Below are 55278 nucleotides of genomic sequence, written 5' to 3'. Positions count from 1 at the left end.
ACAGAGGAGGAACTGGACGAGGAGACCGAACAGGAGACCCAGGAATCCGAATCGGAGGAAAAACCCGTCAGTGCGGACTCCCTCGAGGAACAACTCGACCAGGCAGAAGAAGAACTTGAGGCCGCCGAGACGGAAGCCGACCTCGACGTCGTCGAAGCTGAACTCGACAAGATAGAGGGACTGTTGGAGGGCGCCGACCTACCGGAACCCGAAGACGAAGAGGACCCCGACCCGCGAGAGGAACTGGAGTCGCGTCTCGCCGACCTCCGGGACGAACTCGAAGACGAGCGCGGCCCGTACGCCGAGGACGTCATCGACGATATCGAGGACGCCGAATCGACCATCAGAGAAACTCGCTGGACCGCGGAGGGGAGTGGGGAACTCGTCACCGTCGTCGAGTCGTTCGTCGAGAAGGTCCAGGAGACGCTCGATACGGACTTCGGCGTCACCCTCTCTCGGAACTCTGACGACCTCGCGGAAGTGCTCGAAAACGCCGCTATCGCGGTCGGCGACGCCGACCTCCACCCCGACGAGGACGCGGACACCATCGAAACACTCGTCGAGGCGACTGACGAGCTGAAACAGGGTATCGAAGACGCAGAGGAGTGGAGCGACCTCGAAACGCGCGAGCAGCTCGAAGTCGAGGGCTTCTACGACGTGCTCGAGCACCGCAAAGACTACCCGCCGGAGTGGCACGCGCTCAAGGTGTGGGAGAAGAAAGGCCGCGCGGACATGGTGTTGCTCGCGCTCGATTCGCTCCAGTCGAACTTCATGGAACGCCACTGCCTCGAAGCCCTCGAACGGATGGGCAACGACGCGGCGGTCGAACCGATGCTTCAGCGCGCGAATCGCCGCGACAAGGACGCCATCCGCATCCTCGGAAAGACGGGAAGCGAGGATGCCATCGACGCAATCGTCGACTACGCCGATGCCGACCCGGGCATGGCGAAAACCGTCATCAAGGCGCTGGGCGAAATCGGAAGCGACGAAGTGACCCAGGAGGTTGCAGACCAACTCGTCGCGGACGACGCAGACGTTCGCAGTCACGCCGCACGCGCACTCGGTCGCATCGGCGACACGCGTGCTATCGACCCGCTCGCCGATACGCTCGAAAACGATGACTCGGACTCCGTCCGCGCGAGCGCCGCGTGGGCACTGAACCAGATCGGAACGGAGCGCGCACTCGACGCCGTGCGAGGGTACGCCGACGACCGTGCGTTCCTCGTCCAGAGCGAGGCCGAAAAGGCGTTGTAGCCGGGAGACCGGCCGGTAATGACTCCTTACCATCGTACAATCGGTCAATAACAATACGTATGCGCCCTGAATTTTGGCCGAGAGAGCACGATGGCAACCGAACCGGCATCCCTCGGCATGTGTCCAGACTGCGAGAGTGACATCCCGCGAGGCTACGTTCTCATCGAATACGGGACGGAAAACGGAAAAGAACGGTTCGCCGAGTGCCCGGACTGCCGCGAAATCGTTCACCCGAGATTCTGAGCGAGGAGAACCGCCACGAACTCGAGTGCGAACGCGAGGGCGACGAGAAACGCTCCGACGCGACCGACCCACGTGTGTTCTGTTACCTCCATCGGAGAGATATCGATGGTGTAGTCGTTGTAGTCCGGGTCGTATTCGATGTAGTTCGGCACCTGGAAGAACTCGAAGAAGACGAGTACACCGCCGAGCGTCCCCAACGCGTATCCAGCCAGTTCCAGCGCAACCGGGATCGATACCATACGGAGAAAGCGAACGACTCTGACAAAAATCCACCGTTCCGAACGTTTATATCAGAGACCGGAACCACTCCGTCACGTGTTCGCCAGAGTCGCGTTCGTCGTCGTGATACTCACGCCTCTTTTCGCTCCCGTTTCGTCAGCGACTGCGCTATCGACCGAAATCGTCGCGGCGTATCCCAATCCCGTCGCCCACGAGGACGCGGGGGAGTTCGTCGTCGTCTCCTTTCCCGACCGGACGAACCTCTCGAACTGGACGTTGTCGGACGGCGAGCGAGCGGTCGAACTCCCCGACGAAACCGTATCGGGACGTGTTGCGTTCTCCACAGCACCGAATCTGACCCGGAACCTCACGTCCCATCGAACACTCCCTGTTCGGGGTCTCTCGTTGGCGAACAGTGGCGAAACAGTCTCCCTTCGACGAAACGGATCGGACGGTCGCCACCCCAAAACGGTCGATTCGATAACGTACGTCGACGCACCGTCGGGTGAACTGTGGCGACCGGACAGTCGAACGTGGCAGCCACTGGGGGCGACCGACCACCCCATCGTCGACTCCAGTGCCGCGTCCGCTCGCGTTTTCGTTCTTCCGGACAATCCGAACGTCCCTATCGAAACGCTCCAGTCCGCGAGCGACCGTATCCTTCTCGCGGGCTACTCGTTTAGCTCGCAACGTGTCGCTCGAACCCTCGTCGCCGCCCAGAACCGTGTTGTGACGGTTCGCGTGCTCGTCGACGACGCTCCCGTCGGTGGCCTCTCCCGGCGGAAGACCTGCGTGTGCTATCTGCTGACGCAAACTACTAGTGGAGCAACCTCCGTGAGAAGTGTCACTCCGAAGCAACACGACCGTTGATCAAGCACAGGCAGCAGACACCGTTGCAGAAGGCGCATAACGCTCGAATGGACGATGATGACTACCACCAGCGCTGGATGAGTGAAACAGGCTTCTCGCAGTTGAACGAAGACGACGGCGAGAAGCCCCGCTCCCGGAACTGTCCGTGCAGCTCCGAAAGCTCACACGCAAGTGCATCGTGCATAACCTAACGCAGGTGGCGCCGGAGCAACGTGGCTCGCGAGAAAGGAGGCGGTGTTCGGTTAGTCGTCCGTACGATGGCCGACCGTCGTACTCTGAAGGTCTTCGTCGAGTTCCGCGTCTGCCATCTTCTCTACGAGGGCATCGAGCACCTGCTCACGCATCCCCTGAACGAACTTGATGCTCCCGACGACGAGGTGGCCGCCGCCGCTGACGCCACCGCCGACGATTTCGTCGTTGAGTTCGGACACCATCTCCGGAATGTCGAGGCGAACACCGTCGCTCCGGAGGACGGCGAAGTCTGGGCCGTAGCCGATGGTGATGACCGGTTCGCCCGTCTCCTGTACCTTCCGGTCGTGTATTTCGCCGGTCGTCTTCCCCGGCGGCGGGTAGGTGAATCGATAGGCGTGATTCTCGACGTCCACCCGGTAGAGGTGGGCTTCGCTCGCCAGTCGCTCGTGTTTGACGTGGGCCATCGCGGCGTCGAGTTGCTGGTCGGTGTCTGCACGGGCACGCTCGGCGAGGAACGAGACGAGTTCGCGGTGGCGCTCCTCGTCGTCACAACCGACGTTGAGTACGTCGTTGATGAGGTTCCGGCCGGGGTCGTATTTCAGCCAGAAGGCCTCGTAGTCCATCGCTTCCCCGATATCCGTGAGGAACTCTTCGTCGTAGCCTTCCGATTCGGCCAGTTCGACGTAATCCGTCATTGCGTTGGCCTTCGAGCGGTCGGAGATTCCCGCGACAGCGGGAACGTGCTGGAGTTCGTCGGTCACGCCGGGCGAAATCATCCGGGCGAGTTCGACGCACATCATTCCCGTCGTGATGCGGTAATCCTCGTCGTAGAGGTACGGATTGACGTGCCCGTCGGTGTACGGTTCGACCGCCTCCGGGTCGGGATGGTGGTGGTCGACGACGATTATCGGAATGTCGTAGTGTGCTAGATTCTCGTACGCGGGCACGTCCTCTTCCGTGCTCCCGTTGTCGAGCATGAGCAAGAGCGGGAGTTTCTGGCCGTGGCGGGCCTGGTCTTCGAGTGCGAAGTTCAGGTCGCGGGTCACGTCCTCCATCTCGTAGAAGGGTGCCTTGCTCGGGAGACGCTTGAATAGGTGACGTTTCGCGTCGGGGTCCTGGTGTGTCTCCTCGATGAATCGTTTCAGGGCCATTTCCACCGGAACGCTGGCACACATCCCGTCACCGTCTGCGTGATGGCGAACGCGAATCGGGCGGCTTTCGAGCACGGTTCGTCGAAGTTGCTTGGCGATGTCGCGCAGGTCCGGAAACATCTGTTCGAGGGCGGGCCACTCCACCAGCGGTTCGGTGTCGTGTGGGTCGGCACGTTCGTCCAATGCCTCCTCGATTCGGCCACGAACGACCGACTCCTCGTCGCCCGTCAGCGCGTCGAGCGACGTCACTTCGACTTGCAATGAGCCGTCGCGTTCTTCGACCTCTCCGACGAGGTGGACGATGTCGCCGATTTCTATCTCCGGATGAGCACGGACGCCCGCTTCTTCGAACGCGGCACAGGGAACGACGCCCGTATCGTCGCTGACGTGGAAGATGGTCGGACCCCCCGTCTGTTTGATCTGGACGACCTCACCTTCGAGATGGACGCTGTCGCCGACCTGTTCGGCGAGTGTGCCCGTTTCGGCGACTTCGTACTCGTGGGCGATTGCGACCGTCTCGTACTCGTCGATTTCGGCGGGCGTGAAACTCAGGTCGCCGTTCTCTCGGACCTCGAGCAGTTCGACGACGAGGCTGTCACCGATGTCGTACTCTCGAGAGAGATTCGATTCGTGGACGAGTCCGGAGACCGAATCGGATAAATCGACGAACACACCGTAGTCAACGACGCCGTTGACGGTAGCGTGATACCGTTCTCCTTCAGAGATGTCAGATAGTGTACAATCCGCCGCGAGTTCGTACACGACGGAGTCGTCGGTTCCGTCGCCGGAACCGGTATCAGCGGAAGTCATCTTGTCCCTTCCTTCGGGGGCGCTATTTTTAACGCTTTGCAACTCGTGTCCACTCGTTCCGACCCACTCGGATTGTTGCCGAAACCGACAGCATTCGAACCCGGCGCGTTCGCAACGTTTAGAACGTGGGCTCTCGGAGTGTGTGATATGCGGCTGTTCCGCTCGAACGAGATCCTGGGTATCGCGGAGGAGACGCTGGAGTTCGCGCTCGAAGCCTCCCACGATTCTCACCCGAACGAGTATATGGGGTTTCTCCGTGGCGAGTCGGCGGGCCGACTCGGCCTCGACCGGAAGGGAACCGTCATCACCGACGTCCTTGTGATGCCCGGTACCGAGTCGAACAGCGTGAGCGCGACGGTGCAGACGATTACCGTCCCCAACGACCTCAATGCGGTCGGGTCGATTCACTCACACCCGAACGGGGTCCTCCAGCCAAGCGACGCCGATCTGGCGACGTTTGGACAGGGTGACCTACACATCATCATCGGCGCGCCCTACGACCGCGATAGCTGGCAGGCGTTCGACCGGAACGGCGACCGGCGAGCGCTGGACGTGTTGGACGTCGAACTCCCCGACGCAGAATCGTTTTTCGACTTCACGCAGGCAGACATTGACGAGGAGCTGAGAGAGCAGTGATACACGTACTCGCACAAGGAACGTTCGACATCCTCCACCCCGGCCACGTCCACTACCTTCGGGACGCAGCAGAGATGGGCGACCGACTCTCCGTCATCATCGCTCGACGGGAGAACGTAACGCACAAGCAACCACCGGTTCTGTCGAACCCACAGCGGCGGGACTTAGTCGACGCACTCGAAGTGGTAGACCACGCGCGCGTCGGTCATCCAGAGGACATCTTCGTGCCCATCGAAGACCTCGACCCCGACGTCATCGCACTGGGTTACGACCAACACCACGACGACGCGGCCATCGAAGCCGAACTCGACCGACGTGGAATCGACTGCGAGGTTCGACGAGCCTCGCCACTCGAACCGGTCGACGGCCAACTGCTCTCGACCGGGAAGATAATCGAGCGAATCTGCGAGGAGCGGTGCTAAACTCCCACCCACCGGGAAGCCCGTCCTCCTTCGCGGCGGAACGGGACAGAAGGTTCGCACAGTCGGATAGCACGTCCTCCGCCGTCACACGATTCCTCACGGAAAATTACCCGCCGAAACAGTATTGTGCACACGACAAATTAAAGAGTTAGAAGCATCTAATCCCCATTCAGTGATGTTGAGCGACGTGATGGAAGATTACTTGAAAGCCATCTATACGCTCCAGCAGGAGAGCGAGGAACCAGTGGCAACGTCCGCGATTGCGGAGTACCTCGGTGTGACACCCCCGACCGTCACCAGCATGGTCGAGAAACTGGCCGACCGTGGCCTCCTCGACCGCGAGAAGTACAAGGGCGTCGAACTCACCGAGGAGGGGGAGACGGTCGCCCTCGAAGTGCTCCGCCACCACCGGTTGTTGGAGTCGTATCTCACCGAGCATCTGGACTACTCGTGGAGTGAGGTCCACGACGAGGCGGACCGCCTCGAACACCACATCAGCGAGGAGTTCGAGCGCCGTGTGGCGGAAGCGCTCGGAAACCCGGCGGTCGACCCCCACGGAGACCCGATTCCGGACGCCGACCTGACGCCGATAGAAGACGACACGACGCCTCTCAGCGAGCACGACACGGGTACAACAGTCGTCGTTGCGCGCGTCAGCGACCGGGACGAGGCGGAACTGCGCTATCTCTCCGACGCGGGAATCACGCCCGGCACGGAACTCGAAATCGTGGACGTGGCTCCGTTCGGGATGGTGACCGTCGCCATCGAAGACGACGAACAGAGCCTTCCGGAGAGCGTCGCCCGGTCGATTCGCGTTCGTGTCGCGACGGAGGGGGTGCTGAGTTCGTGACCAGCTGGTGGGACGTCGTCGTTCTCGCGTTCACGACACAACTCGCGGTGCTCCCCGGCGAGAAAGTGCAATTCATCATCGCCGGACTGTCGGCACGCTACAAACCGTGGTTAGTCGTGAGTGCGGCGGGCGCTGCGTTCGCGCTGTGGACCGCCCTCGAGATTTACGTCGGCGGGGCACTCACTCGTCTGTTCCCCGGCGTCTATCTCGACGCGCTCACCGCGGGATTGTTTCTGCTCTTTGCCGTCCTGTTGCTCCGGTCGATGCCCGACAGCGAGACGCCCGAGGGAGTCACGAAAACCGACGGCGGCGCTATCGACCTCTCGGGTGTCGTCCCGCGGCGGTTCCAGCAGGAGGACCTCGCGACGATGGGAAAGTATAGCGCGTTCTTCCCCATCTTCGCGATGATGGCGTTCGGTGAGTTCGGCGACAAGACACAGATAGTGACAATCGGCCTCGCCGCGCAGTACGGCGCACACTCGGCTATCTGGGTCGGCGAGATGCTCGCTATCATTCCTGTGAGCATCGCCAATGCCTACTTCTTCCACAAGTTCTCCCACAAGTTGGACATGCGGAAGGCACATCTCGCGTCGGCAGTGTTGTTCCTGTTTTTCGCCGCGGATTTCTTCTTGCAACTGCTCTTTAACTTCTCCGTCTGGGAGACTGCCGTGACCGCCGTCGCCCATTTCGGACAGGCCCTCGTCTAACGTCGTTCGTCCCGTGTGGTATTACCTCAATCCCCGACCTTTTACCACCCCGGTACGAAGCCGGATTCGATGGAAGAGGTGCTCGTTTCTGCCGTCGCAGGTGTCGTCCTCGGCCTCTCGCTCGCGGCCCCGCCCGGGCCGATGAACGCCGTCATCGCGGAAGAAAGCGTTCTCCGTGGCTGGCGGTCGGGATTCTTCGCCGGACTCGGCGCGATGACCGCCGATGCCTGCTTTTTCCTCCTCGCGCTCGCTGGCGTCGTCGCCGTCGTCCGAGAAGCCCCGCTCGTTCGTGGCGTCATGGTCGGTATCGGTGGGTTGCTCATGCTGTATTTCGCCTACAGCGCGGCCAGAGACGCTACTGCGACGTTCACCGCGGACGAGGTCGACGAGAACGCGAGAGGTTTCAGAAAGGCCTTCGCACTCGCGATTACGAACCCGTATCAGATAATCTGGTGGCTCACGGCGGGCGTCGGCCTGCTCGACCCGGGGCGGTTCGACGTCCTCTCCGACCTCCCCGGCAATCTCGTCGTGACGACCGGCGGCCCGGTAATCGTCGTCGGTTTCTTCACCGGAATCGTGCTCTGGATCGTCGGCTTTCCGGCGGCACTGGTCGCCGCGGGCCGCCGCGTCGATTCGTTCGCGCCCGCAGTCGCCTACCTGAGTGCGGGCGTCCTCGCGCTCGCTGGCGTGTCGTTCGTCTACGACGCGGTGACGACGCTCGCCTGAAAACCGGCGTCTCCTCGCCGTGTGCTCGGTCTCTCACTGCGTGTCTCTCGACCGTCGCTCGTGTCGGAAAGATACCGAGCTCAGAGTTTGCGGTCGCGTGGCGACCCCGACGGCTCTGCATCCATCTCCGGCACTTCGCTCTCTAGCCACTCGCGGAACCACTTCACTCGCTTGAGTCGGCGATGAGCGATATCCCGTGCCGTTTCGCTCTGGACACGAGACGACGCGTCCTTCCCACGTTCGAGCACTCTGTCGACCATCTCGGCGGCGGCCATATGCGTTCGCGCCTCGTAGCCCATTCGCAAGAGCATCAGGGCCGTCCCGTTCGCGCCGACCTTGTCGAGCATATCCGCTTCGATGAGCGACTGCGTCTCCTTCGAGAGACTCGACAGGTCTCCCTGATACGAGTGGTTCGTGACCGCCTTGCACACCTGGTCGACGAACGACTCGGGGAACTCGCCGTGCGATTCGAGGTACTCGCGGGCCACTCGCGCACCCTCCTCTGCGTGAACGTCCTGGTCCGCGTCGAGTTTGGCGATGTCGTGAAACAGTGCGGCCACGCGGGCCACGTCGACGTCGGCACCTTCACGTTCTGCGATCGTTTCGGCCAGATTCACGACGTTGAGAATGTGGTTGAAGCGGTAGTCCGCGGAGTGCCACGGGTACCAGCGCATTCGCCCACCACCCTCTTCGTTTTTTACGCTCGCGGTGAGATACTCGTACACGAACGTTTTCATCTCCTCGAATTCCTCTTCAGAAACGGGTGAGCCCTTAATCTCGACACCCATAAAATCTCCTCCGTTGTCCACGGTAAGTACTCATTATTGATACAAACGCACGATTCGCTCTTTAGCGTTACGACGAGTTCGTTAAGTAACGGCTGTTCGTCTACCCGCGTATGACGGAGACGCTGTATCTCGACGCGACGTACGACCGCGAGTTCGAGGCGACGGTTATACGCGTTTCGGGCGAACGAGTCGTTCTCGACCGGACGTCGTTCTATCCCGAAGGAGGTGGCCAACCAGCCGACAGGGGTGAACTCACCGCTGAGGGGTCGACGTGGCAGGTAACCGACGTACAGAAAAAAGACACCATCTATCACACCGTCGATGGGACGCCACCGGCGGAGGGAACGACCGTCACCGGACGACTCGACTGGGACCGCCGCTACGCACACATGCGATACCACGCCGCCCAACACCTCCTCTCGGCGGTCTTGCTCGACGAGTTCGACGCCCAGACGACGGGAAACCAGCTCTACACCGACCGCGCGCGAATCGACTGTGCGTACGAACGATTCTCCGACGAAGAGTTCGACCGCATCGAGACGATGCTGAACGAGTACATCCAGGCCGAGTTACCCGTCAGGTGGTACGAGTTGGACCGCGAGGAGGCAGAAGCGACGCTCGACCCGGAGCGGACCCGCATCCACCTCCTGCCGGAGAGCATCCGTGAGATTCGCATCGTGGAAATAGACGACGTCGACAGAACTGCCTGTGCGGGCACGCACGTCGAGAATACGGACGAGATAGGAACCTTCCGGATTACGGGTCGAGAGACGAAAGGGAGCGACGAAGAGCGTCTAAAGTTCGTCCTCGATTAGGTCGGCTTCGACACCGAGAGGCGCTCGTCCGCCAGTGGTAGCGAGGAAATCCTGTCGAGTGCCATCTCGGCGACGACGGTGCTCCGGGCGGAATCTCTCTTCGCGTGTCTATACGCCTCGTTCGTTCCTTCCGGTCCGGCGGTCGGAACGAACCGAACCGTGGTTCCGGCGGGCCCGACCTCCATGAGCAGGTACGCCTGCGGGAACGAACACAGGGACGGAGCGACGATCTCGCGGATGTCATGCGTCCGGGCGACGGCGGGGATGTGGAGGTGGCCCGAGACGTGGAGCGGCACGTCGTGTCGGGAGAGTACGTCGGCCAGTTCGTCGGCGTTTCTCGTCGGAAACGAAGATCGCCACGAACGAACGTCGCTCTCGGCGGCGAGACCCGGAAGATTGTGGTGCATGACGACTATCGGTGCGTCCGTCTCGGGAAGCGTCTCGTCTAGCCACGCGAGTTGTGTGTCGGAGACGACACCGTCGTGGGTGTCGGCGAGTGACCCGTCGGGTGCCGAAGCACTGTTCAAGCCGACGATATCGACGCCGCCGACGCGTTCGTGGAAGGGGAGTTCGCCGCGAGCGAACTCCGATTCGAACGACGCGAGTGTCGGCGTCTCGTGTTCGTCGAACGACTTCGGAACGTCGTGGTTTCCGGGGACGGCGAAATGCGGTACGTCGAGGTCGGCGAGCAAAGTGCCGACCGTCTCGAAATCCGTCGTCGCGCCGTCTTCGGTGAGGTCTCCCGCGAACACGAGCGCATCTACGTCGCGGGCGTTCACGTCCGAGACGACGGTTCGAAGCCTGTCCCGGGTTCTGTGAAACACCTTCCACGTTCCGCGTTTTTCGGTCGAAACGTGTGTGTCGGAGACGACGGCTACCGTCGTCGGCATCGCGCTTCGAGGTCGTGAAAAGCGCGCGAAGATGGGGCCAGCGTCGGTGTGTTCGGTGGCCGGTTCGTCGGCAGCATCGGTCGGACGAATACCTTTCGAAAGTTCCGTCCTCGCCCCGTATTCGGTCATTGCTCACTCGTTGGAAGCGGCGGCTGAAATATAAATTTGGCGCATGGAGTATATACTTTACCCTATAGTCTATATATTGACTGTAGGGATACGTCCGTTTTGATTCAGGTCACCTCCAATACACGTGTCTGACTGACTTTCATTACGTCGCACGTCGAAATAGGGGGTGGGCAGATGAGTACGAGAAATTTAAACGGAATCGAGCAACCAACGACCGACTCGTCGTTTCGGTATCTCAATAGGGGATTGCAGCTAGCCGGGATATTTTTCTTCGTCAACGGAATCTATGTGGCGTTCTTCTCGGCGAACCTCGTCACGACGCTCGGCTACTACTTCGTCGTCGTCGCGGCGGTGTGTGCAGTTCTCTCGCAAGTGTTTTCACCCGACAACCCTGCCGTCTCGCCACAGACGCAAGCAACGCTTCGACGGTTACTGACTCGTTCGGAACAGAAAACGACTCGGCGTTCCCGTTCCCGACAGAACGGTTCAAAGCGTCGGAACACGTCCAACGTTCGTCGGTATCTGCGGGCGCTCGTGAAAAGGGTCACCGACGACGACTCCCGCCGTTCCACGTCGCGCCGTAACGGACGCGACCGGCTCTGAGTACGTTTTCGACCCGAAACACGACGGCCATTCGTCTCAAAAATCGAACTCACCAACGACCGCGACCGTACAGCGCCAAGGTACCGTCTTCCACGAACTCGTCTTTTTCGTACACACTCACTTTGACGTACACCTCCGGAGATAAATATCTTGTCTCCGCACGTAACAACGAAATAGTATGGCAGGGGATGGAGAACGTCTCTCGAGTGCTTTCGGCCCCGGTGTCGTGGTCACTTCCGGTGTCGCCCTCGTCTTCATTCGTTTCCGGTTCGGCGAAGCCGAGCGAACGTCGGGGTGGCTTCCGGATACTCCTGTTCTGAAGCGGTCGGAGAGGGTAGGCTGTCGTTAATTTCTGTACGTTTACCGTTGATGGGAGAAATGACTGCTTGAAAGCCATCAAAAGGATATTTATGCTTCATCACGGTAATCTACACACTACGTATGAATCGGCAACGGTCAACTTCCCTCGTTCTCGTCCTCGTGGTCGTACTCGCAGGCTGTAGCGGTATCGGCGGTTCGGACACGACGACCACGACGACGAAAACGACGACAACGACGAGCGAGGTGTCGACATCGGCTTCGACGGAAACGACGACGACGGACACGACGACTGCGACTTCGACGGAAACGACGACGACGGACACGACGACTGCGACTTCGACGGAAACGACGACGACAACGGCAGAATCGTGGTCGCCACCGAAAGCTCCGAACAAACCTATCGACGACAAACGTGAGCCCGGTCGTATCAAGAGCGTAACGTTCACCAACAAAGTCGAGGCGAAAAGCGGCAACGGGTACACGAACTTCGACGTCGAAGTCGTGGCGAACACGAGCATGCCCGGCGTCGACCCCGAACCGCTGGTGGACGGTGACCCGTATTTCCTCGTCCGTATCAACGGTCAACGAGTCGCGCGCGCGGGTGTCAGGTTCCAGCACGACGAGGGAACGTACAGTGTCGAAATCGACGAGGGAGCGTTCCAGCAGTTCGACTCCGGAACGCTGCAGGTAGAGGTCCTCCTCCTCGACAAGGACAAGCAGACGGACGACCTGTACGGAAAGTGGACAGGAACGATTCAGTACAGTTCGAAGTAAGCTTCCCCTTCTCGCCGTATTTCTCTCCGTCGTTCAGCGCCGACGTTCCCGGTCGTCGGTCGGCCCGACCACGTGTGACGGTCGCCTTCGATATCGGTTCGAGTACAGTTAAATCAGCACCAGTCGTACAGGTTGCATGGCTCACGATTCGCTCTCTCCCGACGAGGCGTTTGCCGTGTTGGGCGACGAGACTCGTATCGCTATCCTCCGCGTCCTCTTCGAAAACGCCACCGAACCGATGTCGTTCTCCGAACTTCGGGACGCCGTCGGGATGCGCGACTCTGGCCAGTTCAACTATCACCTCGGAAAACTCGTGGAACAGTTCGTCCGGAAGACGGACGAGGGCTATCGGCTCCGTCTCGCCGGTTGGCAGGTCGTCGGCGCGATTCTCTCGGGAACGTACACCGAATCCGGCAACACCGACCCAGTCTCGTTCGACCACCCGTGCCCGAGTTGCGGTGGCACCGTCGTGGCGACGTACGAAGACGAACGGATGCATATCCGCTGTGCGGACTGTAAAGAGTTGTTCGAAGCCGCGAGCATCCCACCGGGTGCGCTCGAAGGGTTCGCCCCAGAAGAACTCACCCAGCGGTTCGAGCAGTACATGCGGGGGCTCGTCGGTCACGCCCGACTCGGCATTTGTCTCAGTTGTCAGGGTCGGATGTCACCGAAACTGTCGACGGACCCCGACCCGGAGAACGGCGTCGACCTCGAGGATACTCCCGTCGTCGAATATCGCTGCCGTCGGTGTCCCGAAGTTGTTTCCGTCTCGCTCGGCACGGCACTGCTCGACCACCCCGCTGTCGTCTCGTTCCACTGGGAACACGGCATCGACCTCCGAACGGTCTCCTCGTGGTCGCTGGCGTGGCTCACGGACGACCGGCCGGTAGTCGAATCCGAGACGCCACTTCGGGTTCGTCTTCGCGTCGAACTCGACGGGGACGTGCTCGAACTCGTGGTCGACGAGTCGCTTTCGGTGGTCGAAACGGTCAGGACGTAGTTCGCCACCACCGAGCGATACGAGTCGGTAGGTGGTACTCTTCTGGAGTAGTCTTTCGATAGATAACGATAGTCCCGGGCGGATTCGAACCGCCGTCAATGGCTCCAAAGGCCATTATGATTGGCCGCTACACCACGGGACTGCACTCATTTCATTCGCTCGCCCCGTGTACCTCGCAGTTATTTCAGAACTGCTCACCACCACGGGACTGCACTCGCTTTGCACGCTCGTCCACCGACCCTCGTCTCACTTCGCTCGACGAGACGTCACGGGACTGCGATTGCATCTGCGGGTAGCGCATCCTCGTACAAGTGTGTTGCTTTTCGCTCTATCCTCCCGAAAGGAGAACCCAGTGATTCAGTCTGCTTCTCCTTGCTCTGCGAGGTACGCACACATGTCGCTCTCGGCGTGGAAGCAATCCGGGCACTGGGGTTCGCGGTCGATGATGGTATCCAGTCGCTCGGCCACGGTCTCGTCGATGACGCTCTCGAGTGCCGTCGCTTCGGCGCGGAACTCTTCGACTTCGAGGACGTTGGCGAGGAAGCGTTCGAGGATGCAGTAGGTCTGGAGGGCGTCACGGGCACGCGCTCGCCCCTCGTCGGTGAGGGTAGCACCTCGATACTTCTCGTGTTCGACCAGTCCGCGTTCCTGGAGTTTGCCGATCATCTCGTTGACGCTCGCCGGACTGACACCGAGTCGGTCCGCGAGTGCGCCGGTCGCCGCCGGGCCGTCGTCGATACGCTGGACGAGGAAAATCGCTTTCAGGTACTGGTCTGCGGTGTTCATTCTGCCGCCTCCATCAGTTCTGCCACCTCTTCGACGCCCGCTGCTTCCTCCTCTCGAATCGCGGTGAGCGTCTCGAGCAGTCGCTCGCGGTCGAGACCGAACGTCGCGTCGCTCGCCTCGATGGCCTCGATGAGGTCGTCGTAGAACTTGTAGGCCGTCTCCTCGCCGTGGAGTTGGTCGTACAGGACGCCATCGAAGTCGTCGGGTGCGGTCTGGGCGTACTGCTCGCCGACCAGCAACTCGATCTCTTCGAACGGAACCGTCTCGGCATCGAGTTCGGCGATGAGCGATTCGAGGCGTTCTCGGTGTTCTGCGGACTCTTCGCGTGCTTCTGCGAGTAGTTCGCGCACGTCTTCGTGGAGTTCGTTCCGCTCTTTGGAGGGAAGCGACTCGAAGTGGCGTGCGGCTCGTGCCTCGACCAGTTCTTCCAGCACCACGCCAATCTGAAGCAGCCGCGCTAGCTGGCGGTCTGACGAGACGCGCTGACCCACACTCATGCGTGGGGAGTAGAGGTGGGGAAACTTAACAGTCCCTACTACGATTTCGTGTGAAGAAAAAGCGCAAAAGTGGTGACCGACGTGTGAAAGCGAAGGTCAGAACCGAGAGAGAAAACTAAACCACGAGCGGTGATGCGTGCTCAGTGGTGGAGACGTTCGACGATCTTCGAATCGAGGTCGTTCCGGAGTTCTTCGACTTCGACCTCCTCCAGGACGGGGACGAAGAACCCTTCCACGAGCATGTTCTTCGCTTGCTGGTCGCCCACGCCGCGCGAGGTCATGTAGAACAGGTCTTCCTTGTCGATCTGTCCGACCGTCGCGGAGTGGCTCGCTTCGGTGTCGTGGTTGTTGATGATGAGCTTCGGCGAGGCGTCCGCTTCGCTGCCGTCCGAGAGCATCAGCGTGTTCTCACGCTGGTAGGAGTTAGTGTCCCACGCTTCCTTACCGACGTCCTGGACGCCCTCGTAGACGGACCGAGCTTCGTCGTCCAGCACCCCGCGCGTCACGAGGTCTGCGGTCGTGTGCGCCGCCTCGTGCCAGACGCGGGCCGCCACGTCGAAGTGCTGGTCGTCGTGGCCGAAGAACGCGCCGACGGTCTTCGTCTCCGAGCCTTCCCCGTCGAGCGTCGTCTCGACGGAGGATTTCGTGAGCCGCGAACCGAGGTTACCCTCGACCCAGTTGACCGTGGCGTGGTCATTGGCGCTGCCGCGCTTCAGCATGTAGTTGTACGTCTCCTCGTCCAGGTCCTGCAGAGAACCGTACTGGACGTGGCTGTTCTCGCCAGTCGCGACCTCGACCAGTCCGCTGTAGTAGCGTTCGCCCGACAGCGGCTCGGAGTCCTGTCGCTCCTGGATCGTCACCGAACTCGACTTCTCGGTGACGACGAGCGTGTAGTTAAAAAGCGACTGGCTCTGCATCGTCGTCCGGATGGTCACGTCCTCGGCGGCGACGCCTTCGGGGACGTAGACGAGCGTCCCGGACGTAAAGAGCGCCGTCGAGAGCGCGGTCAGGTAGTTCTCCTGCGGGTCGATGACCGAACCGAAGTGCTCTTCGACCACGTCGCCGTGTTCGTCCATCGCCTCGGACAGCGGGAGGACGTGAACGCCGTCGGGTTCGACGCGCTCTTTTTCCTCCTCGGCTTCGAGCGGGTCGATGAAGCTCTCGTAGTCGAGCGCGTCGAGGTTCGTCCAGTCACGTCCCGGCGTCCGGATGACCTGCGGCATATCGAGGTCGTCCAGTGCGGCCAGCGCGTCGAGACGCGTTTCGAGCAGCCACTCGGGTTCGCCGAGTTCGTTCGAAATCTCCCGAACCGTCTCCTCCGAGAGTGTGCTGTGTACCTGCGTGCTCATCCCAGACTCCCCTCCATCTCGAGTTCGATGAGGCGGTTGAGTTCGACTGCGTACTCGATGGGTAGCTCTTCGGTGATGGGTTCGATGAACCCGCTGACGATCATCTGTTTCGCGTCGTCGTCGTCCAGACCGCGACTCTGGAGGTAGAACACGTCCTCGTCGCCGATCTTTCCGACGGTCGCCTCGTGGGCGACGTCCACGCGGTCTTCGTTGATCTCCATGTACGGCATGGTGTCCGACGTGGATTCGTTGTCGAACATCAGCGCGTCACACTCGACCGAGGTGGACGAGTCGACTGCGCCGTCACTGATGTGGACGAGGCCGCGGTAGTTCGTGCGACCGCCGTCCTTGCTGATGGACTTCGATTCGATGGTGGAGTTCGTCTTCGGGGCGTTGTGGTACACCTTCGCGCCGGTGTCGATGTTCTGTCCCTTGCCCGCGAAGGCGATGGATATCTGGTTGGCGCTCGCGCCGCGACCCTTCAGGATGGAACACGGGTAGAGCATCGTGGCCTTCGAGCCCATGCTACCGGAGACCCACTCCATGCGCCCACCGGCTTCGACGATGGCGCGCTTGGTGTTCAGGTTGTAGGTGTTCTTCGACCAGTTCTGGACGGTCGAGTACTGGACGTGTGCGTCCTCCCCGACGAACACTTCGACGCCGCCGGAGTGGAGGTTGAACGCGGAGTACTTGGGAGCCGAACAGCCCTCGATGTAGTGGACTTCGCTCCCCGGTTCCGCGATGATGAGCGTGTGTTCGAACTGGCCCATCCCCTCGGAGTTCATGCGGAAGTACGCCTGCACGGGCATCTCGACGGTGACGTCTTCCGGGACGTAGACGAACGACCCGCCGGACCAGACTGCACCGTGGAGTGCCGCGAACTTGTTGTCGCTCGGCGGCACACACTTCGTCATGAAGTACTCCTTGACGAGGTCTTCGTGCTCCTGGACCGCCTGGTCCATGTTCATGAAGACGACGCCCTTCTCCTCCCACTGCTCTTGCATGTTCTGGTAGACGACCTCGGACTCGTACTGGGCACCGACGCCGGAGAGCGCGTTGCGCTCTGCTTCCGGGATGCCGAGTTTGTCGAAGGTGTCTTTGATGTCATCGGGCAGGTCGTCCCAGCTGTCCGCGCCGCCGCGAGTCTCCACGTCGGGGCGGATGTACGGGACGATTTCTTCGACGTCGAGCTCGGTGAGATCGGGCTGGCCGGGCCAGTCCGTCGGCAGGGGCATGTTCTGGTAGTGCTCCAGTGCGCGCAGTCGGCGCTGGAGCATCCATTCGGGTTCGTCTTTGTCCTCGCTGATGAGGCGAACGACCTCCTCGGTCAGCCCCTTGTCGGACTTGACGGCGGCCCGCTGTTCTTTCTTGAACTCGAACCGTTCTTCGGTATCTGTCTCTTTCAAGTGGTCCTGTTCTGAACTCATAGTATCACCTTATGCGGTCTGGTAGACTTCGTCGCGGACCCAGTCGTACCCCTTGTCTTCGAGTTTTTCGGCGAGTTCCGGCCCGCCTTCCATGGCGACTTCGCCGTCGAGCATGATGTGAACCGTATCGGGTTCCACGTAGTCGAGGATACGCTGGTAGTGGGTAATCTGGAGGATGCCAGTACCCTGTTCGTCGCGCAGTGCGTTGATTCCGTTCGATACGTCCTGCAGGCGGTCGATGTCAAGTCCGGAGTCGATTTCGTCCAACACCGCGATGGACGGTTCGAGGATGGCGGCCTGCAACACCTCGTTTTGCTTTTTCTCGCCGCCCGAGAAACCTGCGTTCAGGTAGCGGTGGGCGAACTTCTCGTCCATGTCGAGCAGTTCCATCTTCTCGTTGAGCAGCTGTTGGAACTCCGCGACGCTGACCTCGCCGTCGTCGGCAGGTCCTTCCATCGGGCTGGTGTCGTAGCCTGCTTCCTCTTCTTCTTCCTCCGCGTCGTCGCCTTCGAATAGGTCCTCACGTTCTTCGAGTTTCGCGTTGAGCGCGGTACGCAGGAAGTTGGACATCGTGACGCCTTCGATTTCGGCGGGGTACTGGAAGCCGAGGAAGACGCCGAGCGCAGCGCGCTCGTTCGGTTCCAGTTCGAGGAGATTCCAGGTGCGCATGTCCTCCGGAATCTCCGTGTCGCCGAACTCGTTGCCATCGAGGTGAAGCAGTACCTCACCCTCTGTGACTTCGTACGCGGGGTGGCCCGCGATAATCTTCGACGTCGTCGACTTTCCGCTGCCGTTCGGACCCATCAGCGCGTGAATCTCGCCGGAGTTAACTTCGAGATCGACGCCCTTGAGGATCTTTTCACCTTCTTCCACGACCTCTGCGTGGACATTTTTTAGTTCGAGCGTTGCCATTGTTAGGTTCACCTAAGTCGTTTGGAGCAAGGGCAGGTCGACCCATAACCGTTTCGCATTCGTATGGAATCGATTTTCGGAAAGAAAAATTTCTTTTCTCAGATTGTAAAAACAGTGGTCTCTTTATAGCACTTCGCCAGTTCGAACCTCACTCACATGAAACTATTCAAACCGGTCTGCTGTTGTCCCGTCTTCACCTCTTCCCACGAGATGTCGAGTGCTTCGAGCACGCGCGCGATGGGGCCTTTGAGCGTCTTGTCGAGCATCTTGTCCCAGTCTACCTCGAACTCGTCGGGCACCTGATCTGCGTACTCGAAACAGATGACGTCCTGTTCGCGTTTGAACTCGCCGTACAACGTATCGGCTCGGGCGTCTAATCCTTCTTCTTCCATCCGCTCGAAGAACGTCGGGTGGACTTTCTTCAGATAGAGTCGCTTCGGTTTGCTCCCGCGCTGGAAGTTCGTCCCCAACAGCAGGTTCGCGTATTTCGCCCCCCGGACCTGTGCCGTGTCGGTGTCGTAGTTGTCGAGTCGCTTTCCGATGCCGCCGGGGATGGCGACTTCGTTCAGGTCCACGTTCCCCTCTCGGAAGTCCTCGATGACGTCGTGGACGTAGGTCTTTACGTCCTCTAAGTCCTCTCCAGTCACGATCATCTCGATGACTTGCCGCTGGACTTCCTTCGTGATGGGCGCGATGTCCGAGCGTTTGTACTCGAACCCGGTGATATCGATGTCGTCTACGTCCTTGCCCTCCTTCCAGACGATGTATCCTGCGTATCGTTTCTTCTTGCCTGCCTGGAAGAACCGCCGGTAGAGCTTCTCGAACTCGATCTGGAAGCGATGTTCCTCCGCGTTGAGTTCCTCGCGTGCGAACTCCTCGTACCGGGCGTTGATGTGCTCCTCGATTTCGAAGGACTGCTCGATGGCTTCCGATTTTTCGATGTCTCCTCCGAGTTCGAGCATGACCGAGTCGGTGTCGCCGTAGGCCACGTTGTAGTCGATTTCGTTCGCGGCAGTTTCGGTGAACTCGATGACCTCTCGACCGGTCGCGGTGATGGCCGCCCCCATCTCCTTGTCGTAGAGGCGGAACCGCTCCCATCCCAGCACGCCGTACAGGGAGTTCATGATGACCTTCACGGCGGCTTGTTGGCGGTCGTAGATTTCGTACTCCGCACTGTCGGGGTCGTGTTCGTTCCGGAGCGATTTCTTCTCCTCGCGCTCGGAGAGCGTCTCGTTGATGATTTCCCGGACGATGCCGTCGGGTTCTTTCCGGAAGTGGCTGCCGTTGGGGGCGACGTAGGTGTCGCCGTCGTACGTCTCGGGGTCGACCGACGTCTCCGGCGACAGGTTGAGCGTCACCATGCACATCGGATACAGCGATTTCAAATCGAGCACGGTGACGTTCTCTTTGACGCCCGTGATGGGGTCGAACACCGCACCACCTTCGTAATCTTCCGCCTCGAACTGTCCTTTCGAGGGGAGCGCGAACTGACCGTGTGCCTTGTGTAGGACGTACACGTCCACCGCGTCGCCGGGCGTCGTCGCGTCTTCGAGTTTACAGCCGACGAACGAGGCGACTTCCTGCCAGAACGCGACGATGTTCTGCTTGCGGTCGAGTTCGACACAGAGTTCCACGTCTCGAACGTTGTACTCCAGCAGGCGCGTGGGGTCTTGCTCCCAGAGGTCGCCGATGTCGCCAGCGTAGCGTTCCTTGCCGACGCCGAGTTCCGTCTCACCGACCGCGTCCAGTCGATAGGAGTCGAGTTCGGTGAACTGGGTGCGTTTGTACGCGTATAGCAGGTCGAAGACGACTCGCCCTTTCACCGTCGGGCCGCCCCAGTCGCTCCGCCAGACCTCGTTCACGCGCGAGAGCCGTTCGTGGTCGAGGTCGTAGTCGTGGTGTTGTCCGTCCAGTCGTTCGAGGCGGTCCAAAAAGTACGGCGCGTCGAAGTCGTCGAAGTTCCACCCCGTGAGGACGTCGGGGTCGGTTTCTTCGATGTAGTCGAGAAACGCCGCCAGCATCGCTTCCTCTTCAGCGAAGGTCCGTATCTCGATGTCGGACCCGTCGCGGAGTGGTTCGTAGTCGGAAAGCTCGTTCGGCGAATCGGCATCGGCGTCGCCTCCGGGTGCGTCGTAGAGCCAGGCGACGTACTCGTCGCGGTAGGAGTCGTGGCTCGTGAGACAGATGATGGGTTCTTCGCCGTCTTCGGGGAACCCCGAGCGGTCGTCGACCTCGATGTCGAAGGTGTGAACGCGGAGGTTCGCCTGCACGTCGGCCGCTTCTACCTCCGCCGCTTGCACGACGATATCGTCGTCTTCCCCTCGGCGCTCCGGCACGCGAATCCCGCTTTTGATGTCCTTGTCGATGAGGAATCGATTCGGAAAGAGGATGTCGGCCTCGTAGTGGTCGAACTGGTCGCGGATGTTCCCCACGTCGCGTGGCGTCTTGCCGAAGATCTTCGTCAGCTTTTCGCCGCGGATGCTCTCGTAGCCCTCCTCGGTGCCGGTGATGCGGTCGTCGCTCAGTTTCTCGTCGTCCAGCGTGTCTGTCGGAGCGTAGAAGTACGGCCGAAATCCGACGACGCGGACGTGTTCAAGTTCGTCGTCCGGCGTTCGTCCGAAGACGTGGATGATGGGTGATTCGTCGTCGCCGTGTCCGTCGATGGTGTAATCGACCTGAGACACTGCCAGTTCGATTTCCCCTTGCGAATCCGGAAGCCAGTCGGTGTCGGCGTCTACGACCTGCACCGCCGTCTCGTCGGCTCCCGCTACGGCGTGGGCTTCTGCTGTGGGACGCTCGTCCCCGCCCGCGAAGTCACCAAGCCCGGATTGAGTCATGTCGATTGTTTTTGGTGCTTCCCGATAAAAACCCTCCCGTTTGTGCCAGTCGCCGGAAGGGAAACTGATTTATATGTGTTAACTCATAGCACAGTTGAGGTCAAGTCAATGTCTGACCGTGCCACCGAAGACAGTAAGCTGGACCGCGCAGAAACCGGACTACCGGCTCCCAACGAGCCCATGGGTTCGATAGAGGCCTACGAGACGGACGACGGGGTGGTATTTTACGACGCCGAAAATCCGCTCGGATGGGTCAAAGCATCCAGCACGGTCACGCTAGAGAAACACGTCTGAATCGACTCCGAACGCTTTTCACTTCCCACACGATTTTTCGAATCGGTGTTCGATAGATTCGGTCACGACGACGAGGGTTCCGAAGACCCCGGTGACGCTCCAGAAGCCGACCTCGTACCGACGGTCACAGACCCATCCGAGAACCTCGAAATCGACACGCCCACGGTGCGCGATTACAGTCAGGTAGAGGTCGACTCGGAGCTACAGAAGGAGTTCTGGGTGCAGGTCTTGCTCTTCAACGTCGCTCTGTTCACGGTCAGTCTCGGTCTCATGCTCGTCGGGTTCGAGCGTCGGTGGTTGTTCGGTGGCGCGCTCGTCGCAGTGGGACTGGTGGCGTTCGCCCGCGGGTACCGGCGATATCGCGCCGTCCAGAAGGACTAACCACGAGCCACCGCTATTCGAACCTATGCGAACCGTGTGCGACGAGTCGGGCAAGCGCTATCTCCTCGTCAAACAGTCCGGCGAATCGAGTCTCGTCCGTGACCCTCGAACGGGAGACGAAACCTATCTCGAAAACGACCGACTCCAGTCTGTCGAGGGTGAGTCGCCGCTAGAGATCGCCGCACGAAAAGTCCCGCCTGCACCCCGCCGTCTCCTCACTGCGGTGCCGAACGAACGCGCGCTGGGCCTGCTGGTCGAACTCTCCGACCGCGGACCGCTGTCCGTCCGCGAACTGCTCTCTACCTACGACCTCTGCGAGAGTGACCTCCACGGACTGCTCGCGGAGTTTCGAGCCGCCGGACTCGTCGAGGAACGTCGCGTCGTCGGTGACCGAGGATACGACCTGACCGACACAGCAGACGAGGGACTGAACGCCTTACTCGGCGACTTCGAGCAGTGAATCGCCACGCTGTACGTGGGAGCGATTCGTCGTCGCGTCCTTCTCCACTCGGACGAGGTCGTCTGCGGCCCCGACCAACTCCTCGTCGTGGCTGACCACGATTATCTGTTCGACCCCCAACGTGCGCATCGATTGTACCAACTCGACCAGTTGCGAGACGTGGCCCGAATCGAGGAACACCGTCGGTTCGTCCAGAATCAGCGGCGGCATGGGTGCACTTCCTTCGATACCTTCCGAGAGGAGACGATAGATGGCACAGCGGAGACTGAGGTTGAACAGTGCCCGTTCGCCGCCGGATAACTGTTCGGGGTCCAGCGGCTCTCCGTCCTTCTGGAAGACGGTCAGCCGATACTCGCCGTCGAGCGCGATACGCGAGTAGGAGTCGTTCTGGTAGACGAGTTCGAACACCTCGTTCAGCATCCGTTCTAAACTCCGGACGTTCCGTTGTCGGAGTTCCGCGCGAAGGTCGGCGTACATCGCCTGCAGGTCGGCGGCTTCGTCGTACAGGGATTGGAGCGCTTCGACGCGCGATTCGATTTCGTCACGACGGCCGCGCAGTTCCTCGAGTTCCTTGATTTCGCCCCGAACGCCACCGATGCGGTCGATGAGGTCGTCCCGTCGCTCTCGAAGGTTCGACAACTCCTCCGTGACTCGTTCGAGATACTCCGTCGCTCGTCGTTCGTTCTCGCGTGCTTCCTCGACGCGGGATTCGTCGTACGCCTCGCGGAGTTCGTTCCGGCGCGATCGTTTTTCGGCGAGGCGGTCGCGTCGCTGGTCGTTCAGTTCCTGGAGGTGGTCGCGCTTCTCGGCGAGGCGGTCGAGTTCGTCTTCCGCGTTGTCGACCTTCTCGAGAAGCGACTGGATTCGCTCGATTTTCTCTCGCGTCTCGGCTATCGATTCCTGCTCGGATTCGAGGTCTACGACCGTCTCTCGGTGCGTTTCGGCCTTGGACGCGAGTTCGTCCGCGTCCTCGCGTCGTTCCGCCGCGTCGGAGGCCAGTTCGACTGCGTCTTCGCGGAGGGTCTCGGCCTGTTCGCGTTTTTCCTCGACTGCTTTTTCTCGGTCTTCGACCAACTGCTCGACGCTCTTTCGGTTGTTTCGCAGCTCGCTCACTCGATTTTCTGCCGTGACGAGCGTTTCGGCGTCGTCGATTTTCGTCTCGAGTTCGTCCCGCTTTTCGCGGAACGCTTCGACCTTCGACTCCAGTTCGGCCACTCGCTTTCGGTCTTCGTCTACCGCGTCGACGTGTGGCGACTCTTCGACCGGCTGGCCACACTCCGGACATTTGCCCGCTTCGAGTAGTCGTTCGGCTTCCGCGACTCGTTCTCTCGCCGTCTGGAGTTTCGCTCGATACTCCGTCCCGTCCTCTCGACGGTCGGCGAGGGCGGAGCGAAGTGATTCGAGGTGGTCGTCCGCGTCACCGAACTCGACCGGCACGTCGGCGAACTTCTCACGATGCGATTCGATTTCGGCGTCGAGTTCCGCCAGTCTCTCACGTCTGTCTTCGAGTTCATCCACCGCGTTTTCGACCTCCGTATCGAGTCGCGCCGCCCTGTCCCGTTTCTCCTGCGCACGCGATTCGAGTTCGTTCGCACGCTCGGCGAGATTCGACGCTTGATTGTCGAACATCTGCGCTTTCATGCGAGCGTCTTCTAACTCGTCGGCGACCGACTCTCCGTTCGAATCGAGTTCGTCGAGTCGCCTCTCGAGCACATCTTCGGAGGGGATGTCGAGTTCCGTCTCGTCGACTGCGCTCTCGACGGTCGATTCGAGTTTAGAGATTCGCTCTCTCGTCTCGCTCGCGCGATTCCGAAGTCGTTCGTGTTCCCGTTCCGTTTCGCTGATTTCAGACTGGAGTTCCTCGATGTCCTCGGAGAGTGACGTCAGCTCCTCGCGTTTCTCGTCGTAGGTTTCGAGCACGCTCTCGGCGTCTTCGAGCGTCTGTCGTGCCGTATCGCGGTTCTCCTCGAACCGTTCTATCTCCGATTCCGTCTCGTTGCGCTTCGATTCGAGGTCGTTCAACCTTCCGTGGAGGTTCTTTTCCTCCTTCGTTTCGATCTGCGCTTCGAGTTCGGAGCGACTTCCGCGCCGGTCGTCGAGAACGCTCTTGACGCCGAGGCGGGCGTCACTCGCACGTTCTCGGTACTCCTCCAGTTTGCCCAGTTGCAGGAGGTCGTCTATCATGTCCTGTCGCTGGGCGGGCGATGCGTTGATGAGTTTGTTCACTTCCCCCTGTCGGACGTAAGCACAGTTGACGAACGCCTCGGCGTCCATCCGAAACAGACCGACGACGTGCTCGCGCACGTCACGAGCACCGTCGATGCTCCCACCCGGCGTTTCCAGCACGCACTTCGCTGTCTGGGCAGTCTCACCCGTCGCGCGAACTCGGCGATGAAGATGATACTGTCCGCCAGCGTGCGTGAACCAGAGGTCGACCTCCGCGTCGTCGGCACCGATGGTGACGACGTCGTCTAGCGTCCGGTCGAGTGCTCGCGCACCGTAGAGCGCGAAAAAGCACGCTTCGAGCAGGGACGACTTGCCGCTCCCGTTGAGTCCGTGGATGACGGTGACACCCGCGTCCAGTTCCAGGTCGGCGTCCTCGTAGCACTTGAAATTCGAGAGCCGAATCCGGTCGAATCTCACAGGTAATCCTCCATCGAAATCTGTCCGTCAGCACCGACCCGTTCTCCACTCTGGTCGCCTTCGGGGGAGGTCGTTCCGTCGGATTCATCCGGGTCGTCCAACTCGTCCGGTCCGTCCGATTCGTCTGCTTCGGCCGATTCGTCCGCCCCGTCTGCCTCGTGCGCGGAGGTCGATTCGTCCGCGTCAGCGGTCTCGGCCGCCGATTCGTCTTCCATCTCCTCGTCCTCTGTGGCGTCGGACGCCGGTTCGAACGCGGCGGTTCCCGCTTCGATGCGGTCGGAGACGTGTTCTTCCACGGCAGCACGGACGTTCGAGTCCGCCACTTTGCTCGCTCGGACGATTTCGTCCACGTCGTAGGCCGTCTCGCTGAGGCCCATCTCTCGGACGCGCTCTTGGACCGCATCGTCGGGGTCTGCGAACGAAACCGAGATGTCTCCCGACTCCGCTTCGACGTCCCGGCGGTCGTTCACTCTGGCGACGAGTGCGCCTTCCTCCAGCGCGAACTCCTCGACGCGGGCGGGCGTAACGTCCTCGCCGTCGCCCGAGAGAGTGACGAGCACGACAGCGTCGTCCACGTCGTGCTCCCGAATCGCCTCGCGGACGCGGTCGATTCCCTCGTTGTCCGCGAGTTCGACCGAGACGAACGCGAAGTTACGCGTCGGGATGCCCCGCCGCGTGATGGTGGTGTCGCCGTCGAACGTGACGATGTTGTAGCCGCGGTCGTCGCGCTCGCTCGCGCTCGCACGCTCGGTCGAACCACAGTAGGTGACCCACGTCTCCCCGACTCGTTCCTTGCTGTGCTGGTGGTTGTCGCCGAGGAGCATCGCGTCGAACGTCACCGACGCTTCGGTCAGTACGAGTTCTGCGTCCCAGTTGCCGAACTCGAACGGCTGGAAGAGTCCGTGAGCGACGAGGGCGGCGTGCTCCTGTTCGTAGGGGGTAAAGTCGTATTCGAGGTCGTCCCGCTTCGACAGCGGAACGTGGTCCAGGCCGTAGAACGCGGTATCACCCAGCACGACCGGGTCTGAGCCGAGTCGCGTCGCGAGCCCTAGCGTCTCGAAGAGGTCGAGCCACTGGTCGCCGCGCGTGCTCTCGTGGTTGCCGACGATAGCGAGAAACGGGATGTCTGCCCGTCGAAGCTTCCGGAGGACGGAGATGGTCCCGTGGAGGTCGGAGAGTCGCGGGCGGCGGTCGTGAAACAGGTCGCCAGCGTGGACGACGGCGTCGACGTCTTCTTCGATGGCGTCGTCTACGACCCGGTCGAACGCGGTGAGGAAATCGTCCCGTCTTTCGGACGAGTGGTACTGCCGATACCCGATGTGGGTATCGCCCGTGTGAATCACCCGTGTCATTGGTCAGTTACTTCGTCCACACTGCTTAAATGATTTCCGTGACCACTGCGTTGGCTCACCCATGTCCCTCTGGACGGAACACGTACAGTCAGATACACTCGACGACCTGTCATCGACCGTCACCACCGGCGAGGGGAGTGGTGGAACCGGTTCGCACATCGTCCGTGCACCGTTCACGGACGAGCGAATCGGGACCGTTCCGGCCTGTACCGAGTCCGACGTCGAAGTTGCCGTCTCGCGTGCCCGCGAGGCACAGGGCGAGTGGTCGTCGTGGTCGCTCGAACGCCGGACGGCGGTGGTCTCTCGCTTCCACGACCTCGTGTTGGACCGACAGGACGAACTGCTCGACGTGATGGGGATAGAGAGCGGGAAGGCGCGCCGAGACGCGTTCGAGGAGATTCTCGACGTGGCGACCAACGCTCGCTACTACGCGACCCGCGCCGAAGAGCATCTTCGGCCGAAGCGACGAGACGGGGCGATTCCACTGCTCACGAAGACCGAAGAGCATCGCCATCCGGTCGGCGTCGTCGGCGTCATCGCCCCGTGGAACTACCCCCTGACGCTCGCCGTCTCCGACGCGATTCCCGCGCTCGTCGCGGGCAACGCCGTGGTGTTGAAACCAGCCGAGGAGACGCCGTACACGGCGCTGCTCGCCGCAGAACTCCTCCGGGAGGCCGGTCTGCCGGACGACGTATTCCAGGTCATCACCGGGCGGGGCAGCGAACTCGGCCCTGCGCTCATCGAGCGCGTGGACTACGTGTCTTTCACCGGCAGCACCGAAACGGGCCGACGAGTCGCCGAACAGGCCGGAGCGAATCTCGTGCAGTGTTCGCTCGAACTCGGCGGCAAGAATCCCATGCTCGTGCTCGACGACGTGGACCTGAACCGTGCGATCGACGGGGCGGTCCAGGGCTGTTTCACGAACGCGGGCCAGCTCTGTCTCTCCTTCGAGCGGCTGTACGTTCAGGATGGGGTGTACGACGAGTTCTGCCGGCGATTCGCCGAACGGACGGAACGGCTCACGATGGCTACGTCGCTGGACTACGACGTCGAAGTGGGGTCGCTCGTCTCCGAGTCGCAACTCGAGAAAGTGCAATCGCACGTCGACGACGCCGTGGAGAAGGGGGCGACGGTCGTCACGGGCGGGAACGCTCACCCCGACGTCGGGCCGTACTTCTTCGAACCGACGATTCTCACCGACGTCACCGATGAGATGGCACTGGCACGAGAGGAGACGTTCGGGCCGGTCGTCGCCGTCTACCGGGTCGAGGACGCCGACGAGGCGGTTCGTCTGGCGAACGACTCCGACCGCGGACTGAACGCGAGCGTCTGGACGACAGATACCGACCGCGGACGCGAACTGGCCCGTCGAATCGAGTGTGGTACCGTCGGGATAAACGACCCGTACCCGGCGATATGGGCATCCGTCGATGCCCCGATGGGCGGGATGAACGAGTCCGGCATCGGCCGTCGACACGGTGCGGAGGGAATCTTGAAGTACACGGAATCGCAGACCGTTGCCGACCAACGTCTCACGTCCATCGCACCCCCACGAACCGTTCCGACGAAGTGGTACGCGAAGGCGATGACGGCGGTGATGCGTGGATTCAAACGATTCGAGGAGGTGCTGTAGATGCGCGTTTTCCTCACCGGATTTCCGGGTTTTCTCGGTTCCGCGCTGACGGAGCGACTGGTCGGTCGTGGGGCATCGGTCACCTGTCTCGTCCAGCCGAAATACCGAGACCTGGCCGAAGAACGCGTCGCAGAAATCGAACGAGCGCAATCCGCAACGGAGGCGATAGACCTCGTCGAAGGAGACATCACCCGTCCCGACCTCGGTCTGGGGACACAGGGCGAATCGGTCCGAGAAGAGGTCAGAGAGGTCTTCCACCTCGCGGCGGTGTACGACCTCACCGTGAGTCGGGAGGTCGGGATGGCCGTCAACGTGGACGGGACGCGAAACGTGCTGGACTTCGCGGCGGACTGTCCGAGCCTCGAACGATTTCAGTACGTGAGCACCTGCTACGTGAGCGGGCGCTACGACGGGACGTTCACCGAAGACCACCTCGTGGAGGGCCAACAGTTCAACAACTACTACGAGACGACGAAGTACCTCGCAGAAGTGGCGGTTCAAGAGCGGATGGCAGAGGGATTGCCGGCGACCATCTACCGTCCGGCGATAACCGTCGGCGACAGTACCACCGGCGAGACACAGAAGTACGACGGGCCGTACTACATCCTTCGGTGGCTCCTGGCCCAACCGTCGGTGGCGCTCGCACCCAAAGTCGGCGACCCGACGAAGTACGAAATCAACGTCGTTCCCCGCGATTTCGTCGTGGACGCGATAGCCTATCTGAGCGACATCGAGGAATCCGTCGGAACGGTCTACCAGCTCTGTGACCCAAACCCGCCCACGGTCGACGAGATGCTCCGGGTGATGGCGCGGGCGACGGGGCGGCGACCGATTCGAGTACCGATGCCGAAAGGGGTGTTGAAAGCGTCGCTCGCTCGCGCGCCGCAACTCGGCATCGACATCGAACCGGCGACGATAGATTACTTCGACCACCCGACCCGTTACACATGTGAGAACACGCTGGCCGACCTCGGCGACGGAATCAGCTGTCCGGCGTTCGGCGCGTACGCGCCGAACCTGGTGTCGTTCGTGCGCGAACACCCAAAGATTACACCGGACGCGATGAAATAGACCGAGCGGCGAACGCAGCCGACGGTGGAAAGCAAGGGTCGAAGGCACGACCACGATTGGTCGCGTCTTCCGGTAAGAAGGTTCGGACGGTTCCGGCGAGAGACGCCGTCTGGTGCCTATTCGAGGTCGAGGGTGTAGAGTCGCTTGCGCGCGTCGGAAAACGAAAAGCGCGAGTCCACGAGGTCCTCGTCTTCGAGACGGTTCAGCGCGTACCGAACCGTCCGCGGCGGGAGAAGCGTCTCGTCGGCGAGGTCGCTCTGTGTCATCGTCTCGTTGTACTCTAAGACCTTTGCGACCAGCTTGGCACTCGGTGGGAGTTCGCGAATCGCATCGGTGGAGTCAGCGTCCCGTAACCGAGTTTCGTTCGTCTGTGATAGCTCTGGAGCACTCATCAACCCTCCATTTCGGATACAGACTAATAATATTTCCCATTCAGAAATATTACTACTGGGAATGGCGACGTGGGGGAGGAGAGTGGGGCGAAAAGGCGGTCACCCGAAGCCTCTTAAGAGACAGGCACTTATCCGGAGTTGATGACCGACACTGTGGAAGACGTTGATCTCCCCTACGACGAGGAGAGCACGTCCCAACAGGAACAAATAGAGGCGCTCCAAGAACGCCTCGAAGTCCTCGAATCACAGAACGAGGAGATGCGGGACAAGCTTCTCGATGCGAACGCAGAGAACAACAAGTACCAGCAGAAATTAGAACGACTCACGCACGAGAACAAGAAACTGAAACAGTCGCCGCTGTTCGTTGCGACGGTCCAGGAGATAACGGACGAGGGCGTCATCATCAAACAGCACGGTAACAATCAAGAGGCCGTTACCGAAGTGACCGACGAGATGCGAGACGACCTCGAACCCGACTCGCGCGTCGCCGTCAACAACTCTCTCTCTATCGTCAAGTCCCTCGACGACGAGACCGACGTGCGAGCACGCGTGATGCAGGTCACGAAGAGCCCCGACGTAACCTACACCGATATCGGTGGACTCGAAGAGCAGATGAACGAAGTCCGCGAGACCGTCGAGATGCCGCTGGAGAATCCCGGCATGTTCGAAGAGGTCGGCATCGAACCGCCGAGCGGCGTCCTCCTCTACGGCCCGCCCGGCACCGGGAAGACGATGCTGGCGAAAGCCGTCGCCAACCAGACCGACGCGACGTTCATCAAGATGGCCGGGTCGGAACTCGTCCACAAGTTCATCGGCGAGGGTGCGAAACTGGTGCGCGACCTCTTCCAGGTCGCCCGCGACCACGAACCAGCCGTCATCTTCATCGACGAAATCGACGCCATCGCGTCGAAACGCACCGACTCGAAGACGTCGGGCGACGCCGAGGTCCAGCGGACGATGATGCAACTGCTCTCCGAGATGGACGGCTTCGAAGAGCGCGGTGAGATTCGTATCATCGCGGCGACGAACCGCTTCGACATGCTCGACCGCGCCATCCTGCGCCCCGGTCGGTTCGACCGCCTCATCGAGGTGCCGAACCCGAACGAGGAGGGCCGTGAGCAGATCTTCCGCATCCACACTCGCGACATGAACACCGCCGACGACGTTGACTTCGAACGGCTCGCCGTCGAGACGGGCGACGCCAGCGGTGCCGACATCAAAGCCATCTGTACGGAGGCCGGGATGTTCGCCATCCGCGACGACCGCACCGAAATCAGGATGCAGGACTTCCTCGACGCCCAGGAGAAAATCAAGGAAGAAGAAGAGGACGACGAAGTCTCCAAGACGTTCGCCTGAGCGGTCGTCTTCCGCAGTTCGATTTCTTTGCGTTTCGTATTCGCAGACGTGGGACTCAGAGCGTGTCTCTTGGAGCCGTCTCGGAGTAAAGTCCACCGCTCCGGTTCGAACATCGAAAACATCTTGATAGTATTTGACGATGATCGAGTATGCACCGCCGCCACCTGCTTACCACGCTCGGTGCCACAATCGGTGGGGGGTGTCTCTCGCTCGGGGGGTCGTCCGCTCCCCCGCTACTCGGTCGGATTTTCGTCGTCAACCGCGCTTACGAACCGCAAACCGTCCACGTCCTCGCCGAGCGCGACGGCCAGTTCGTCTACTGGGCCGACCACGAAGCGACGGCGGGTGACGACAGCGGTCCCGGCGGGGCCAAAATCCCGTGTGCCTGGAGTAACGAGGAGGGTCGATACGTCGTGCGCGCCCGCCTCGACACCCGGACGACGTGGCAGTCGATTAACCTAACCGACTACGACAGTGACCTCCTCGGGTTAGCACTGCACGTTGGAGACGAAAATACGGACCGACACGACACGCCGGACCTCACTATCTGGCACACCAGTAACCCGAGCGAACGCTGTGAAACGGCCACCACGACCACCGACTCGTCGACGACGTGATTCCGGGCTACTGATACGCCCTTTGCTCGGCGCGTGGGACGTCGTCGCGGACGTGACTGTCTGGACGGTGACCGACCTCCCGTTTGGTTTCTACAGAGTGGCCGTCGGTCTACGTCCGGAGCGATAAGTACGCGAGGAAAACCGAGCAGTCCGGCGAACGTGGTATCGAAGACGGAGCGTAAACTGCAGGGAGAAAACCCTCACCCGACTCAAAATCAGCACCGGCATTCGAATCCGAGATGCACTACAATGCAGTGAAGATGAGATACGGAACGCCGAACAGCAGGACGGTCATGGCCGCGAGCACGAGCAGGTAGGACGCCGCCGTACTCGCTGCGGTCAGCCACGCGGGATGGTCGAAATCGGCTGGAAGGTTCATACTCCCCCGTTTCGGTTCGCCCGTCAAAACGCTACCGGATGATGTCACCGATGCGGCGGGCTTGCCCGCCGAGTGCGGGTTCTTTCTCGACCAGTTTGAGCACTTCGTGGTCGGTCACGTCGAAGTAGGATTTCTGGGTCGCGTCCTCGATGAGGTCTTTCGTGAGCCGAAATTCGGTGCCCTCGTACACGACGTCGACACCCTCGTCGTCGAAGGAAAGCGTAGTCATGCCCCAGCGTTCGCCACGACCGAATAAAAAAGCTACAGAACGAGACGCGGGAAACGGCAGACGCTCGTCAGACGCTCGCGGGAGGATTTATTACCAGTGACTCGCTCGTAGGAGATGTGCCGCTCCGCTCCGACCCACTCGATGAACTCTCGATTCCCGACGGAACGACCGTCGAAGAACACGACCTCGTGACCGACGGTGACATCATCGTCGGCGCACAGAGCACGGTGGAGTTCGGCGTTCGCGGAAACAACGTTATCGCGGGCGAGCGGGCGACGTTCGGGGGCCACATCGAAGCCGAAGCCGACTGTCGCCTGGACCTCTGGAGCGACGTGGACGGGGACGTGCTCGTCGGACAAGACGCGTATCTCGGCGAGCGCGTTCACGTCTCCGGACGGCTGATGGTCAGCGGTGACCTCGACATCGGCGACGACGTGGAGATAGACGAGGGGTTCGAAGCGAACGGCTGGATCGTCATCCGCAATCCGATGCCGACCGTCGTCTTCCTGTTCGTCTACCTCTCGCAACTGCTGCGACTTGGCGAGGAAGAGGCCGCCCAGAGTGTCATCGACGAAGTGTTAGAGGAGACCGAGGTCGACCCGGCCATCATCCCCCGGAACGCCCGCGTCAGCGACGACGCGTGGCGCGTCTCGACGCCTGCAACCGTCGGCGACGCCTGTCGCCTGCACGGAAACATCCGCGCCGAGGATATCGAGATGGGGTCCGAGACCGAACTGTTCGGTAGTCTCCGAGCGCGTGGGGACATCGTCGTCGGGTCGGGGACGCGCATCCACGGCGACGTCACCACTCGCAACGGAACCGTCGTCCTCGAAGACGGTGCGGAGGTGCTCGGTGACGTCTCCTGTACCGACCTCGAATTCCACGAGAACGCCACCGCAGACGGGACGATGCGTGCACGTGGCGAGATGACGATGATTCGTTCCGAGACGCGGAAATCGACCGACGAATCCGAAGACGACCAGGAGACGTCGGGACCTTCTGAATCGGTCGAGACGACACACCAGCGAGAACAGAGTTCTTCCGACGGTCCGGCACCACAGGCGTAAGTATCGGGGCGAGGTCTTCGTCCGCTTCGGTCACACGATAGCTATCGGTTCAGTGAGGAGAATCCTCGCCTGTCGGCTCTCTACTGGTACCCCGACAGTATAATAATGGCTGAGGGAATTGGTACGGAGTGACGCATGCATACTAACCACAGCCACGCCAGGAGGTACCAATGCACTCCGTCGTGTTGACGAAGGGCGTTCCGGACTTCCGTGAGGGACAGGTGTCGTTCGACGAGGACGGCCATCTGGAGCGCGGGAAGACGCCGACGGTGATGAACCCCAACGACAAGTTCGCGCTCGAAGCCGCCCTCCAGACGAAGGTCAAACACGGGGGGCAGGTGAGTGCGATGAGCATGGGACCGCCGGGCTACAGCGACGTGCTTCGAGAGGCGATGACCGTCTACGCTGACGACCTCTATCTGCTCTCCGACCGTGAGATGGCCGCCGCCGACACGTGGGCAACCGCGATTACCCTCTCGGCAGGTATCGAGAAGATAGGCGAACCAGACCTCGTCTTCGCGGGATTCAAGACCGCCGACGGCGAGACGGGCCAGACCGGCCCACAGACGGCGTGGTGTCTCGACTATCCCATCATCACGCACGTCATCGCGCTCGAAGTGGACGAAGACGAGGGTCGAGTGCGCGCGAAACGTCTCGTGGAAGCCGACGAAGACGAGATAGAGACAGTCGAAGCGCCACTTCCGGCGTTCATCGTGACCGACCCCGAGTACGAGTCGTCGTACCGAAAGGCGGCCCACCGACTCCGGCGCAAGCAACTCGAAGCTGAGACGGAGGCCCGCGCCGAGGAGTACGAAGACCACATGAAGACCTGGGACCACGCGGCGCTCAATCTCGACCCGGACTACATCGGATTGGACGGCTCTCCGACCATCGTCTCGTCGGTCGACCCGATTCCGAAGGCTCCGGCAGAGCGAGACGCCACGATGGTCACGCCCGACGACGAGGAGGCGATGTCCGACGTGCTCGAAACGATGCGGCCATTCGCGGCGGGTGATTGAGTATGACGGATATAGACCCCGGCGAACGTACCACAGACGAACTCGAAGACGACGTGAAGACCGTCAAAGACCCCGGCGCACTGGACGACCTCCTGGCCGCCGAGGAGGAAGGAAAAGACCGAACGACAGCGAAAGAGGTCATCCAGGCCCGAATCGACGAACTCCAGGAAGAGACCGAAGACGGCGAAGCTGCAGGGGACGCCGACCCGGACGAGGAGTACGCCGAAGAGAAAGACGAGTCCGAAGCGACCGAGGAGGACGCGGAAGACGAGCAAGCGTCCGAGGACGATGCGGACGAGGAAGAAGACGACGGTCTCACACACCCGACCGTAGATAAGAAACACGTCCGGGCGCTGGAAGACGGCGTCTACCGCGATATGTGGGTCTACTGTGAGACCCAGGGCGGCGAACTCCTCGACGTGTCGAAAGAGATGCTCGGCAAGGCACGAGAGTTGATGGACGGGTACGCAGAGACCTACGGCGACGAAGAACGCGTCGTGGCAGTCCTCGTCGGCGACGACATGCAGGAACTCGCAGACGAGTGTATCACGCTCGGTGCGGACGTGGCGGTGTACCACGACGACGACCGACTGGAGCGGTTCCGTCACAAGCCGTACACGGAGATCGTCGCGGACATGGCCCGCACCGATGCCGACTGGAAAGACTACGACAAGCCGCGCTACTTCCTGTTCCCGGCGACGAACAACGGGCGCGACCTCTCCGCGCAGGTGCAGGGAGAACTCGACTCCGGCCTTGCGAGCGACTGCTCGGGGCTGACCATCACCGACGAACTCATCAGCAACCCCGTGAAGACGGGTACCCCCGGCGAGAAGGTCGAATTCGAGCGCATCCTCCACATGAAGCGTCCGGACTTCTCCGGGTTCGAGTACTCGACCATCCTCTGTATCGACAACCCGGACCGGGAGTTCCACCCGCAGGGCTGTTCCGTGATTCCGGGGAGCTTCGACCAGATGGAAGCCGACCCGGCGCGCGAAGGCGAGGTCGTCTCTCACGACATCGACCTTCCCGACGAGTGGTTCCGCGTCGACGTCTCCGACTGGGACGTCCTCGATACGGGCGTCGACCTGACCGGACGAGAGGTCATCGTCGCGGTCGGACGCGGCATCGGTGACGACCCGACGAAGGGAATCGAACTGGCACTCGACCTCGTCGACGCGTTCGACGACGCCGACTTCGGACTGTCACGCGGCGTCGTCACCGCCTCGTACAACGTCGAGGGGCACGTCGAACAGTACGTCACCGAAGAACGCCAACTCGGCGAGACCGGACAGATCGTTCAACCACCGCTCTACATCGCGGCGGGCATCAGCGGTGCGATTCAGCACAAGGTCGGGGTCGACGAATCCGAGACCATCATCTCCATCAACACCGACCCGGACGCCGACATCAAGGACTTCAGCGATTACTTCATCGAAGGTGACCTCTTCGAAGTGCTTCCCCGACTGACCGAGGCGGTCGAAGCGGGCGAAATGAGCGCAGTCGTAGCAGAAGACGACGACTGATAGACGATGACTGAGGAATACGAACACTACGAAGCCGTCGTGGTCGGCGCAGGCCCCGGCGGGGCCGCAGCGGCCGCGACGCTCGCACGAAACGGAATCGAAACGCTCGTTCTCGAACGCGGTGTCGAGGCCGGGTCGAAGAACGTCTCCGGCGGACTCATCTACGCAGAGGAGTCGGCCCCCTACACCATCGACTCGCTGTTTCCCGACTTCCGTGACGAGGCAGCAGAACGCCCTATTACGGACTATCACATCCACAACGTGGCCGACGAGAAGGTGAAATCGTTCGACATCACCCGCCTCCACGACCACGACACCGAGTGGTGTGACGCGGTGTTGCGCCGGGAGATGGACTCGTGGCTCGCCGACCGCGTCCACGAGATGACCAGCGAGACCGGTGGTGGTCTGTTGACGGGCGTCCGAGTGAACGGACTCCTCCGGGAGAAGGGACAGATAGTCGGCGTCACCAGCGACGAACTCGACCCCATCACGGCCGACTTCATCGTCGCGGCAGACGGCGTGAACAGCGAACTCGCCCGCGATGCGGGCTTGATGAACTGGGACGAACCGGACGAGTGGTTCCAGGGGGTCAAGGCCGTCATCGACATGCCCGAAGACGTCATCGAAGAGCGGTTCGGCGTTCAGGACGAGACGGGCGCGGCCCACCTCTTCTCGGGTAACCTCTTCGAGGGCGTCCGTGGGGGTGGCTTCCTCTACACGAACCGAGACTCGCTCTCCATCGGGACCGTCTTCCACCTCGACAGTCTCGTCGCGCAGGAAGCAGAACCGCACGAACTGCTCGACAACTTGCTCACCCACCCCCTGCTGGGTCAGTGGCTGAACGGCCAGTACGACGAGGTCGAGTACTCCGCGAAACTCGTCCCCGACTCGAAGAAGGTCGCCCACCCGGCACCGCATCGCGGCCGACTCGTGCTCGTGGGCGACGCGGGCGGACAGATGCAGGCACAGGGACCGATCATCAAGGGGATGAACCACGCCGTGAGCGCTGGCGCGCTCGCCGCGGAAGCGTTCGCGGAAGCGCGGATGCGCGGCAACGTCGAGCAGGCGGGTCAGCTCTACACGCAGAAGCTGAAAGACGAGGACGTGATGGACAAACTCCGTCCGAAACAGTACCAGACCCTCGGCAAACTCGGTGAGAACGAGCGAGCGGCGGACCTCACGGACAGTCTGCTCTCCTCGACGCTCGGACGGGCGGTACTCCGGTCGGGCGTCGTGGAAGGACAACTCGAACGACTGTACGGTTCGCCGCTCCTCTCCTCGATGATTCCGGACACGAAGACGCCCTACGTCACGCTCCCGACGGTCATCGCGGAGGAACTCGGAACGCCGGTCAGAGACGAAAACGAGGTCGAACCGAAGAGCCTCGCCGACCGAATCGGTGACCTGACCTACGACACCGACGTCGGGAACCCACACATCCAGTTGCGTGACGAATCCTACGAGGCCAGCGGGGCGGCGGTCGCTGCCTGTCCGGTCAGCGCGAAGGACTTCGGCGGCGGCTGTTACCGCGAGGAGACGGTACAGACGAACGGCAACGAAGAGCGTATCGTCAGCCTCGACACACAGCCCTGCGTCGAGTGTGGTACCTGCGCAGTCGTCGCGGACACCGAGTGGGAACACCCACGCGGGAACAAAGGCGTCGAGTTCCGCGAGGGATGACCGAGCATCGCGACCGAATCGCCGACCTCGCAGACCGCGCACGGGCCGACCGGGAGTCGTTCGACCCCCCCGCCGACCCGCCGGACGAGGAACGGGCCCTCTCGTACCTGCGAGACGGCGTCGGCGACGTCGTCGCGGTGTACGTCGACGGTCGGACCGGCGAGTTCGCCCGGTTCGACGGGTCGGAGATGGCAGACCTGGAGCGGGCGCTCAACGACTGGCTGGCGCTGTACGCGCGATGTTACGGCCACGATATCGAGACCGACGTGACGGTGCGTGAGGTCGCCGAGATGGTCGTGAAGACCCACGACATCTACGACGCGGTGCAGTTGTTGACCCACGTTCCGAGTCCGGAGACGCGCCGAGCCCGGCGGTAACCCGCCCCAAACCTGTTGTGCTGTGTCCGACGAAAGCGACCCGAGTAGCGTCAGTCGAATTCGGTCCCGACGAGTTCGAAGAGCGGGTCGTACTCGTCTGGCAGCTGGTCGCGCACCTGTCGCATCTCGCCTTCCGGCACCACCTCGTCCACGAGGGCGACGATGGCCTTCGAGTGGAACATCGCTTTCTGTCGGTCGACGTGCTCGCGTTCGGCGACCCGAGAGACGAACTCGTCGAAGTGGAACCGCTGTCCAGAGTCGGCGTTTTCGAGGTACCAGTCTATCTCCATCGGGAGCGGACCGGCGAGGTCTTTCGCCTCTCCCTCCTGCAGTCGCTCGCCGAGCGTTGTCAACGTCGCTCGGATAGCTCGCACTGCCTTGCCCTGTTTCCCCAGTTCCATACGGTGCTGTGCCTGTCCGATGAACTCACTGTAATCCATGTTCTCCCCCAGCCATTCGACGACCGGATGGTACAAGAATCGACCGGCGGATTTGCGGCGGGGACGTCGCACCCGCTCGTCCCCGAAGAGCGGGTGCGGGCGTGTCGAGACAGACGGGATTTTATCAGGTTGGCGGACGACTGGGCACGCATGAACGCTACGTTCGATTTCACGGACGACGTCGTGCTCGTTACGGGTGCGAGCGGCGCACTGGGAAGCGCGGTCTGTGCCGCGTTCGACGACGCCGGAGCGACGGTCTGTGCGACCGACGTCGTGGAACCGGGCGACGACGACGCCCTGCTCTCCGGTGAACGAGTGACCTTCTATCGCGGCGATTTCACGGACGAATCAGACGTGCAGTCGGTCGTCTCCGAGGTCGTCTCGGACCACGGCGGCATCGATTACCTCGCCACCATCGCGGGGACGTGGAAGGGTGGGTCTCCCATCGATGAGACAGACGTCGAGACCTTTGACCTGCTCTTCGACGTGAACCTGAAGACGATGTTCCTGGCGTCGAAACACGCGCTGGAGCACCTCCAGGACAGCGAGGGAGCCATCGTCGGCGTCAGTGCCCGGTCGTCGCTCGAAGGCGGGGAGGGTGACGGTCCCTACCGTGCGTCGAAAGCGGGCGTTCGTCTCCTCACCGAGACCATCGCCGAGGAGAACACGGGCGTCGTGCGGGCGAACGCGGTCATGCCGAGCGTCATCGACACCCCGGCGAACCGGGAGATGATGCCCGACGCGGACCACGATTCGTGGGTCGACCCGGCGGCCATCGCTGACGTCGTTCTCTTCCTCTGTAGTGACGCCGCCAGCGTCACGAGTGGCGCGGCGGTGCCGGTGTACGGCGAGGCTTGATTACCGGCAAAAAGTGATTGATACCAGGGGTGAAACTCCCAAAAACTGTCTTCGAACAATACGATACCAGTTGATACCATCTCGTGAGCGGTGGTTTCACACCTTCCGCTATCAATTTTCGGTCGTAACCTGACAATCAGTATTCGTACCGTCGGCCGATAATATATATCGCACCGTTTATAACTGATTGTTAAGAATGGCACGCACAAGCATGTCACAAAGAGAGACGTGGACATCCCGAGTAGGGTTCATCCTCGCCGCAGTCGGTAGCGCAGTTGGACTGGGTAACATCTGGCGATTCCCATACGTAGCTGGGGAGAACGGCGGTGCAGCCTTCCTCATCGTCTATCTGATCGCAGCCGTCGTGATCGGGCTTCCAGCCATGCTCGCGGAGTTCGTCGTCGGACGACAGACCAAGAAGAACATCGTAGACGCCTTCCGAAACCTCGGCGGGCCAGTGGCAGCCGTCATCGGCGTACTCGGACTGTTCACCGGACTCTGGATTCTGTCGTACTACAGCGTCGTCGGCGGATGGGTCATCCAGTATATCATCGGAAGCTTGAACGGGGCGTACTTCGGCGGTCCCGAGGCCTACTTCGGCCAGATCGCGGAAGGAAACGGGGCGATACTCTTCCACGGCATTTTCATGCTGCTGGCTATCGGAATCGTCGCCCTCGGCGTCGAGAAAGGCATCGAAATCGGCACCAAAGTGATGGTTCCGTCCATCGCAATCCTCATGCTCGGACTGGCTGCGTGGGCGTTCACCCTAGACGGCGCTGCAGCGGGCTACGATTACTTCCTTAGTCCGGACTTCAACGTCATCGTGAACAATTATCAGTCGGTCATTCCCGACGCAGTTGGGCAAGCACTGTTCTCGCTCTCGCTCGGGATGGGTGCGATGATCACCTACGCATCCTACTTGGACGGCGACGACAACCTGTTTAGCGACGGCCTCAGCATCGTCGTGTTGAACACCTTCATCGGTGTGCTCGCCGGGTTCGTCGTCTTCCCGCTCCTATTCGCCCAGAGCGTCGAACCGGGCGAAGCCGGTGCTGGTGCCATCTTCGTTTCACTCGCGCAGGCGTTCGCGGAGTTGCCAGCGGGGAGAATCATCGGATTCGTGTTCTTCCTTGTGCTCCTCATCGCGGCCCTTTCGTCGGCGATCAGCCTCCTTGAAGTCGTCGTGTCGTACTTCGTCGACAACTACGACGTGAGCCGACCAGTTCTCACGGTCGGTATCGGCATCCTGGTCTTCCTGCTCGGAATTCCATCCGCACTCAGCAGCGACACGCTGGGTCAGTTCGACACCATCGCGTCGAACATTCTGCTCCCCCTCGGCGTCGTACTCACCGTCACCTTCGTCGGCTGGGTGTACGGACGCGACGCAGTCAGCGAACTCCGACGCGGTCTCGGAACCTCCACCAGCCTCGGCTCGATCTGGCTCTGGCACGTTCGCGTCGTCGTGTTCGTCGCCGTCATCGGAACGCTCGCGCTGAGTCTGATGACGTTCTTCTGAACCCAGATCGAAGTGGACCATCGCGGTTCGTTTTTCGCCGCCCGATACTTCCCTCGTCCAATCGTGATGCCGGTGGATTCTCCGCCGCTGAAAGATCGTAGCCCCTTTCGCGGATACTATCTAGAATTCCTACTGAAATCGTCCACGATACGACTCATCAGTCGTGATTGTAGCAGTTTGACGGTTCTAATCTCGAAACTCTCATAACTCTCCGGCGGGCGAGTGCAGAGCGATGGCACGCGAATCCTGGGCGAGTCGGTTGGGCTTCATCTTTGCGGCGGTCGGAAGCGCGGTCGGACTCGGCAACGTCTGGCGCTTCCCGTGGATGACCGCCGAATACGGCGGCAGCGCCTTTCTCGTCGTCTATCTGTGTCTCGTCTTGCTCGTCGGCGTCCCCGGACTCCTCGCGGAGTTCGTCATCGGACGGCGCTCGAACCGAAATCCAGCAGGCGCACTCGCACGCCTCGCACCGGGCACGAAGTCGTGGGGCTTCGTCGGCCTGTTCGGTGTCGTGACCGCCCTCGTCTTGCTCTCGTTCTACAGCGTCGTCGGCGGGTGGATCGTTCGGTACTTCGCCGCGAGTTTCACGGGGTCGTACTTCGGCGAACCCGGCGCGTACTTCGAGAGTATCAACTTCGGCCCGGAGGCCGCCGTCTTCCACGTCGTCTTCCTTGTGTTGACCGCGTTCGTCGTCCTCGGCGGCGTTCGCGGCGGTATCGAGAAGGCGACGAAACTGATGATGCCGGTCATCGTCGTCCTCCTCGCGGTCCTCGCGGGGTGGGCCGTCTCGCAACCCGGTGCAGGAACGGGGCTGTCGTTCTACCTCGATTTCGACCCGACTCCCATTCGCAACGACCCGGTCGGATTACTCCGGGCCGCCGCCGGACAGGCCTTGTTCACGCTCTCGCTCGGCGTCGGGACGATGATAACGTACGCCTCCTACCTCGGCGAGGACAACAGCCTCGCGTTCGACGGGAGCGTCATCGCCCTGTTGAACACCGGCGTCGGCGTCCTCGCGGGACTGGTCGTCTTCCCGCTCCTGTTCGCGCAGTTGGGCGGCCTCGACGAGACGGCGGCCGGTGGCGGACCGGGCGCGCTGTTCGTGAGCGTCGCTGGTGCGTTCCAGCAGGTACCGTACGGCGAAGTGGTCGCGGTCGGGTTCTTCGGCGCGATTCTCTTCGCGGCCCTGTCGAGTTCCATCAGCATGCTCGAAATTCCCGTCGCGTATCTCGTCGACGAACAGGACGTCTCCCGCCGGAACGCGACGCTGGGACTCGCGGGACTGGTGTTGGTCACGGGAACCGTCTGTGCGTTCAACCCCGGCCTGTTCGACTTCGTCGCCGGGACGCTCGTCGATTTGATGCTCACCGCCGGTCTCGCGGGATTCCTGGTCTTCACCGGGTGGATTCTCGGAGTCGACGCACTCTCGGAGTTCGACACCGGCGCGGGTGGCATCGCCCGGTCGCTCGGCACGCCGTGGCTCTGGAGCGTGCGAACCGTCCTCCCGCTGTTTCTGGTCGCGACCCTCGCGCTGAATCTCTACTCGCTGTTGTAGTACGGAAACCTTTTCCGGTCAGTCGTCCTGCAAACGCGCAATGAGTGTCCGGAGGGTTCGACCGTGACGATGGACGAGCGCATCGACGAACTGCGCGAGAAACGCCGCGAAGCCGAGAAAGGCGGCGGCGAAGAGCGCATCGAAAAGCAACACGAGAAGGGGAAGATGACGGCGCGCGAGCGCATCGAGTACTTCCTCGATGACGACACGTTCAACGAGTTCGACCAGCTACGTACCCATCGGAGCCACAACTTCGGGATGGAGGAAAAGCAGGTCTACGGCGACGGGGTCGTGACCGGCTACGGCGATGTGAACGGGCGTAAAGTCTTCGTCTTCGCGCACGATTTCACCGTCTTCGGTGGCTCGCTCGGCGAGGTGTTCGCCGAGAAAGTGACGAAGGTCATGGACAAGGCGATGGAGGTCGGCGCGCCGATCGTCGGATTGAACGACTCAGCGGGCGCGCGCATCCAGGAGGGGGTCGCCTCGCTCGCAGGCTACGCCGACATCTTCCACCGCAACCAGCAGGCTTCCGGCGTCGTCCCCCAGATATCCGCCATCATGGGGCCGTGTGCCGGCGGTGCGGTCTACTCGCCTGCCATCACGGACTTCATCTTCATGGTGAAGGATACGAGTCACATGTTCATCACCGGACCGGACGTCATCGAGACGGTGACGGGCGAGGAGGTCACCTTCGAAGAACTCGGTGGTGCGAAAGCCCACACCTCGGAGAGCGGGGTGGCCCACTTCGCCGAGAACAGCGAAGAGGAAGCGCTCGACGACATCCGACGACTGCTCTCGTATCTCCCGCAGAACAACGTCGAAGACCCGCCGAGCGTCGAACCGTGGGACGATCCCGAGCGGCGGGACGAGGAACTGAAATCGGTGGTTCCGGACCAACCGCGGAAACCCTACGACATCACCCGCGTCATCGAAGGCGTCGCGGACGAAGATTCGTTCTTCGAGGTCCAGGAAGATTACGCGAAGAACCTCGTCGTCGGTTTCGCCCGTCTCGACGGCCAATCCATCGGCGTCGTCGCCAACCAGCCCCGCGTCAACGCCGGAACGCTCGACATCGAATCGTCCGAGAAAGGCTCGCGGTTCGTTCGCTTCTGTGATTCGTTCAACATTCCCATCCTCACCTTCGTTGACGTGCCCGGTTTCATGCCCGGCACCGACCAGGAACACGGCGGTATCATCCGCCACGGGGCGAAACTGCTCTATGCCTTCTCGGAGGCGACGGTGCCGCTTTTGACCGTCATCACCCGGAAAGCCTACGGCGGGGCCTACGACGTGATGGCCTCGAAGCACATCGGCGCGGACGTGAACTACGCGTGGCCCACCTCCGAAATCGCGGTGATGGGGCCCCAGGGAGCGGTGAACGTCCTCTACAGTTCCGAACTTGCAGAGGCGGACGACCCGGAGGCTCGTCGTGACGAACTCATCGACGAGTACCGCGAGCAGTTCGCCAACCCCTACACCGCCGCCGACAGGGGCTTCGTGGACGACGTAATCGAACCCCAGGACACCCGTAAGCGTCTCATCGACGACCTGGAGATGCTGATGAGCAAGCGTAAATCACAACCCGAGAAGAAACATGGCAACATCCCGCTCTGACGGGTTCGCAGATGTGAACCTCTCGATTCCGCCGAACGCTTCCGAGGAGGAAGCCGCCGCGATAGTCGCCGCCATCGGTGCCCACCTCCGGGCAGAGGAGGTGGCCGCCGCCGCAGACGAAGCCGAGACGTGGGACGGCAAACGCTGGCGGTTCGCTGGCCGCGCGGCGCAGTTACAGAACCGAGACGTTCGGGTGCCGACCGACGCCCCGACGAATCCGTGGGCGGCGGCGGGACGGACGACGCGATACTGATTCGAGAAAACGCAAAACTGAGCCAAAGTACGCAATATCGAAACGGGATTTTTTCGACTCTTACGCGCGACAAACCGCGAGAATGTGCTCTGAGAAGTCGACGACTGCGCGGTCTTCCCGGAGCGTCCTGACGACCTCCCGAACGTCTTCTACCGCTTCGTCGTCGGCATCTTCGAGTTCGGAAGCCATGTTCGACGCGATGCCCTCCAGGCCGACGAGCTTCTCGACGGTGAAGCCTGCCGCCTCGAGTTCGGTTTCTAACTCGGCGGCGCGGAAGAAGTGACACTCCGCCCAGCCCTCGCCGTCCACGAGGTCGGCGGTGTAGTCACCCGTCTCGGCGATATCGGGGAGAATCGAGTGGGATTCGTCGAGAACGTGCTTGACGATGTCCCGGAGTGTGGTGAGCCGGCCGATGACCGACGTGAAGACCGGTGTGCCGGGGGCAGCGACGCGCCGAAGCTCAGCCATCGCTTGGGCGCGGTCGTCGGCGTCCACGACGTGCGAGAGCGGGCCACCGAGACAACAGACCGCGTCGAAGCTGTCGTCCTCGAACGGGAGGCCGCAGATATCGCCTTGCTGGCAGGTGACGCTGGCTTCGAGGTCGCGTTCTTCGACCTGTTCGCGGGCGATGCAAACGAGTTCGTCGCTGAGGTCGACGTGTTCGACCTCGTAGCCCGCTTCCGCAAGCCAGATGGCGTATCTGCCTGGGCCACCGCCCGCGTCGAGGATACGACCCGAATCGGGAAGGTGACTGTCGAGGTCGTCAATCGTTTGTGCGAACTCGATTCTCGAGACGGGGGTCGCTTCGAGGCGCTCCCACTCGCCGTCGCCGAGTTCGTCGTAGTACTTCTGTGGATCCATGCTGGTCATAGTTGTGTGTTGGGCTGTGTTCTTCGGATTTCTCGAGTTCGGTCGGACGTGATACACGAAACCGGTGGAGACGACGCGCCGGGGTTCGCCCCGACCGTCGCCGTCCAACTGGCCTAGCTTCGAGGCTCCACCCGACGAAAAGCAGTCGCTGGCCCTCGATTTCCGCCAGCGCGGGGTGGAACCGAGTTCGTCACGAGCGAAGTGTCAGTTCGCCGGTTGATAAATGTTCTGTTTCAGTGAACTTTCGAGATGGTTCGAACGGCGGGGTGGTCTGGGCAGTCCATTTTGGTACGTCTCGTCGAGTGGGTGATGGAGTGAATACGAGTGAACTGTCTTCGACGCGGAAAAGACGAGCCACGCTCCCGCTGACCCGAGCAAACGAACCTCTTTTCAGCCAACCCCACCAAACGGAATCCAATGAACGTACTCGTCGTGGGGGCGGGCGCGATGGGTCGCTGGTTCGGCGAGTCGGTCGACTGCGACATCGCGTTCGCCGACGCGAACCCGGCGGTCGCGGCGGACGCGGCGGCGAAACTCGGCGGGCGTGCTGTCGCACTGGACTCGGAGGAAACCTTCGACGCTGTCTGTCTGGCCGTACCGATTCCTGCGATCGAGGAAGCCATCGCGGAACACGCACCGAACGCAGAGCGCGCACTGCTGGACGTGAGCGGCGTGATGGCCGACGCCCTCTCGGCGATGGCCGAACACGCGCCCGACCGCGAGCGAGTGAGCCTCCACCCGCTGTTCGGGCCGGACAGCGAGCCGGGCAACGTCGCGGTCGTGGCCGACGAATCGGGGTCTCTCACCGACGGCCTCCTCGCCGACCTGGAATCTCGTGGTAACACGCTCGTCGAGACGACGCCCGAGGAACACGACGCGGCGATGACGACCGTCCAATCTGGCGCGCACGCCGCCGTCCTCGCGTTCGCCCTGGCGGCGGAGCCGGTCCCCGAAGGACTCCAGACGCCCGTCTACGCCGACCTCGCCGACCTCGCGGCGCAGGTCACCGACGGGGACCCCCGCGTTTACGCCGACATTCAGTCGACGTTCGACGGTGCCGAGGGTGTCGCAGTGGCGGCCCGGCAGGTTGCGAACGCCGACCCCGTCGAGTTCGAGCGCCTGTATCGGGAAGCCGGTGTGTCTCGAAAAGCGGACACGGACGACCCTGACGCGTCCCCGGAATCGGACGAAACCGAGGGGGAAAAACGATGAACGCCGATCAGCACGAGCAGGTGCGTTCGAACGCGCTTTACCTTCGGTCCGTGCGTCCCATCGACCCCGAGGAAATCGCGGAGTACGTCGAGGGACGACCCCATCCAGCGGTCGTTCGACAGGTGCTCCGTGAAGAAGGGCTCGACCTCGAACTCGTCGAGCGAGACGACGGCACGTTCGAACCGCCCTCGGACGAGCCGGTCACTCCCGATTTCCGGGCTGTCGAGTCGTTTCCGGAGGCGTACGCCGGACGGCTAGAAAACCTGCTCGTCGAGGAGTTCGGCGTGGGGTGGTCCGATGGGGAGTCGGGTGACGAACTGCGCGAGACGATTCGCCGACTCAAGGAGGAGTATTTCGCACAGAACCCCGTGGAATACGATTACCGCGTCGCGCTCGGGTACGCCATCTACCACCTCCCGGACTACTACGCAGTCGTCCAGTACGTGCTCGCGGAACTCGCAGAACGCGACTTGCTTCCGCGAACGCTTCGCGTTTTGGACGTCGGTGCCGGGGTCGGCGGTCCCGCCCTCGGACTCCACGATTTCCTCCCCGACGACGCCCTCGTCGAATACCACGCGGTCGAACCCAGCGACGGTGCCGACGTGCTCTCCGCGATGCTCGAAGAGACCCAACGGAACTTCTACCCGACGGTTCACCGCGAGACAGCGGAGGAGTTCGAACCCGAAGGGGAGTACGACCTCGTGCTGTTCGCCAACGTTTTGAGCGAACTCACAGGCCCCGAGGCGGTCGTTCGAAGGTATCTGGATTTTCTCGCGCCGGACGGGTCTCTGGTCGCAATCGCCCCGGCGGACAAGAATGCGAGTATCGGCCTGCGGGACGTCGAGCGGAGCGTCGCCGACCAAACGACGGTGTTCTCGCCGACCCTTCGCCTGTGGCCCGGCGAAGAGCCGAGCGACCGTGGCTGGTCGTTCGACGTGAAACCCGACCTCGACGTGCCAGCGTTCCAGCGCCGCCTGGACGACGGAGGGAGGGTGGATAGCACAGACGACGGCGATGGCGGGAATCGCGTCGGAGACGGCGAGTTCGTCAACGTCGACGTCCAGTTTTCGCACGTCGTCCTCAGAACCGACGGAGAGCGCAGACGGGAGTTCACCGCCACGTCCTCCCGGTCGGCGAAGATGACCGAGATGGACCGTCACGTCACGGAGCGTGTCGATTTCGTGGCGGTGAAACTCAGTCACTCGCTGTCGGACGGTGGAAACGAGGTGTTCAAAGTCGGTGACGGCAGCGAACAGGTCGGCCAGTTCGCGGTGCTGACGAACGAGACGTCTCTCAATCGTGCGTTGCGTGACGCGCCGTACGGCGCGCTCCTCTCGTTCGAGGACGTGCTCGTCCTCTGGAACGAGGACGAGGGTGCCTACAACCACGTCGTCGACGAAGCGACGGTCGTCGATCGCCTCTAGTGGTCCTCTAGTTGGCCTCTACGCACTCGCGGACGAACTTATAGTACGAACCGAACCTCCCCTCGTCGTTCGGCGAGAGCGAGATGTCGTTTTCTGCCAGCAGTTCGACTGTTTTTCGCGGCTCGCACTCGAACCAGATCGACAGCACGTCTACGCTACGTTGCGCGTATTCGTAGTTGAGTTCGAGTGTCCGAGCGTCGATGACGTTTCCCTCCGCCATGTCCATACGAACAAAGTGCGTATTAGGATATAAATCCATGTGATTCGTTAACTATAGATGGCTAATTATAACGCGACTGAGGAACCGAGACGTCGCGAAAATGGGGTGCTGAGACGACCGACGTGGACACGAGAGACGCGGAGCGGAGCACTTTTGCGCTCCCGTTCCGACCCCCTGTGCATGAGTGACCCGTTCGAAATTCTCCTGACGAACGACGACGGTATCGACAGTCCCGGCATTCGCGCACTGCACGATGCCTTACGAGAGGTGGGCAACGTCACGACTGTCGCGCCAGCCACCGACCAGAGTGCGGTCGGGCGGGCGATGTCCTACGAGGTGGAGGTGACCGAACACGAACTCGGCTACGCCGTCACGGGAACCCCGACCGACTGCGTCGTCGCCGGACTCGCCGAGATAGGGCCGTACCCCGACATCGTCGTCTCGGGGTGTAACAACGGTGCAAATCTCGGGGCGTACGTCCTCGGGCGTTCGGGAACCGTCAGCGCCGCCGTCGAAGCCGCGTTCTTCGACGTGCCTGCCATCGCCGTCTCGCTTCACGTTCCGACCGACCTCTGGCCCCACGACACGTCGGTAGAAGAGTACACCGAGGCTGCTCGGGCGACGACCTATCTCGTCGAGCACGCCCGCGATGCAGGCGTATTCGACCAGGCCGAATATCTGAACGTCAACGCACCGATGCCGGGTGACGACCCGGCCCCGATGGCGGTGACGCGACCCTCGCACGTCTACGACATGGACGCGACGAGTGACGATGGCGTCGTCACGTTGCACGACCTGACGTGGGAACAGATGGGCGACGGAACGCTTCCCGACCCGGAGGGCACCGACCGCCGCGCGGTGTACGAAGGAAAGGTCAGCGTCTCCCCGCTCACCGCTCCGCACACGACCGAACACCACGAATCACTCGACGAACTCGCCGCGAGCTATCACGATTAACGCTACCGTTTTATCCGTCCACCACCAACCCGCGCCTGACGAATCAGGGATGGGGAGACTGCAGTGAGTCAGGACGACGTCGAACAGTACGGTCTGGATGACTTTCCGGTACACGTCGCCGTCCTCGATAGTCGAGGTGACATCGTGGCGACAAATCGGGCGTGGGAAGAGTTCGAACGAGACAACGGCCTCTCGGAGTCGACGCTCGGAACCAACTATCTCGACGTCTGCGACGCGGCGAACGAGTCGAGCGCACGCACCGCCGCCGACGGCATCCGGAGCGTTCTCAGCGGCGAGCGTTCCGAGTTCACCCACGAGTACCCCTGTCACTCACCGGACGAGCGACGCTGGTTCGTGATGCACGCCGTCCGTGCGACTGGGACCGAATCGTACGTGGTCGTCACACACGCGGACGTGACCGAACAGCGGGAACGGAAATTTCGAATCGAACGCTATCTGACGACCATCGAGAACGTCCCACTCGTCCTCTTCGCGTTCGACAGCGACGGTGTGTTCACGCTCTCGGAGGGAAGCGGCCTCCAGTCGCTCGGTCTGGCCGACGGCGAAGTGGTCGGCGAATCGGTGTTCGACCGGTACGAAGACCGCTCCGACATCGTCGACGACTGTACGCGTGCTCTCTCCGGTGAGCGGGTCCACGCGACCAACGAAGTCGGCGACACCGTCTTCGACGTCGTCTATCAACCGGTGTTCGACGAGTCGGGTGGCGTACGTCGCGTCGTCGGCGTGGCGCGGGACGTGACGAAACGCGAGCGACACGAGCAAGTGTTCGCGGCCCTCTCTGACCTGACGCGCGTCCTGCTCGAAGCGGAATCGCCCGACGAGGTCTGTGAACTCACGGTCGAGGGGGCCGAGCGACTGTTGGACCTCCCCGACACTCTCATCGCGTTGTACGACGAGTCGTCGGGGTCGCTCAACGTTCGAGCACGGTCGTGGCGCTCCGAGGAGTTGCCGGACGGGCTACTGGACACCGAGGGAATCGGCTGGGAGTCGTTCACCGAGGACGAACCCCGGTTCGTCGACGACATCGCCATCCTCCCGCTGGGTACGGAGGGTATCTTCGTCACGACGGTCACGGACGACACTAGCCTCGACGTCGCAGAACTCTGTGCTGCCGCGGTCGAATCCGCACTCGGTCGCGCGAACCGCGAGTCGATGCTCCGCGAGCAAGAACGGACGCTGCGTCGACAGAACGCCGCGCTCGAACGACTCAACGAGTTGAACGAAGGCATCCGACGTATCGTGCGGGCACTTGTCGAGGCGCGAACCCGCGAGGAAATCGAACGAGCGGTCTGCCGGCGCTTGACCAGTGGCGGGCCGTACCGGTTCGCGTGGGTCGGCGTAGACGACCCCGCGACGCGGACCGTCCTCCCCCGTGAGTGGGCGGGTGTCGAGCGTGGTTTCCTCGACGCCGTCACCGTCGAAACGCGCGACGATGTGAACGACCCGACCGGGGTCGCGCTTCGAACGGGGCGAGCGCAAATCGTTCAGGACGTGCTTCGCGACTCGCCGTCCGAAACGTGGCGGCGTGAGGCCCTGAAACGCGGCTATTGCTCTACCTGCGCGCTTCCGTTGCGCTACGGAGACGCGGTCTATGGCATTCTCACAGTCTACTCCGACCAACCGGGGACGTTCGACGCGTTAGAACGCTCCGTCCTCGAAGACGTGAGCCAGACCATCGCGTACGCAATCAACGCCGTCGAGAGCAAGAAAGCACTCGCAGGAGGACAGTTCGTCGAACTGGAGTTCGACGTTGCAGACTCGGCAGTGGTGTTCGTCGACATCGCCCGTGAAACGGGTGCGAGCGTCGAATTTGCGGGCGTAATTCCCAGGCCCGATGGGTCGCTCAAATCTCTCTTCCTCGCTCGGAACGCGGCCGTCGATGCAGTGGCCGCCGTCGCGGGTCGCTCGCTCGAAGTCATCGACGTCGAACACGTGAGCGAGAGGGACAGCGTCTCGCTGTTCTCGGCGACGTTGACGGAGTCGAGTTTCGTCGCCACGCTGTTAGACCACGGTGCAATTCCCGAGTCGTTCGTGGTCGACGGGTTGCCCGGCCGCGTCGTCGTTCGGTTGTCTACGGACGCGGACGTTCGAACGTTCGTCGACGTACTCAAAGCTCGTTTCCCTCGACTGGAACTCCGGAGTCGCCACCAACGGGAGCGGCCGTGGGCGACCGTCGATTTCGAGCCAGTGCTCACCAGTACGCTGACCGACCGCCAGCGTGAAGTGTTGGAAACCGCCTACTACAGCGGTTTCTTCGACTCACCCAGAAAGAGCACCGGAGAGGAGGTCGGTCGGTCGCTCGGTATCTCACAGCCGACGTTCCAACACCACCTGCGGGCCGCGGAACGAAAGGTACTGCGCCGACTTCTGGACGAGCACGACGTCTAGATAGATAGCCCCCTCGGTTTCTGCCTACGTTCATCCTAGCTGGAAACGATTTGTTTAGCAATCACCTCCCGGTGACTATGGAAACCAGGATGGACGAACGGACGAGTAGAAAGTCGGAGGGCCACTTGACGGTAGCCGTTCTCACCGCCGTCATGGATGCCGCCGGCTACGAGGACGCATCGGAGTTCGAGACCTGCCTCTACGACGTCATCGACCCGGACGCGCTCGACGCACTCTTCTACGAACGATCAGTGAGCGGGTACGTCGAATTCGCGTGGGACGGCTTCGACGTCCTCGTCTACAGTAACGGGTGCGTAGAGGTGGTGGACACGTAACGATGGACCCGGGTTTGCGACCGTAGAGACACCATCACGTGACGATACCGTCCGTTTGGCATGGGGGATACCATCGTACTCTCGCCGCAGAACCCCGCGATAGGCGGCGACCGACGCCAGCGGAACGTCGGCCGTCTCCCTGCTGTCGCCGCGACTGCCGCGATACGTGGAATCGTACGCAACCGACCGAGAAACGACGATGACCGAACGAGAACGAAACGAAATCGAGTACAGCGAATACGAGGACGAATACGGTGTCGTAGCGACGTTTTTCGACCCGGAGAACCAACGAGCGTGGCTTCGGTCGAACGTGACCGTGGCCGTGCGTCGGTGAACCGTCCGCCGGTCGGGAAGCCATCTCTGTTCTCCCCGTCTTCCCCTCTCTGGGAGCGATACGACTCCGCCGTTCGTCACGAGTCCAGCGATTCGAGACGCGCGAACGGTCGTTCGTTGACGAGTCGGCGGGGGAGAACAGCCTCCGCACGAAAAAACCGAGGAATAAACTCGGCGGGGGCCGTCGTCACGAGTATGCATCGGATACTCGTCGAGTTACTGCAGAGCAATTCCGACCACGCCAGGGAGTTCCAGTCTCGGTTCGACGACGTTCAGGACTCCCAACAGCCACCCGTCGTCACCGTCTGCTGTTCGGACTCTCGGGTCCTCCAGGACCACGTGTGGGGCAACGACGAACCGGGACGAATCTTCACGTGTAGCAACATCGGGAACCGCGTCGTTCAGCGAACCGACGACGGGGAGGCGGTCTCGGGAGACGTCCTCTACCCCGTCGAATACACGGGGACAGACACCATCCTCGTCGTGGGACATACCGGCTGTGGTGCCGTCACGGCGACGTATGACGCCCTGACGGACGGGGTCTCCGAGCCAGCTGGTATTGAACACTGCATCGACCTGTTGCGGTCTCGCCTCGAAGCAGGCGTCGAGTCGCTTCCAGCGGGTCTGAGCCGAACCGAAGCCGTTAATCGGCTGGTGGAGTACAACGTCGACAGACAGGTCGAGTTCCTCGTCGGGAGCGACGACGTCCCGCCCGAAGTCGACGTCGTCGGTGTCGTGTACGATTTTCAGGACGTGTACTCCGACCGTCGCGGGGAAGTCCACGTCGTCAACGTCGACGGTGAAACTGACGTCGAGACGCTGCGAGAGGAACATCCGGAGGTCGACTCTCGAATCGGGCGACTCTGGGAGTACTGAGCAGTTCGCCGAGACGCTTCGAACGAAACGATACGCCGAATTGGCGGCCCTCGTTGTCTCCCTCTGTTTTTTGCGTTCGGGCCGATGGGCCGGTAGATTCACTCTACACGGTAGCCATCTCACGTCGCTACTGGCGCTCGAAATAATTATATGAATAGATGCTCAATTACTCAACCATGGCTCAGGACAGGACGAGACTTCGACGGTTCATCGAAGACGAGGAGGGAGAGTGCTGTAGCGTGGACGTCGATGCACGACTCGACGACCTGAACAGGCTCACGGAAACGATTCCGGAGGGATATACGACCGACCTCGCCGCGCTGAAAGCCCTCGGAAACGAGACTCGCTACCGAATCGTTCGACTACTTGCCGCTGCAGGGGGAGAACTCTGTGTCTGTGAGATTACGCCCGCGTTCGACGTGAGCGAGAGCGCCGTCAGTCACGCGCTCTCCGACCTCACCGACGCCGGTCTCTTGAACCGCCGGAAAGACGGAACGTGGCGATACTATTCGACGACCGCGCGAGCCGAACGACTGGTTACCGCCCTTGATGCGACGCGAGGTGACGACGGATGAACGAGCGGTCGAACGCTGCGGAGGGAAAGCACGGCGAACTCGATGCCGCAGACCGACGGCGTGCCGTCCGTGACCGGTACGCTCGAATCGCCACGAAATCCGATGACGAGACGAACTGCTGTACCGACGCCAGTCGTTGCTGCGATGACGACTCGTCTACGCAGAATTCCGGGGACCTCGGCTACGACGACGCCGAAGTGAACTCGGTTGAAGCGGGCGCGGATTTGGGACTCGGATGCGGAAATCCGAACGCCATCGCGTCCCTCGAAACCGGTGAGACGGTGCTCGACCTCGGGTCTGGAGCGGGATTCGACTGTTTCCTCGCCGCACAGGAGGTGGATACGTCGGGCCAGGTAATCGGCGTCGACATGACTCCCGAGATGATAGAGAAAGCCCGAGAGAACGTCGTGAAGAACGAGGCGTCGAACGTCGAGTTCCGTCTCGGTGAAATCGAACACCTCCCCGTCTCCGACGAGACGGTCGACGTCATCATCTCGAACTGCGTCGTCAATCTCTCGCCAGACAAACCGCAGGTCTTCCGTGAAGCGTATCGAGTGCTCCGCCCGGGGGGTCGGTTGGCCGTTTCGGACGTCGTGATGACGGCCCCTATCCCGGATGCGGTTCGGAGAGACCCCGAATCGGTGGCCGCCTGTGTCGGTGGCGCGTCGACCGTTGAGGAACTGCGAGAGATGCTGGCCGCAGCGGGCTTCGTCGACGTCACAATCACGCCGAAAGAAGAGAGCGAGGAGTTCATCCGTGAGTGGGACGACAGCCTCGACCTTGACGAGTACATCGTCTCTGCGGCGATTACGGGGCGGAAACCCGAACGGGGCGAACTCGAATGACCCGACCGAGTGACGACGATATCCTCACGGTCGGCTTCGTCTGTGTTCAGAACGCAGGCCGCAGTCAGATGGCGACTGCTTTCGCCGAGCGCGAGCGAACCCGCCGAGGCCTCGGAGACCGGGTACGTATCGTCACTGGAGGTACTGACCCCGCAGACCACGTCCACGACGTCGTCGTCGAGGCGATGGCCGAGGGCGGTTTCGCCCTCGAAGACGAACACCCCCGAGAGATTACGCACGACGAGATAATGAACGTGGACATCGTCGTCACGATGGGATGTTCCGCGGAGAACGTCTGTCCGATGACGTGGCGCGGTGATGCTCGCGACTGGGCGCTCGACAACCCTCACAGACAGAACGTCGAGACGGTTCGGCGGATACGAGACGAGATTGAGACACGGATTGAGGCGTTGTTCGACGAGATTGCAGACGAGAAGTCCACCGACCAGGGTGCGTAAACGACCAGGTCGACTACTCTGGGTAGTGGCCCGTAGAGATGGTCGACACGTTCGCTAGTGGCACGTTCGGTGGGTCGAGACGTGTTCATCCATCTACTGCGAGTCCCGTACCGCGACGTAATTTGTGATATCACTCCCGGGTTCTATCTGGTGGGCTTCGTCCGCGACGTCTCCGGGGCTGTCTCCTCTATAGTTCGCGTCCTCCAGTAGAGGTAGACGAGAAGGGCGACGAGTACGACCTGGACTGCCTTGTCGACGTAGCCGACGATGGTAAATTCGCCTCCAGTGGCAACGTACCAGAGGGGAATCTGGATTGCCGTATAGAGTGTCCCGACGAGGTACAGGAGGGTGCGGCGGTAGTCGAAGAGGTAGAGACCGATGGCTCCGAAGAAGCCTACACCCGCGAGTGCGACAGGTATGCGACCTTCGATGACCCCAGCGTAGATGTGCAGGAGGCCGGTAACGAACACGAGTCCAACGGCTACCCATCCTAGGGTGGAGATGGAATCGGTCTCGAGCCTGTTTGTTGTATCTTGTACCATATTCACAATACGTTCGCTGAGCGTATATACCTCTCTCCCATTTCCACCCCTCGAGAAGGACCGCGACTGGTCTGTTTGGACGTTGAATTCCAGGTGACGAAGGTTGCTCAGCACTCTCGTCCCCGGTCATCTATCGTTCGTTGAAACCCTTCGCGGATGATACAAATATCGTGCTGGATACGGAGTCTGAGGGCGCAGTAAAAAGGGGCACGATTTGACGACTCATAGGCCACAAGTGAGCATTGAGTAGCTTATTAAAATTATTTACAATAGCTATACATTGCTTCAACCCTATTAGTTGCTAT

General features: G+C 61.6%; 58 protein-coding genes, 1 tRNA gene and 1 pseudogene (1 of these 60 only partly in view). 40 read left to right on the top strand and 20 right to left on the bottom strand.

Features of this window, described 5'->3' with window-relative positions:
- Together ACR3FF_RS06730 and ACR3FF_RS06725 are read left to right on the top strand one after the other, a co-directional pair.
- A protein-coding gene (locus ACR3FF_RS06730; RefSeq protein WP_458187161.1) for a HEAT repeat domain-containing protein crosses the window boundary here: on the top strand, window positions 1–1254 show its 3' portion. It extends 30 nt beyond the left edge of the window; 1254 of the gene's 1284 nt are visible here — the last part of the coding sequence; its start codon lies off the left edge, out of view; the stop codon is at window positions 1252–1254.
- Window positions 1255–1344: 90 nt separating this feature from the next.
- Window positions 1345–1497, top strand: a complete 153-nt coding sequence (locus ACR3FF_RS06725) for a DUF7837 family putative zinc-binding protein (RefSeq protein ID WP_458187160.1) — start codon at window positions 1345–1347, stop codon at window positions 1495–1497.
- On the opposite strand, the gene ACR3FF_RS06720 is transcribed toward ACR3FF_RS06725, so the two are convergent.
- Window positions 1482–1736 carry a hypothetical protein gene (locus tag ACR3FF_RS06720; RefSeq protein ID WP_458187158.1) on the bottom strand — a complete coding sequence of 85 codons (255 nt, stop codon included), beginning with the start codon at window positions 1734–1736 and terminating at the stop codon, window positions 1482–1484. The genes ACR3FF_RS06725 and ACR3FF_RS06720 overlap by 16 nt on opposite strands.
- Window positions 1737–1812: 76 nt before the next feature.
- Here ACR3FF_RS06720 and ACR3FF_RS06715 point away from each other — a divergent pair, with 76 nt between their 5' ends.
- A complete protein-coding gene (locus tag ACR3FF_RS06715) occupies window positions 1813–2586 on the top strand; it encodes a phospholipase D-like domain-containing protein (RefSeq protein WP_458187199.1) in 774 nt (257 codons plus the stop codon).
- A pseudogene (locus ACR3FF_RS06710) lies at window positions 2496–2788 on the top strand (IS5/IS1182 family transposase); the annotation flags it as partial. The gene ACR3FF_RS06715 and the pseudogene ACR3FF_RS06710, both read left to right, overlap by 91 nt.
- A gap of 40 nt (window positions 2789–2828) precedes the next feature.
- Here the strand turns inward: ACR3FF_RS06710 and ACR3FF_RS06705 are convergent.
- A complete protein-coding gene (locus ACR3FF_RS06705) occupies window positions 2829–4739 on the bottom strand; it encodes a DHH family phosphoesterase (protein WP_458187157.1) in 1911 nt (636 codons plus the stop codon).
- A gap of 147 nt (window positions 4740–4886) precedes the next feature.
- Here ACR3FF_RS06705 and ACR3FF_RS06700 point away from each other — a divergent pair, with 147 nt between their 5' ends.
- The 5 genes from ACR3FF_RS06700 (at window position 4887) to ACR3FF_RS06680 (ending at window position 8080) form a co-directional block, all read left to right on the top strand.
- On the top strand, window positions 4887–5375 hold the full coding sequence (locus ACR3FF_RS06700) for a JAB/MPN domain protein-containing protein (protein ID WP_458187156.1): 489 nt from the start codon (window positions 4887–4889) through the stop codon (window positions 5373–5375).
- Window positions 5372–5797 carry an FAD synthase family protein gene (locus ACR3FF_RS06695; RefSeq protein WP_458187155.1) on the top strand — a complete coding sequence of 142 codons (426 nt, stop codon included), beginning with the start codon at window positions 5372–5374 and terminating at the stop codon, window positions 5795–5797. The genes ACR3FF_RS06700 and ACR3FF_RS06695 overlap by 4 nt, the downstream gene beginning before the upstream one ends.
- A 175-nt stretch (window positions 5798–5972) precedes the next feature.
- A complete protein-coding gene (locus ACR3FF_RS06690; RefSeq protein WP_458187154.1) occupies window positions 5973–6647 on the top strand; it encodes a metal-dependent transcriptional regulator in 675 nt (224 codons plus the stop codon).
- A complete protein-coding gene (locus ACR3FF_RS06685; RefSeq protein ID WP_458187153.1) occupies window positions 6644–7354 on the top strand; it encodes a TMEM165/GDT1 family protein in 711 nt (236 codons plus the stop codon). Before ACR3FF_RS06690 ends, ACR3FF_RS06685 begins: the two co-directional genes overlap by 4 nt.
- 69 nt (window positions 7355–7423) lie before the next feature.
- Complete coding sequence (locus ACR3FF_RS06680; protein WP_458187152.1) at window positions 7424–8080, top strand: LysE family translocator; 657 nt, start codon at window positions 7424–7426, stop codon at window positions 8078–8080.
- A gap of 80 nt (window positions 8081–8160) precedes the next feature.
- Here the strand turns inward: ACR3FF_RS06680 and ACR3FF_RS06675 are convergent, their stop codons facing one another.
- Window positions 8161–8868, bottom strand: coding sequence for an HD domain-containing protein (locus tag ACR3FF_RS06675; protein ID WP_458187151.1), 708 nt, complete (start codon window positions 8866–8868; stop codon window positions 8161–8163).
- A gap of 110 nt (window positions 8869–8978) precedes the next feature.
- On the opposite strand from ACR3FF_RS06675, the gene alaXM reads away from it, so the two are divergent.
- A complete protein-coding gene (alaXM, locus tag ACR3FF_RS06670; protein WP_458187149.1) occupies window positions 8979–9683 on the top strand; it encodes an alanyl-tRNA editing protein AlaXM in 705 nt (234 codons plus the stop codon).
- On the opposite strand, the gene ACR3FF_RS06665 is transcribed toward alaXM, so the two are convergent.
- The gene (locus tag ACR3FF_RS06665; RefSeq protein WP_458187147.1) at window positions 9680–10702 is read right to left on the bottom strand and encodes a metallophosphoesterase family protein; all 1023 of its coding nucleotides are present in this window, start codon (window positions 10700–10702) and stop codon (window positions 9680–9682) included. The genes alaXM and ACR3FF_RS06665 overlap by 4 nt on opposite strands.
- Before the next feature lie 174 nt (window positions 10703–10876).
- On the opposite strand from ACR3FF_RS06665, the gene ACR3FF_RS06660 reads away from it, so the two are divergent.
- The 3 genes from ACR3FF_RS06660 (at window position 10877) to ACR3FF_RS06650 (ending at window position 13400) form a co-directional block, all read left to right on the top strand.
- Window positions 10877–11305 (top strand): hypothetical protein, encoded by a 429-nt coding sequence (locus tag ACR3FF_RS06660; RefSeq protein WP_458187146.1) that lies wholly within the window; start codon window positions 10877–10879, stop codon window positions 11303–11305.
- A 441-nt stretch (window positions 11306–11746) separates the two neighbouring features.
- On the top strand, window positions 11747–12400 hold the full coding sequence (locus ACR3FF_RS06655; protein WP_458187144.1) for a hypothetical protein: 654 nt from the start codon (window positions 11747–11749) through the stop codon (window positions 12398–12400).
- Window positions 12401–12536: 136 nt separating this feature from the next.
- Window positions 12537–13400, top strand: a complete 864-nt coding sequence (locus tag ACR3FF_RS06650; protein ID WP_458187142.1) for an ArsR/SmtB family transcription factor — start codon at window positions 12537–12539, stop codon at window positions 13398–13400.
- 69 nt (window positions 13401–13469) lie between these two features.
- On the opposite strand, the gene ACR3FF_RS06645 is transcribed toward ACR3FF_RS06650, so the two are convergent.
- From ACR3FF_RS06645 to ACR3FF_RS06615, 7 genes are all read right to left on the bottom strand, one after another.
- Window positions 13470–13542: transfer RNA gene (locus ACR3FF_RS06645), tRNA-Gln, on the bottom strand.
- A gap of 215 nt (window positions 13543–13757) precedes the next feature.
- Complete coding sequence (locus ACR3FF_RS06640) at window positions 13758–14186, bottom strand: metal-dependent transcriptional regulator (protein WP_458187140.1); 429 nt, start codon at window positions 14184–14186, stop codon at window positions 13758–13760.
- A complete protein-coding gene (locus tag ACR3FF_RS06635; protein ID WP_458187139.1) occupies window positions 14183–14683 on the bottom strand; it encodes a ferritin-like domain-containing protein in 501 nt (166 codons plus the stop codon). Before ACR3FF_RS06635 ends, ACR3FF_RS06640 begins: the two co-directional genes overlap by 4 nt.
- Window positions 14684–14823: 140 nt before the next feature.
- Window positions 14824–16032, bottom strand: a complete 1209-nt coding sequence (sufD, locus tag ACR3FF_RS06630; protein WP_458187137.1) for a Fe-S cluster assembly protein SufD — start codon at window positions 16030–16032, stop codon at window positions 14824–14826.
- Window positions 16029–17459: a Fe-S cluster assembly protein SufB gene (gene sufB, locus ACR3FF_RS06625; protein WP_458187135.1), complete on the bottom strand. Its 1431-nt coding sequence runs from the start codon at window positions 17457–17459 to the stop codon at window positions 16029–16031. Before sufB ends, sufD begins: the two co-directional genes overlap by 4 nt.
- Before the next feature lie 9 nt (window positions 17460–17468).
- Window positions 17469–18371, bottom strand: a complete 903-nt coding sequence (locus ACR3FF_RS06620) for an ABC transporter ATP-binding protein (protein WP_458187133.1) — start codon at window positions 18369–18371, stop codon at window positions 17469–17471.
- A 152-nt stretch (window positions 18372–18523) separates the two neighbouring features.
- The gene (locus ACR3FF_RS06615) at window positions 18524–21208 is read right to left on the bottom strand and encodes a DNA-directed DNA polymerase (protein WP_458187131.1); all 2685 of its coding nucleotides are present in this window, start codon (window positions 21206–21208) and stop codon (window positions 18524–18526) included.
- A gap of 108 nt (window positions 21209–21316) precedes the next feature.
- Here ACR3FF_RS06615 and ACR3FF_RS06610 point away from each other — a divergent pair, with 108 nt between their 5' ends.
- The 3 genes from ACR3FF_RS06610 to ACR3FF_RS06600 are packed head-to-tail and all read left to right on the top strand — an operon-like array spanning window position 21317 to window position 22343.
- A complete protein-coding gene (locus tag ACR3FF_RS06610) occupies window positions 21317–21502 on the top strand; it encodes a DUF7331 family protein (protein WP_458187130.1) in 186 nt (61 codons plus the stop codon).
- 45 nt (window positions 21503–21547) lie between these two features.
- Window positions 21548–21883: a DUF7322 domain-containing protein gene (locus ACR3FF_RS06605; RefSeq protein ID WP_458187128.1), complete on the top strand. Its 336-nt coding sequence runs from the start codon at window positions 21548–21550 to the stop codon at window positions 21881–21883.
- A 25-nt stretch (window positions 21884–21908) separates the two neighbouring features.
- Entirely contained in the window at window positions 21909–22343 is a 435-nt protein-coding gene (locus ACR3FF_RS06600; protein ID WP_458187126.1) for a DUF7346 family protein, read from the top strand.
- Here ACR3FF_RS06600 and rad50 read toward each other — a convergent pair.
- Entirely contained in the window at window positions 22320–24986 is a 2667-nt protein-coding gene (rad50, locus tag ACR3FF_RS06595) for a DNA double-strand break repair ATPase Rad50 (RefSeq protein ID WP_458187124.1), read from the bottom strand. The two genes, ACR3FF_RS06600 and rad50, sit on opposite strands and share 24 nt — an antisense overlap.
- Window positions 24983–26338 carry a DNA double-strand break repair protein Mre11 gene (gene mre11, locus ACR3FF_RS06590; protein ID WP_458187123.1) on the bottom strand — a complete coding sequence of 452 codons (1356 nt, stop codon included), beginning with the start codon at window positions 26336–26338 and terminating at the stop codon, window positions 24983–24985. Before mre11 ends, rad50 begins: the two co-directional genes overlap by 4 nt.
- Window positions 26339–26399: 61 nt before the next feature.
- Here mre11 and ACR3FF_RS06585 point away from each other — a divergent pair, with 61 nt between their 5' ends.
- Both ACR3FF_RS06585 and ACR3FF_RS06580 read left to right on the top strand, forming a co-directional pair.
- A complete protein-coding gene (locus ACR3FF_RS06585; RefSeq protein WP_458187121.1) occupies window positions 26400–27971 on the top strand; it encodes a succinic semialdehyde dehydrogenase in 1572 nt (523 codons plus the stop codon).
- Window positions 27972–29042: an SDR family oxidoreductase gene (locus ACR3FF_RS06580; protein WP_458187119.1), complete on the top strand. Its 1071-nt coding sequence runs from the start codon at window positions 27972–27974 to the stop codon at window positions 29040–29042.
- A 116-nt stretch (window positions 29043–29158) separates the two neighbouring features.
- Here ACR3FF_RS06580 and ACR3FF_RS06575 read toward each other — a convergent pair whose 3' ends face one another.
- Window positions 29159–29434 carry a MarR family transcriptional regulator gene (locus ACR3FF_RS06575; protein ID WP_458187118.1) on the bottom strand — a complete coding sequence of 92 codons (276 nt, stop codon included), beginning with the start codon at window positions 29432–29434 and terminating at the stop codon, window positions 29159–29161.
- 141 nt (window positions 29435–29575) lie between these two features.
- Between ACR3FF_RS06575 and pan1 the strand changes: the two genes are divergently transcribed.
- Together pan1 and ACR3FF_RS06565 are read left to right on the top strand one after the other, a co-directional pair.
- Window positions 29576–30790: a proteasome-activating nucleotidase Pan1 gene (pan1, locus tag ACR3FF_RS06570; RefSeq protein ID WP_458187116.1), complete on the top strand. Its 1215-nt coding sequence runs from the start codon at window positions 29576–29578 to the stop codon at window positions 30788–30790.
- A 149-nt stretch (window positions 30791–30939) separates the two neighbouring features.
- Complete coding sequence (locus ACR3FF_RS06565) at window positions 30940–31407, top strand: hypothetical protein (RefSeq protein WP_458187114.1); 468 nt, start codon at window positions 30940–30942, stop codon at window positions 31405–31407.
- Between the two features lie 244 nt (window positions 31408–31651).
- On the opposite strand, the gene ACR3FF_RS06560 is transcribed toward ACR3FF_RS06565, so the two are convergent.
- Together ACR3FF_RS06560 and ACR3FF_RS06555 are read right to left on the bottom strand one after the other, a co-directional pair.
- A complete protein-coding gene (locus ACR3FF_RS06560) occupies window positions 31652–31786 on the bottom strand; it encodes a hypothetical protein (protein WP_458187112.1) in 135 nt (44 codons plus the stop codon).
- 31 nt (window positions 31787–31817) lie between these two features.
- Window positions 31818–32015: a DUF5800 family protein gene (locus tag ACR3FF_RS06555; RefSeq protein ID WP_458187110.1), complete on the bottom strand. Its 198-nt coding sequence runs from the start codon at window positions 32013–32015 to the stop codon at window positions 31818–31820.
- Window positions 32016–32131: 116 nt separating this feature from the next.
- Between ACR3FF_RS06555 and ACR3FF_RS06550 the strand changes: the two genes are divergently transcribed.
- From ACR3FF_RS06550 to ACR3FF_RS06530, 5 genes are all read left to right on the top strand, one after another.
- Window positions 32132–33082: a polymer-forming cytoskeletal protein gene (locus ACR3FF_RS06550; protein ID WP_458187108.1), complete on the top strand. Its 951-nt coding sequence runs from the start codon at window positions 32132–32134 to the stop codon at window positions 33080–33082.
- Window positions 33083–33252: 170 nt separating this feature from the next.
- Window positions 33253–34101, top strand: a complete 849-nt coding sequence (locus ACR3FF_RS06545; RefSeq protein ID WP_458187106.1) for an electron transfer flavoprotein subunit beta/FixA family protein — start codon at window positions 33253–33255, stop codon at window positions 34099–34101.
- 2 nt (window positions 34102–34103) lie between these two features.
- Entirely contained in the window at window positions 34104–35624 is a 1521-nt protein-coding gene (locus tag ACR3FF_RS06540) for an electron transfer flavoprotein subunit alpha/FixB family protein (RefSeq protein ID WP_458187104.1), read from the top strand.
- 6 nt (window positions 35625–35630) lie between these two features.
- Window positions 35631–37304 carry an FAD-dependent monooxygenase gene (locus ACR3FF_RS06535; protein WP_458187102.1) on the top strand — a complete coding sequence of 558 codons (1674 nt, stop codon included), beginning with the start codon at window positions 35631–35633 and terminating at the stop codon, window positions 37302–37304.
- On the top strand, window positions 37301–37681 hold the full coding sequence (locus ACR3FF_RS06530; RefSeq protein WP_458187100.1) for a DUF8055 family protein: 381 nt from the start codon (window positions 37301–37303) through the stop codon (window positions 37679–37681). Before ACR3FF_RS06535 ends, ACR3FF_RS06530 begins: the two co-directional genes overlap by 4 nt.
- Before the next feature lie 50 nt (window positions 37682–37731).
- Here the strand turns inward: ACR3FF_RS06530 and ACR3FF_RS06525 are convergent, their stop codons facing one another.
- Entirely contained in the window at window positions 37732–38121 is a 390-nt protein-coding gene (locus ACR3FF_RS06525) for a DUF2267 domain-containing protein (protein WP_458187098.1), read from the bottom strand.
- A 150-nt stretch (window positions 38122–38271) separates the two neighbouring features.
- Between ACR3FF_RS06525 and ACR3FF_RS06520 the strand changes: the two genes are divergently transcribed.
- The 5 genes from ACR3FF_RS06520 (at window position 38272) to ACR3FF_RS06500 (ending at window position 43917) form a co-directional block, all read left to right on the top strand.
- On the top strand, window positions 38272–38979 hold the full coding sequence (locus tag ACR3FF_RS06520) for an SDR family oxidoreductase (RefSeq protein ID WP_458187197.1): 708 nt from the start codon (window positions 38272–38274) through the stop codon (window positions 38977–38979).
- 211 nt (window positions 38980–39190) lie between these two features.
- A complete protein-coding gene (locus ACR3FF_RS06515; RefSeq protein WP_458187096.1) occupies window positions 39191–40495 on the top strand; it encodes a sodium-dependent transporter in 1305 nt (434 codons plus the stop codon).
- Window positions 40496–40727: 232 nt separating this feature from the next.
- Window positions 40728–42050 carry a sodium-dependent transporter gene (locus tag ACR3FF_RS06510; protein WP_458187095.1) on the top strand — a complete coding sequence of 441 codons (1323 nt, stop codon included), beginning with the start codon at window positions 40728–40730 and terminating at the stop codon, window positions 42048–42050.
- 69 nt (window positions 42051–42119) lie between these two features.
- On the top strand, window positions 42120–43664 hold the full coding sequence (locus tag ACR3FF_RS06505; RefSeq protein ID WP_458187093.1) for an acyl-CoA carboxylase subunit beta: 1545 nt from the start codon (window positions 42120–42122) through the stop codon (window positions 43662–43664).
- The gene (locus tag ACR3FF_RS06500) at window positions 43645–43917 is read left to right on the top strand and encodes a DUF8022 family protein (protein ID WP_458187092.1); all 273 of its coding nucleotides are present in this window, start codon (window positions 43645–43647) and stop codon (window positions 43915–43917) included. Before ACR3FF_RS06505 ends, ACR3FF_RS06500 begins: the two co-directional genes overlap by 20 nt.
- A gap of 60 nt (window positions 43918–43977) precedes the next feature.
- On the opposite strand, the gene ACR3FF_RS06495 is transcribed toward ACR3FF_RS06500, so the two are convergent.
- Entirely contained in the window at window positions 43978–44787 is an 810-nt protein-coding gene (locus tag ACR3FF_RS06495; RefSeq protein ID WP_458187090.1) for a class I SAM-dependent methyltransferase, read from the bottom strand.
- Window positions 44788–45204: 417 nt separating this feature from the next.
- Here ACR3FF_RS06495 and ACR3FF_RS06490 point away from each other — a divergent pair, with 417 nt between their 5' ends.
- The gene (locus ACR3FF_RS06490; RefSeq protein ID WP_458187088.1) at window positions 45205–45999 is read left to right on the top strand and encodes a prephenate dehydrogenase/arogenate dehydrogenase family protein; all 795 of its coding nucleotides are present in this window, start codon (window positions 45205–45207) and stop codon (window positions 45997–45999) included.
- Entirely contained in the window at window positions 45996–47423 is a 1428-nt protein-coding gene (locus ACR3FF_RS06485; RefSeq protein WP_458187086.1) for a small ribosomal subunit Rsm22 family protein, read from the top strand. The genes ACR3FF_RS06490 and ACR3FF_RS06485 overlap by 4 nt, the downstream gene beginning before the upstream one ends.
- 7 nt (window positions 47424–47430) lie before the next feature.
- Here ACR3FF_RS06485 and ACR3FF_RS06480 read toward each other — a convergent pair whose 3' ends face one another.
- Window positions 47431–47643: a hypothetical protein gene (locus tag ACR3FF_RS06480; RefSeq protein ID WP_458187195.1), complete on the bottom strand. Its 213-nt coding sequence runs from the start codon at window positions 47641–47643 to the stop codon at window positions 47431–47433.
- Between the two features lie 180 nt (window positions 47644–47823).
- On the opposite strand from ACR3FF_RS06480, the gene surE reads away from it, so the two are divergent.
- The 8 genes from surE to ACR3FF_RS06440 all read left to right on the top strand — a co-directional run bounded on the left by surE (window position 47824) and on the right by ACR3FF_RS06440 (window position 54431).
- Complete coding sequence (gene surE, locus ACR3FF_RS06475; RefSeq protein WP_458187084.1) at window positions 47824–48600, top strand: 5'/3'-nucleotidase SurE; 777 nt, start codon at window positions 47824–47826, stop codon at window positions 48598–48600.
- A gap of 63 nt (window positions 48601–48663) precedes the next feature.
- Window positions 48664–51009: a bacterio-opsin activator domain-containing protein gene (locus tag ACR3FF_RS06470; protein WP_458187082.1), complete on the top strand. Its 2346-nt coding sequence runs from the start codon at window positions 48664–48666 to the stop codon at window positions 51007–51009.
- A 77-nt stretch (window positions 51010–51086) separates the two neighbouring features.
- The gene (locus tag ACR3FF_RS06465; RefSeq protein WP_458187080.1) at window positions 51087–51344 is read left to right on the top strand and encodes a HalOD1 output domain-containing protein; all 258 of its coding nucleotides are present in this window, start codon (window positions 51087–51089) and stop codon (window positions 51342–51344) included.
- Window positions 51345–51510: 166 nt separating this feature from the next.
- Window positions 51511–51678: a DUF7331 family protein gene (locus ACR3FF_RS06460; protein WP_458187078.1), complete on the top strand. Its 168-nt coding sequence runs from the start codon at window positions 51511–51513 to the stop codon at window positions 51676–51678.
- Window positions 51679–51872: 194 nt separating this feature from the next.
- Window positions 51873–52553 (top strand): carbonic anhydrase, encoded by a 681-nt coding sequence (locus ACR3FF_RS06455; protein ID WP_458187076.1) that lies wholly within the window; start codon window positions 51873–51875, stop codon window positions 52551–52553.
- A gap of 176 nt (window positions 52554–52729) precedes the next feature.
- Window positions 52730–53128: an ArsR/SmtB family transcription factor gene (locus tag ACR3FF_RS06450; RefSeq protein WP_458187075.1), complete on the top strand. Its 399-nt coding sequence runs from the start codon at window positions 52730–52732 to the stop codon at window positions 53126–53128.
- Window positions 53125–53973 (top strand): arsenite methyltransferase, encoded by an 849-nt coding sequence (arsM, locus tag ACR3FF_RS06445; protein ID WP_458187073.1) that lies wholly within the window; start codon window positions 53125–53127, stop codon window positions 53971–53973. The genes ACR3FF_RS06450 and arsM overlap by 4 nt, the downstream gene beginning before the upstream one ends.
- Complete coding sequence (locus ACR3FF_RS06440; RefSeq protein ID WP_458187071.1) at window positions 53970–54431, top strand: arsenate-mycothiol transferase ArsC; 462 nt, start codon at window positions 53970–53972, stop codon at window positions 54429–54431. Before arsM ends, ACR3FF_RS06440 begins: the two co-directional genes overlap by 4 nt.
- 143 nt (window positions 54432–54574) lie before the next feature.
- On the opposite strand, the gene ACR3FF_RS06435 is transcribed toward ACR3FF_RS06440, so the two are convergent.
- Window positions 54575–54973, bottom strand: a complete 399-nt coding sequence (locus tag ACR3FF_RS06435) for a DUF7475 family protein (RefSeq protein ID WP_458187070.1) — start codon at window positions 54971–54973, stop codon at window positions 54575–54577.
- Window positions 54974–55278 lie beyond the last annotated feature (305 nt).

The sequence above is a fragment of the Haladaptatus ordinarius genome, assembly GCF_054177595.1.
Note: the sequence above shows the minus strand (reverse complement) of the source record. Positions and strands in the feature narration are given on the sequence as shown.

Excerpts from the sequence above, each read along its gene's own strand:
- ACR3FF_RS06700 (WP_458187156.1), top strand. The coding sequence starts at position 4,887 with ATGCGGCTGTTCCGCTCGAACGAGATCCTGGGTATCGCGGAGGAGACG.
- ACR3FF_RS06720 (WP_458187158.1), bottom strand. The coding sequence starts at position 1,736 with ATGGTATCGATCCCGGTTGCGCTGGAACTGGCTGGATACGCGTTGGGG.
- ACR3FF_RS06510 (WP_458187095.1), top strand. The coding sequence starts at position 40,728 with ATGGCACGCGAATCCTGGGCGAGTCGGTTGGGCTTCATCTTTGCGGCG.
- pan1 (WP_458187116.1), top strand. The coding sequence starts at position 29,576 with ATGACCGACACTGTGGAAGACGTTGATCTCCCCTACGACGAGGAGAGC.
- ACR3FF_RS06665 (WP_458187147.1), bottom strand. The coding sequence starts at position 10,702 with ATGACCGAATACGGGGCGAGGACGGAACTTTCGAAAGGTATTCGTCCG.
- ACR3FF_RS06675 (WP_458187151.1), bottom strand. The coding sequence starts at position 8,868 with ATGGGTGTCGAGATTAAGGGCTCACCCGTTTCTGAAGAGGAATTCGAG.
- ACR3FF_RS06515 (WP_458187096.1), top strand. The coding sequence starts at position 39,191 with ATGTCACAAAGAGAGACGTGGACATCCCGAGTAGGGTTCATCCTCGCC.
- ACR3FF_RS06585 (WP_458187121.1), top strand. The coding sequence starts at position 26,400 with ATGTCCCTCTGGACGGAACACGTACAGTCAGATACACTCGACGACCTG.
- ACR3FF_RS06490 (WP_458187088.1), top strand. The coding sequence starts at position 45,205 with ATGAACGTACTCGTCGTGGGGGCGGGCGCGATGGGTCGCTGGTTCGGC.
- ACR3FF_RS06495 (WP_458187090.1), bottom strand. The coding sequence starts at position 44,787 with ATGACCAGCATGGATCCACAGAAGTACTACGACGAACTCGGCGACGGC.
- surE (WP_458187084.1), top strand. The coding sequence starts at position 47,824 with ATGAGTGACCCGTTCGAAATTCTCCTGACGAACGACGACGGTATCGAC.
- ACR3FF_RS06635 (WP_458187139.1), bottom strand. The coding sequence starts at position 14,683 with ATGAGTGTGGGTCAGCGCGTCTCGTCAGACCGCCAGCTAGCGCGGCTG.
- ACR3FF_RS06520 (WP_458187197.1), top strand. The coding sequence starts at position 38,272 with ATGAACGCTACGTTCGATTTCACGGACGACGTCGTGCTCGTTACGGGT.
- ACR3FF_RS06530 (WP_458187100.1), top strand. The coding sequence starts at position 37,301 with ATGACCGAGCATCGCGACCGAATCGCCGACCTCGCAGACCGCGCACGG.
- ACR3FF_RS06655 (WP_458187144.1), top strand. The coding sequence starts at position 11,747 with ATGAATCGGCAACGGTCAACTTCCCTCGTTCTCGTCCTCGTGGTCGTA.
- ACR3FF_RS06485 (WP_458187086.1), top strand. The coding sequence starts at position 45,996 with ATGAACGCCGATCAGCACGAGCAGGTGCGTTCGAACGCGCTTTACCTT.
- sufD (WP_458187137.1), bottom strand. The coding sequence starts at position 16,032 with ATGAGCACGCAGGTACACAGCACACTCTCGGAGGAGACGGTTCGGGAG.
- ACR3FF_RS06640 (WP_458187140.1), bottom strand. The coding sequence starts at position 14,186 with ATGAACACCGCAGACCAGTACCTGAAAGCGATTTTCCTCGTCCAGCGT.
- ACR3FF_RS06725 (WP_458187160.1), top strand. The coding sequence starts at position 1,345 with ATGGCAACCGAACCGGCATCCCTCGGCATGTGTCCAGACTGCGAGAGT.
- ACR3FF_RS06615 (WP_458187131.1), bottom strand. The coding sequence starts at position 21,208 with ATGACTCAATCCGGGCTTGGTGACTTCGCGGGCGGGGACGAGCGTCCC.
- ACR3FF_RS06440 (WP_458187071.1), top strand. The coding sequence starts at position 53,970 with ATGACCCGACCGAGTGACGACGATATCCTCACGGTCGGCTTCGTCTGT.
- ACR3FF_RS06525 (WP_458187098.1), bottom strand. The coding sequence starts at position 38,121 with ATGGATTACAGTGAGTTCATCGGACAGGCACAGCACCGTATGGAACTG.
- alaXM (WP_458187149.1), top strand. The coding sequence starts at position 8,979 with ATGACGGAGACGCTGTATCTCGACGCGACGTACGACCGCGAGTTCGAG.
- ACR3FF_RS06580 (WP_458187119.1), top strand. The coding sequence starts at position 27,972 with ATGCGCGTTTTCCTCACCGGATTTCCGGGTTTTCTCGGTTCCGCGCTG.
- ACR3FF_RS06650 (WP_458187142.1), top strand. The coding sequence starts at position 12,537 with ATGGCTCACGATTCGCTCTCTCCCGACGAGGCGTTTGCCGTGTTGGGC.
- ACR3FF_RS06435 (WP_458187070.1), bottom strand. The coding sequence starts at position 54,973 with ATGGTACAAGATACAACAAACAGGCTCGAGACCGATTCCATCTCCACC.
- ACR3FF_RS06540 (WP_458187104.1), top strand. The coding sequence starts at position 34,104 with ATGACGGATATAGACCCCGGCGAACGTACCACAGACGAACTCGAAGAC.
- ACR3FF_RS06455 (WP_458187076.1), top strand. The coding sequence starts at position 51,873 with ATGCATCGGATACTCGTCGAGTTACTGCAGAGCAATTCCGACCACGCC.
- ACR3FF_RS06480 (WP_458187195.1), bottom strand. The coding sequence starts at position 47,643 with ATGGCGGAGGGAAACGTCATCGACGCTCGGACACTCGAACTCAACTAC.
- ACR3FF_RS06500 (WP_458187092.1), top strand. The coding sequence starts at position 43,645 with ATGGCAACATCCCGCTCTGACGGGTTCGCAGATGTGAACCTCTCGATT.
- ACR3FF_RS06610 (WP_458187130.1), top strand. The coding sequence starts at position 21,317 with ATGTCTGACCGTGCCACCGAAGACAGTAAGCTGGACCGCGCAGAAACC.
- ACR3FF_RS06450 (WP_458187075.1), top strand. The coding sequence starts at position 52,730 with ATGGCTCAGGACAGGACGAGACTTCGACGGTTCATCGAAGACGAGGAG.
- sufB (WP_458187135.1), bottom strand. The coding sequence starts at position 17,459 with ATGAGTTCAGAACAGGACCACTTGAAAGAGACAGATACCGAAGAACGG.
- ACR3FF_RS06535 (WP_458187102.1), top strand. The coding sequence starts at position 35,631 with ATGACTGAGGAATACGAACACTACGAAGCCGTCGTGGTCGGCGCAGGC.
- ACR3FF_RS06565 (WP_458187114.1), top strand. The coding sequence starts at position 30,940 with ATGCACCGCCGCCACCTGCTTACCACGCTCGGTGCCACAATCGGTGGG.
- ACR3FF_RS06560 (WP_458187112.1), bottom strand. The coding sequence starts at position 31,786 with ATGAACCTTCCAGCCGATTTCGACCATCCCGCGTGGCTGACCGCAGCG.
- ACR3FF_RS06555 (WP_458187110.1), bottom strand. The coding sequence starts at position 32,015 with ATGACTACGCTTTCCTTCGACGACGAGGGTGTCGACGTCGTGTACGAG.
- ACR3FF_RS06690 (WP_458187154.1), top strand. The coding sequence starts at position 5,973 with ATGTTGAGCGACGTGATGGAAGATTACTTGAAAGCCATCTATACGCTC.
- ACR3FF_RS06465 (WP_458187080.1), top strand. The coding sequence starts at position 51,087 with ATGGAAACCAGGATGGACGAACGGACGAGTAGAAAGTCGGAGGGCCAC.
- arsM (WP_458187073.1), top strand. The coding sequence starts at position 53,125 with ATGAACGAGCGGTCGAACGCTGCGGAGGGAAAGCACGGCGAACTCGAT.
- ACR3FF_RS06575 (WP_458187118.1), bottom strand. The coding sequence starts at position 29,434 with ATGAGTGCTCCAGAGCTATCACAGACGAACGAAACTCGGTTACGGGAC.
- ACR3FF_RS06505 (WP_458187093.1), top strand. The coding sequence starts at position 42,120 with ATGGACGAGCGCATCGACGAACTGCGCGAGAAACGCCGCGAAGCCGAG.
- mre11 (WP_458187123.1), bottom strand. The coding sequence starts at position 26,338 with ATGACACGGGTGATTCACACGGGCGATACCCACATCGGGTATCGGCAG.
- ACR3FF_RS06705 (WP_458187157.1), bottom strand. The coding sequence starts at position 4,739 with ATGACTTCCGCTGATACCGGTTCCGGCGACGGAACCGACGACTCCGTC.
- ACR3FF_RS06620 (WP_458187133.1), bottom strand. The coding sequence starts at position 18,371 with ATGGCAACGCTCGAACTAAAAAATGTCCACGCAGAGGTCGTGGAAGAA.
- ACR3FF_RS06545 (WP_458187106.1), top strand. The coding sequence starts at position 33,253 with ATGCACTCCGTCGTGTTGACGAAGGGCGTTCCGGACTTCCGTGAGGGA.
- ACR3FF_RS06680 (WP_458187152.1), top strand. The coding sequence starts at position 7,424 with ATGGAAGAGGTGCTCGTTTCTGCCGTCGCAGGTGTCGTCCTCGGCCTC.
- ACR3FF_RS06600 (WP_458187126.1), top strand. The coding sequence starts at position 21,909 with ATGCGAACCGTGTGCGACGAGTCGGGCAAGCGCTATCTCCTCGTCAAA.
- ACR3FF_RS06660 (WP_458187146.1), top strand. The coding sequence starts at position 10,877 with ATGAGTACGAGAAATTTAAACGGAATCGAGCAACCAACGACCGACTCG.